This is a genomic window from Pleurocapsa minor HA4230-MV1, assembly GCA_019359095.1.
Lineage (GTDB): Bacteria > Cyanobacteriota > Cyanobacteriia > Cyanobacteriales > Xenococcaceae > Waterburya > Waterburya minor.
This window is the reverse complement of the sequence record JAHHHZ010000020.1, coordinates 1-57,671: the sequence shown is the minus strand read 5'-3', so window position 1 is coordinate 57,671 and position 57,671 is coordinate 1. Positions and strand designations below refer to the sequence as shown.

At 40.0% G+C, this 57,671-nt stretch carries 45 protein-coding genes (1 of these 45 running past the window's edge); 20 read left to right on the top strand and 25 right to left on the bottom strand.

The window, feature by feature from the left end:
* The 4 genes from KME09_10975 to KME09_10960 form a co-directional block, all read right to left on the bottom strand.
* Positions 1-1,490, bottom strand: partial view of an HlyD family secretion protein gene (locus tag KME09_10975; protein ID MBW4534446.1) — the 5' portion only. 52 nt of this gene lie to the left of the window's left edge; 1,490 of the gene's 1,542 nt are visible here — the first part of the coding sequence; its start codon is at positions 1,488-1,490; the stop codon falls past the left edge of the window.
* 212 nt (positions 1,491-1,702) lie between these two features.
* Positions 1,703-4,660: a peptidase domain-containing ABC transporter gene (locus KME09_10970; GenBank protein ID MBW4534445.1), complete on the bottom strand. Its 2,958-nt coding sequence runs from the start codon at positions 4,658-4,660 to the stop codon at positions 1,703-1,705.
* Positions 4,661-4,777: 117 nt separating this feature from the next.
* Positions 4,778-6,223 (bottom strand): DUF3574 domain-containing protein, encoded by a 1,446-nt coding sequence (locus KME09_10965; protein MBW4534444.1) that lies wholly within the window; start codon positions 6,221-6,223, stop codon positions 4,778-4,780.
* Between the two features lie 38 nt (positions 6,224-6,261).
* Positions 6,262-6,729 carry a hypothetical protein gene (locus tag KME09_10960; GenBank protein MBW4534443.1) on the bottom strand — a complete coding sequence of 156 codons (468 nt, stop codon included), beginning with the start codon at positions 6,727-6,729 and terminating at the stop codon, positions 6,262-6,264.
* Between the two features lie 229 nt (positions 6,730-6,958).
* On the opposite strand from KME09_10960, the gene KME09_10955 reads away from it, so the two are divergent.
* Positions 6,959-7,207: a hypothetical protein gene (locus KME09_10955; protein MBW4534442.1), complete on the top strand. Its 249-nt coding sequence runs from the start codon at positions 6,959-6,961 to the stop codon at positions 7,205-7,207.
* Positions 7,204-7,611, top strand: a complete 408-nt coding sequence (locus tag KME09_10950; GenBank protein ID MBW4534441.1) for a nucleic acid-binding protein — start codon at positions 7,204-7,206, stop codon at positions 7,609-7,611. Before KME09_10955 ends, KME09_10950 begins: the two co-directional genes overlap by 4 nt.
* A 128-nt stretch (positions 7,612-7,739) precedes the next feature.
* On the opposite strand, the gene KME09_10945 is transcribed toward KME09_10950, so the two are convergent.
* Positions 7,740-10,181 carry a response regulator gene (locus tag KME09_10945; protein MBW4534440.1) on the bottom strand — a complete coding sequence of 814 codons (2,442 nt, stop codon included), beginning with the start codon at positions 10,179-10,181 and terminating at the stop codon, positions 7,740-7,742.
* Positions 10,182-10,392: 211 nt separating this feature from the next.
* Positions 10,393-10,851 carry an SRPBCC family protein gene (locus KME09_10940; protein ID MBW4534439.1) on the bottom strand — a complete coding sequence of 153 codons (459 nt, stop codon included), beginning with the start codon at positions 10,849-10,851 and terminating at the stop codon, positions 10,393-10,395.
* Between the two features lie 353 nt (positions 10,852-11,204).
* On the opposite strand from KME09_10940, the gene KME09_10935 reads away from it, so the two are divergent.
* Positions 11,205-12,863 carry a mechanosensitive ion channel gene (locus tag KME09_10935; GenBank protein ID MBW4534438.1) on the top strand — a complete coding sequence of 553 codons (1,659 nt, stop codon included), beginning with the start codon at positions 11,205-11,207 and terminating at the stop codon, positions 12,861-12,863.
* Between the two features lie 273 nt (positions 12,864-13,136).
* Here the strand turns inward: KME09_10935 and KME09_10930 are convergent, their stop codons facing one another.
* The 5 genes from KME09_10930 to KME09_10910 form a co-directional block, all read right to left on the bottom strand.
* Positions 13,137-13,454, bottom strand: coding sequence for a hypothetical protein (locus KME09_10930; protein ID MBW4534437.1), 318 nt, complete (start codon positions 13,452-13,454; stop codon positions 13,137-13,139).
* Positions 13,455-13,748: 294 nt separating this feature from the next.
* The gene (locus KME09_10925; protein ID MBW4534436.1) at positions 13,749-14,306 is read right to left on the bottom strand and encodes a 5-formyltetrahydrofolate cyclo-ligase; all 558 of its coding nucleotides are present in this window, start codon (positions 14,304-14,306) and stop codon (positions 13,749-13,751) included.
* Positions 14,307-14,320: 14 nt separating this feature from the next.
* Complete coding sequence (locus tag KME09_10920; GenBank protein ID MBW4534435.1) at positions 14,321-14,764, bottom strand: GNAT family N-acetyltransferase; 444 nt, start codon at positions 14,762-14,764, stop codon at positions 14,321-14,323.
* A gap of 39 nt (positions 14,765-14,803) precedes the next feature.
* Complete coding sequence (locus KME09_10915; protein ID MBW4534434.1) at positions 14,804-15,085, bottom strand: hypothetical protein; 282 nt, start codon at positions 15,083-15,085, stop codon at positions 14,804-14,806.
* 219 nt (positions 15,086-15,304) lie between these two features.
* On the bottom strand, positions 15,305-15,883 hold the full coding sequence (locus tag KME09_10910) for a Uma2 family endonuclease (protein ID MBW4534433.1): 579 nt from the start codon (positions 15,881-15,883) through the stop codon (positions 15,305-15,307).
* Between the two features lie 433 nt (positions 15,884-16,316).
* Between KME09_10910 and clpB the strand changes: the two genes are divergently transcribed.
* Positions 16,317-18,935 carry an ATP-dependent chaperone ClpB gene (clpB, locus tag KME09_10905; protein ID MBW4534432.1) on the top strand — a complete coding sequence of 873 codons (2,619 nt, stop codon included), beginning with the start codon at positions 16,317-16,319 and terminating at the stop codon, positions 18,933-18,935.
* Positions 18,936-19,418: 483 nt separating this feature from the next.
* Here clpB and KME09_10900 read toward each other — a convergent pair whose 3' ends face one another.
* On the bottom strand, positions 19,419-19,832 hold the full coding sequence (locus tag KME09_10900; protein MBW4534431.1) for a pentapeptide repeat-containing protein: 414 nt from the start codon (positions 19,830-19,832) through the stop codon (positions 19,419-19,421).
* Between the two features lie 129 nt (positions 19,833-19,961).
* Here KME09_10900 and KME09_10895 point away from each other — a divergent pair, with 129 nt between their 5' ends.
* Together KME09_10895 and KME09_10890 are read left to right on the top strand one after the other, a co-directional pair.
* Positions 19,962-20,636 carry a GNAT family N-acetyltransferase gene (locus KME09_10895; protein MBW4534430.1) on the top strand — a complete coding sequence of 225 codons (675 nt, stop codon included), beginning with the start codon at positions 19,962-19,964 and terminating at the stop codon, positions 20,634-20,636.
* Between the two features lie 109 nt (positions 20,637-20,745).
* Complete coding sequence (locus KME09_10890; GenBank protein MBW4534429.1) at positions 20,746-21,387, top strand: LON peptidase substrate-binding domain-containing protein; 642 nt, start codon at positions 20,746-20,748, stop codon at positions 21,385-21,387.
* Positions 21,388-21,651: 264 nt separating this feature from the next.
* Here KME09_10890 and pheA read toward each other — a convergent pair whose 3' ends face one another.
* Positions 21,652-22,497 carry a prephenate dehydratase gene (gene pheA, locus KME09_10885; GenBank protein ID MBW4534428.1) on the bottom strand — a complete coding sequence of 282 codons (846 nt, stop codon included), beginning with the start codon at positions 22,495-22,497 and terminating at the stop codon, positions 21,652-21,654.
* A gap of 118 nt (positions 22,498-22,615) precedes the next feature.
* On the opposite strand from pheA, the gene KME09_10880 reads away from it, so the two are divergent.
* Entirely contained in the window at positions 22,616-23,200 is a 585-nt protein-coding gene (locus tag KME09_10880; GenBank protein ID MBW4534427.1) for a DUF1997 domain-containing protein, read from the top strand.
* Here KME09_10880 and KME09_10875 read toward each other — a convergent pair.
* From KME09_10875 to sat, 5 genes are all read right to left on the bottom strand, one after another.
* The gene (locus tag KME09_10875) at positions 23,166-23,846 is read right to left on the bottom strand and encodes a ribonuclease HII (protein ID MBW4534426.1); all 681 of its coding nucleotides are present in this window, start codon (positions 23,844-23,846) and stop codon (positions 23,166-23,168) included. The two genes, KME09_10880 and KME09_10875, sit on opposite strands and share 35 nt — an antisense overlap.
* Before the next feature lie 51 nt (positions 23,847-23,897).
* Positions 23,898-25,982: an Rne/Rng family ribonuclease gene (locus KME09_10870; GenBank protein ID MBW4534425.1), complete on the bottom strand. Its 2,085-nt coding sequence runs from the start codon at positions 25,980-25,982 to the stop codon at positions 23,898-23,900.
* 1,103 nt (positions 25,983-27,085) lie between these two features.
* On the bottom strand, positions 27,086-28,333 hold the full coding sequence (locus KME09_10865) for a lipid-A-disaccharide synthase (GenBank protein ID MBW4534424.1): 1,248 nt from the start codon (positions 28,331-28,333) through the stop codon (positions 27,086-27,088).
* Positions 28,334-28,362: 29 nt separating this feature from the next.
* Positions 28,363-30,648 (bottom strand): caspase family protein, encoded by a 2,286-nt coding sequence (locus tag KME09_10860; protein MBW4534423.1) that lies wholly within the window; start codon positions 30,646-30,648, stop codon positions 28,363-28,365.
* A 186-nt stretch (positions 30,649-30,834) separates the two neighbouring features.
* Entirely contained in the window at positions 30,835-31,998 is a 1,164-nt protein-coding gene (gene sat, locus KME09_10855) for a sulfate adenylyltransferase (protein ID MBW4534422.1), read from the bottom strand.
* A 184-nt stretch (positions 31,999-32,182) separates the two neighbouring features.
* Here sat and KME09_10850 point away from each other — a divergent pair, with 184 nt between their 5' ends.
* Entirely contained in the window at positions 32,183-32,740 is a 558-nt protein-coding gene (locus KME09_10850; GenBank protein MBW4534421.1) for a peroxiredoxin, read from the top strand.
* Positions 32,741-32,810: 70 nt separating this feature from the next.
* Positions 32,811-34,319: a hypothetical protein gene (locus KME09_10845; protein ID MBW4534420.1), complete on the top strand. Its 1,509-nt coding sequence runs from the start codon at positions 32,811-32,813 to the stop codon at positions 34,317-34,319.
* Between the two features lie 192 nt (positions 34,320-34,511).
* Here KME09_10845 and KME09_10840 read toward each other — a convergent pair whose 3' ends face one another.
* Positions 34,512-34,901, bottom strand: coding sequence for a beta/gamma crystallin family protein (locus tag KME09_10840; protein MBW4534419.1), 390 nt, complete (start codon positions 34,899-34,901; stop codon positions 34,512-34,514).
* Positions 34,902-35,281: 380 nt separating this feature from the next.
* The gene (locus tag KME09_10835) at positions 35,282-36,358 is read right to left on the bottom strand and encodes a glycosyl transferase (GenBank protein ID MBW4534418.1); all 1,077 of its coding nucleotides are present in this window, start codon (positions 36,356-36,358) and stop codon (positions 35,282-35,284) included.
* 224 nt (positions 36,359-36,582) lie between these two features.
* Here KME09_10835 and rpmI point away from each other — a divergent pair, with 224 nt between their 5' ends.
* From rpmI to KME09_10800, 7 genes are all read left to right on the top strand, one after another.
* Complete coding sequence (gene rpmI, locus KME09_10830) at positions 36,583-36,786, top strand: 50S ribosomal protein L35 (protein MBW4534417.1); 204 nt, start codon at positions 36,583-36,585, stop codon at positions 36,784-36,786.
* Positions 36,787-36,831: 45 nt separating this feature from the next.
* On the top strand, positions 36,832-37,185 hold the full coding sequence (rplT, locus tag KME09_10825) for a 50S ribosomal protein L20 (protein MBW4534416.1): 354 nt from the start codon (positions 36,832-36,834) through the stop codon (positions 37,183-37,185).
* A gap of 517 nt (positions 37,186-37,702) precedes the next feature.
* Positions 37,703-38,491, top strand: coding sequence for a transporter substrate-binding domain-containing protein (locus tag KME09_10820; GenBank protein ID MBW4534415.1), 789 nt, complete (start codon positions 37,703-37,705; stop codon positions 38,489-38,491).
* 260 nt (positions 38,492-38,751) lie between these two features.
* Positions 38,752-46,416, top strand: coding sequence for an aminotransferase class I/II-fold pyridoxal phosphate-dependent enzyme (locus KME09_10815; GenBank protein MBW4534414.1), 7,665 nt, complete (start codon positions 38,752-38,754; stop codon positions 46,414-46,416).
* Positions 46,417-46,880: 464 nt separating this feature from the next.
* Positions 46,881-47,138 (top strand): hypothetical protein, encoded by a 258-nt coding sequence (locus KME09_10810; protein MBW4534413.1) that lies wholly within the window; start codon positions 46,881-46,883, stop codon positions 47,136-47,138.
* 177 nt (positions 47,139-47,315) lie between these two features.
* A complete protein-coding gene (locus KME09_10805) occupies positions 47,316-47,672 on the top strand; it encodes a DUF29 domain-containing protein (GenBank protein ID MBW4534412.1) in 357 nt (118 codons plus the stop codon).
* Positions 47,673-47,736: 64 nt separating this feature from the next.
* Positions 47,737-47,991, top strand: a complete 255-nt coding sequence (locus KME09_10800; protein MBW4534411.1) for a hypothetical protein — start codon at positions 47,737-47,739, stop codon at positions 47,989-47,991.
* A 140-nt stretch (positions 47,992-48,131) separates the two neighbouring features.
* On the opposite strand, the gene KME09_10795 is transcribed toward KME09_10800, so the two are convergent.
* A complete protein-coding gene (locus tag KME09_10795; GenBank protein MBW4534410.1) occupies positions 48,132-48,443 on the bottom strand; it encodes a hypothetical protein in 312 nt (103 codons plus the stop codon).
* A gap of 276 nt (positions 48,444-48,719) precedes the next feature.
* Here KME09_10795 and KME09_10790 point away from each other — a divergent pair, with 276 nt between their 5' ends.
* The 3 genes from KME09_10790 (at position 48,720) to KME09_10780 (ending at position 51,796) form a co-directional block, all read left to right on the top strand.
* The gene (locus KME09_10790) at positions 48,720-49,205 is read left to right on the top strand and encodes a sterol desaturase family protein (protein ID MBW4534409.1); all 486 of its coding nucleotides are present in this window, start codon (positions 48,720-48,722) and stop codon (positions 49,203-49,205) included.
* A 154-nt stretch (positions 49,206-49,359) separates the two neighbouring features.
* Complete coding sequence (locus tag KME09_10785) at positions 49,360-50,409, top strand: metallo-mystery pair system four-Cys motif protein (GenBank protein ID MBW4534408.1); 1,050 nt, start codon at positions 49,360-49,362, stop codon at positions 50,407-50,409.
* A gap of 208 nt (positions 50,410-50,617) precedes the next feature.
* Positions 50,618-51,796 (top strand): di-heme enzyme, encoded by a 1,179-nt coding sequence (locus KME09_10780; GenBank protein ID MBW4534407.1) that lies wholly within the window; start codon positions 50,618-50,620, stop codon positions 51,794-51,796.
* Positions 51,797-51,958: 162 nt separating this feature from the next.
* Here KME09_10780 and KME09_10775 read toward each other — a convergent pair whose 3' ends face one another.
* Entirely contained in the window at positions 51,959-52,735 is a 777-nt protein-coding gene (locus KME09_10775; GenBank protein MBW4534406.1) for a pentapeptide repeat-containing protein, read from the bottom strand.
* Between the two features lie 264 nt (positions 52,736-52,999).
* Between KME09_10775 and KME09_10770 the strand changes: the two genes are divergently transcribed.
* Positions 53,000-55,048, top strand: a complete 2,049-nt coding sequence (locus tag KME09_10770) for a hydantoinase/oxoprolinase family protein (protein MBW4534405.1) — start codon at positions 53,000-53,002, stop codon at positions 55,046-55,048.
* A gap of 25 nt (positions 55,049-55,073) precedes the next feature.
* On the opposite strand, the gene KME09_10765 is transcribed toward KME09_10770, so the two are convergent.
* From KME09_10765 to KME09_10755, 3 genes are all read right to left on the bottom strand, one after another.
* Positions 55,074-55,727 carry a response regulator transcription factor gene (locus tag KME09_10765; protein MBW4534404.1) on the bottom strand — a complete coding sequence of 218 codons (654 nt, stop codon included), beginning with the start codon at positions 55,725-55,727 and terminating at the stop codon, positions 55,074-55,076.
* 77 nt (positions 55,728-55,804) lie between these two features.
* The gene (locus KME09_10760; protein ID MBW4534403.1) at positions 55,805-56,353 is read right to left on the bottom strand and encodes a GNAT family N-acetyltransferase; all 549 of its coding nucleotides are present in this window, start codon (positions 56,351-56,353) and stop codon (positions 55,805-55,807) included.
* Between the two features lie 29 nt (positions 56,354-56,382).
* Positions 56,383-57,486: a HAMP domain-containing histidine kinase gene (locus KME09_10755; protein MBW4534402.1), complete on the bottom strand. Its 1,104-nt coding sequence runs from the start codon at positions 57,484-57,486 to the stop codon at positions 56,383-56,385.
* Positions 57,487-57,671 lie beyond the last annotated feature (185 nt).

Genomic DNA, 57,671 nt, shown 5'->3' with positions numbered 1-57,671 from the left:
ACGGAAATAATACGACGCTTACGTTCTTTTATATTGACGTTGATTGCCATACCAGATTCTAAAGGCATAGATTTACCATTAGCCATAATGGTTTGTGTGGCTAGCTTGATTTTGGCAGGATAGCGGGGGAAGGGATGCTGTTCGTCTGGTTCGAGGGCATCTGCCCCTACCCAGATTAATTTACCTGAAATATCGCCAAATTCAGTGAAGTCAAAGGAATCAATGCGTACATCTACATCCATACCTGACTTTACGAAACCTATATCTTTGCTGGGGATATAAACTTGAGCGATTAAAGAATCATTAGGGACAATTTCTAGCAGGGGTTTGCTGGGTTGGACGACAAAACCGTCATGGGCTTTTAGTTCAAAGATAGTTCCCGCGACGGGGGATTTAAGTTGATGATACTTAAGATTTTGTTCATCAGAAGTAATTTGGCTATTTAATTCAGCAATTTGTTTGTCGTTTGCCATAATCTGTTTGCCAAGCTGACTATCAATTTCAGCAATACGCTGTTGATTAGCCGCAATTTTATTTTGTAAGTCTAAGTTAAACGCAGCAATTATATTAGTTAGATTTGCTTGTGCTTGAGCGATCGCACTTTGCAATCTTCCCTGTTCTTGTTTGAGGGACTCAATTTCTCCTAGCTTAGTTGTAATTTCCTGCTGTTGAACTTGCATTGCTATTTGACTATCCCCAGTTTCATGCTGTTGCCGAAGATATTGCAAATTAGAGACAACGCCTTGGGCTACTAAAGGAGACATATTAGAAGCGATCGCTTGTTCTGTAGTCAGGTTATTTTTAGCTATTGCTAGTTGATTTTGGGCAGTAATCAGTGATTTTAGGGCGTTTGACCGTTTATTTACAGTTTGTTGAAGTTGCCATTCTAGTTGTTTGATTTCTTGTTCTGCTGCTTGAATACGCGAGTTGCGATCGCTTTGGGCTGCTTGCCATCTAGCTTGTTGTTCGAGATTTAAATTGGCAGATAAATCATCAGTGGCTAAGGCTTGATATAGCTGAGTTTCAGCCATGATTACATGTTTGTTTTTGAGTAACAGAGCTATTTCTGGAGCAAAATCAAGATTGGCAAAGTTAACTGGCAGATTGTCCTTTATTTGCTGCCGATAAAAGTTATTTTCTTTAACTAAAGACTGTTTTACTTGCTTAGTAGATTTAATTTGAGCTTTTAAAGCCGTGCGATCGAATTCTAAGAGCAAATCGCCTTGGTTAACTTTTTCGCCATCTTCGACATAAACTTGGGAAACTACGCCATTAACAGATGCTTGAATCTCTTTGACTGCCCCTTTTGGTTCGAGTTTCCCCGCAGCAGGAATTACTTTTTCGATTTTTGCCACACTAGCCCAAGCAATACCACAAGTAGTCAGGCTGATTAATGTCCAAACAATTGCCCGTGACCAAGTAGCAGGTTGTTTGAAAAAGACTTGAGGATTGATGAATTGTTCGTTAATGGTTAGTTCTTGGTTATTCATAATTGATTACTAATTACTAATTACTGATTACTGATTAACTGGTGGGCATTATCAAGAGCGATCGCTTTTGATTTTGATTATTTTTGATGCACTAAAGCATTTGCGAAGCTTATCCTTTAGGACTAGCTTCGCGTCGCCCACCCTACAATGTTCTATTGATTACTGGTTACTGTTGCATTACCCATTACCCATTACCCATTACCCATTACTTCTTATTGATAAAGACAGGAATAACGTCCTTGTAATGCCATTAATTCCGCATGAGTTCCTTGTTCTTCAATTACGCCGTTTGCCATCATCAAAATTAAATCGGCATCGCGAATCGTGCTGAGGCGGTGGGTAATAAAAAAGACAGTACGTCCAGCAAATTTTTGAGCCAGGTTGCGACACAATTGTTGTTCGGTTTCGTAATCTAAGGCACTGGTAGCTTCATCGAGGATCAGCAGACGAGGGTTTTGTAAGACAGCACGAGCGATCGCAATTCTTTGTCTTTGTCCTCCTGATAATGCTGCACCTCTTTCACCAACGGGGGTGTTGTAGCCTTCGGAGAGATTCATGATAAAGTCATGAGCAGCAGCGATTTTAGCAGCTTCAATGATTGCTTCGACATCGGCATCAGGGCTATTTAAGGCAATATTTTCGTGGATTGTGCCGTTAAAGAGTAGGGGGTTTTGAGGTACAACCCCTAACTGACGACGTAGGGAATAAAGTTCGACTTTGGCGATATCGTAACCGTCAATGAAGATTCTGCCTGACTGGGGTTGATAGAAGCGGGGTAATAGTTTCATCATGGTGCTTTTCCCCGAACCACTTTGTCCCACAATACCGACAAACGAACCTGCTGCAATTTCTACATTGACTTGTTTTAGCTGTAATCGATCGTTGCCTGTAAAGCTGAAGGAAATGTCTTCGTAGGTTACCGCACCAGTAATCGGCGGCATGGGCAAATTGTGCTGTTGTTCTGGGGGTGATTCTTCGGTGTGGTCAAGAATATCACCGAGACGTTCGATGGATAAGGCTGTTTCTAAAAATTGTTGCCACAGTTGCGAAAGGCGGAGAAGGGGATTAGTGACATAACCAGCAATGATGCGGAAAGCGATTAATTCTCCCAAAGTTAGTTTGCTTTCTAATACTAAATATGCGCCTACCCACAGAACTAAGAGAGTTGAAAGTTTATTGAGGAAAGTATTTAATGAACCTGCTACTGCCGAGATTTTAATGGCTTTAAAACCAGCAGAAATAAAGTGACCATAGTGTTCTTGCCATGCCATGCGCGATCGCAATTCGATATTTTGGGATTTAACTGTTTCCATCCCATTGATTACTTCGACTAAATAAGACTGGGTATCAGCATGACGAATCGCCTTTTGACGTAGTAGATGACGCAGGATAGGGGAAAAAAAGACAGTGAGAATAATTAGCAAAGGAACAACGGATAAAGCGGCAAAAGTCAGCATAGGACTGTAAAACAGCATCACCGCTATGTAAATTACGGAAAAAACCACATCTAGTAAGACTGTTAATGCCGTACCTGTGAGAAAAGAACGAATATTCTCCAATTCTTGAACCCGCGTGGCTAATTCTCCTGTGGTGCGCTTACCAAAATAGCTCATCGGTAAACGTACTAAGCGATCTATTACCTGGGAAGCCAAACCCATATCGATCCGATTAGTCGTATCAGAAAAAAGATAGGTGCGAAGACCTCCGAGTAAGGCTTCAAATAAGGTTAAAATGACCATTAAGGTGCCAAAAACTTGCAGAGTGTCGATGCTATTCCCCCCAATTACCTGATCGATAATTACCTGCGTCATTAAGGGATTAACCAAGCCAAATAGCTGGACGAAGAAAGAAGCCAGCAGTACTTCTAGCAGTACCCGACGGTAACGAATAATTGCGGGAAAAAACCAAGTCAGACCAAACTTTTGTTTTGGGGTATCCGCTTTCGGCTGGAGTAATAATACTGCTCCCGACTGTCCCCAAAGATCGGCAAAGGTATCGAGGCGACGACGTTTGATCCCTAAAGAGGGAATACCGAGAACTACTTCTTTGACTGAAGTGTCGTAAACTACGGCAAAGCTATTTTCATAGGCGATTAAAGCAGGAGTAGGAATACTGGCAAGCTTGGCTACGGGGATAGTGACCTGCTGTACTTGTAAACCCAATAAATCCGCCACTGCTGCACAAAAATTCAGATTAATCGCACCCGTTTTTTGCTGATTAACTACTATTCGCTGGATTACTTCCTGACGATACTTTACCTCAAAGCGATCGCAGAGCATTTGAAAACAAGCCAATGTTTCTTTGACCACACCTTTTCCCGCAACCAAGGGATACTGGCAATCTTTGCTGTCTTTGATCGGTGGTAAGAAATTAGGAGGGGTTATTTGCTTTGAAGCAAGCTGAAACTGGATTGAAGATAGATTGCTTGGACTTTGATTTGAGCCAGAAAAAGTAGCTTGAGGTATACCGAGTAGACGAATAGAGTTGGTTAAGAGAGTCGAGTTGATTTGACTAGGATAAAAATTACTATAGGCTGCAATTTCTTGGGGTAATTGACCACCGCTAATGTACCATTGCAAATTAGGATCTAAATCGGTTGGTTTATTGGGGGGAAAATAACGCACTACTGCTTCAGGTAATGTCGTCATGGCTAATTGTTTTAAGTCGGTGGCACTATCTGCCTGACGATTAAATTCTGCCCCTAAAACATCAAATACTTCGATTAAACTAGTGTTTTGTTGATAATAAGTAGCAAAGCGATCGTGCTTTTCTAATAAAGATTGAAATAATTCAGAAGGAAGCGCAAAACAATCAACATCAGTAGAAGCGATCGCTGATTCACTATATACTTGTCTGACTATACTAATAGCCCCAACTAGCGATTTTGATTCTAATTTAGCTAAAGTTATTTCTCTTTTACTGCGAGGATCGTAACCTAATAAACGCACCTGTCCGCGACAGACAATAATTACATGAGAGGGAATTCTATCTTTAAGTAAAATAGCTTCTCCCAGACGATAACGGAGCGGTTTTAGTTTTTCGACTAGCTGTTTTAAAACCTGTGGGGGTAAAGTATTAAAAGGCTGAACATCAGTAATAAAATTAGTAATTGAAAAGATGGTAGCAGTCACTTGAAAGCGCCTCCAACTCGATAAATCTCTGGTATGCATTCAAGTTAAAATTTAATCGAGAATATATAGGGAAAATTAGTAATGGGTAATGAGTAATGGGTAATGGGTAACAACAGCATTACTTTTGCTTAACAATTTAATTTCTCAAAAAACCTGTTACTTAAAAACACAATCAATTAATGAAGATGAAGAATCGCCAGCGTCAAAAGCGGTCATACCTAGGGTGAATTGGTCTAAAGAAAGAGCTGAAGCCTCCCCTGGCATACTCTCAAAGCTCGTCACTGGAAACAAAATTTGTTCGGTAGTTATAAACTCGGTGATGGTGTCGCTGTATAAGTCTTGTCCTTGTGCGCCAATTAACGTATCGTCGCCGACTTCCCCTAGCAAGATGTCATAACCTGCACCACCTGGTAGTAAGTCATCTATAAGTTTTTTGGAGTCTTCAAAACCGCAAAAAGTAGGCTCTCCATCATCCATAAAAATATTGTCAGAGTCAAAGGCAACCTGAATTTCTTCATCAACTATTTGTAAAATAGACTCTTGCTGAAATTGTTGTTTATACGCGACAATGATTTGCTCAATTGCTGCTTCGTTTTCTGCTGTATCCTCAAAGATTAGGGAAACAACTTTACTCGGCTCTTTAATTAATGTCCCCGTACTATCGAGAAACTGTCCATCTGCTTCATATACCGTTAACCCATCGGGAAAGCGTGGCGTAATTTCTGCATCAATAAAGGCTTGAAACTCAGCTTCGGAAACTTCTCCACCACCAGTAATATTGCGCCCAAAGTATAAATCTGACTGGATCGACTCTGGAATAGGGTCATTATCAATTAAATCTGCCGATTCATCAAAGCCAATGTTGACCTCTTCATTAACCACTTCCAAGACAGATTCTTGCTGAAACTGTTGCTTATATGCAGCAATGAGCCGATCGATACTTTGCTCATTTTCTGGTGTGTCTTCAAAAATTAGCGAAACTACTTGACTAGGTTGAGTTAAATTTCCCGTACTATCTAAAAACTGTCCGTCAGCGTCGTATACCGTCAACCCATCAGGAAAGCGTGGCGTAATTTCTGCATCGATAAAAGCTTGAAACTCAGCTTCGGAAACTTCCCCACCACCAGCAATATTACGCCCAAAGTATAAATCTTCTTGGATCAACTCTGGAATAGGGTCATTATCAATTAAATCTGTTGATTCATCAAAGCCAATCAGCTGATCTTCATTGACCACTTCTAAAACAGATTCTTGCTTAAATTGCTGCTGGTAAGACTCTGTAATGCGATCGATTTTGCCTTGGTTTTCCAGCGTATTTTCAAAAATTAGCGAAATAACTTGACTGGGTTCTTGAATCAAGTTTCCATTGCTATCTAAAAACTGCCCATTAGTTTCATAAACTGTTAGTCCATCAGGAAATTGAGGCGTAATTTCTGTATCAATAAAGGCTTGAAACTCGGCTTCGGAAACTTCCCCACCACCAGCAATATTACGTCCAAAGTATAGATCCTCTTGAATTAACTTGGGTTGATCTGAGCTAAACTCGATTATGTCCTTCAGCAGGTTGTTGTCATCGCCAAGAGTTTCCGTAATGATTGCCATCGTAATTACTCCTTGTTGATATTAATGTGACTTTTCAGTTAAATTGGTTGACCGAAAATTTGGGCGATCGCATCTGTTTGCATAGTATGTAAATATTGAGAAGTAAATTCCGCTGGGAAAAATTCAAATAGAATCCGATTTTCGACCCAAAACTCGATCGCACTAAAAGGGACGTTATCTCCCTGTTTGCGAGTTAGGACGCGCCATCCTTCCCTTTGACCAATCTGCTCAATCTGCTGGCACGATGTAGGAACTGAAATTGCTACATGCATGGATACTAAATTGGTAGGTTCTGTGGGCAGTACTTTAGCGGATTCGGTATCATTGCCTGGAGACCATACATCACCTTCTTTAAAGACCACAATGTGAGTACCATAATGGTCAAAGGGGATCGCCAGATAACTACCTGGAATCAGGAATTTATATACCTTGCCTGCCAAAATTTCAGCAAGAACGTTAGCAACCAGCAACGGATTATGAGCGTCAATCGAAATATGGTGAATCATGAGAATAATTCCCCGAACATAAATGATTTATAAACACTAATCAATGAGTTGTGAAAAGCCATAAGGCGATCGCGTCGGCTAGACATAGCCTCATCGCTCAATCTTTTATATTGAGTTCAACCTTAAAAGTAAATCGGGAATATATAGAGATTTTTTGGCTCAATTTATTTGGCGTTGCTGATGTGAAGGTTATTATTTATATACTTAGAGAAATGACAAGAACTTTAAAATGACCATCAAAGAACAATTAATCCGTGAAATTGAGACAGCACCCGATCGCGTCATCGAAGAAGTTTTTGACTTTTTACTATTGGCAAAAATTAAACATCACCGCTCGCAAGAATCGCCCAAACCTTTTGGCGGATTTATAGAAGAACTGATTGCCGATATCCCTCAAGAGGTTTTAGACACCCTACCGACTGACAGTGCCGAACAGCATGATCACTACATCTACGGCACACCAAAACACAATCCATGAAGCTCGTCTTTGCCGATACCTTTTATTGGATCGCCCTGCTCAACCCAAAAGATGACTGGCATCAAATCGCACTTCATTATGCCCATAACAACACCACCAACCCACTTATCACCACAGATGGCATTATCGATGAAGTATTAAATTATGCCGCATCAAGAGGTAGTGTAATGAGACAAAAAGCCCTATTGATGTGTAGGCAAATCTTACGAGAACCCACAATAAATATTATTGCCTATACACCAGAATTGCGACAGTTAGGCTTCGATTTATACGGACAGCGTTCGGATAAAGGATATAGCCTGACAGACTGCATTTCAATGGTTATCATGCGACAAATGGTAATTACCGATGTCCTCACCCATGATAAGCACTTTACCCAAGAAGGATTTCATATTCTGTTTTAAATAGTTTGGCGATCGCTTTTTAAGCTTTCATTTTGTTGTGCGATCGCTGCTAATTACGAGCCAATCAAAATGCGATCGCGCTTTTTGTCGAGACAGTCTTAAAAGTAATGCGATTGTTTTACATTAATTTATGATTGAGTCAAATTGATAATTCCATCAAAGTCATAGTTATTTAGCATTTCTGAAATTCCTTGAGCAATATGTTGCTGAGTAGGAGGAATTTGAGCCATCAACTGGATAATTTGTTCCGCATCTATGGCGATCGCAGCTTGATTTAAGTCATTAACCAGAGTTGGCGAGAGGTTAGCTAAATCTTTGGCTGAAAGTGATTGGTTTAGATGATTGGTTGAGGCAATATCTTGTTGATTAGACTCTAGTTGATAAATAAATTTCACGCCTAAATACTGAGTTAATTTATCAAAGATAATTTGTTCGGTAAATGGTTTGGCAACCAAGTCATCACAGCCTGCATCGAGAATTTTTGCTCTTTGTTCTTCAAAAGCAGAGGCGGTTATGGCAATAATTATTGTTCGTTTAATATTAGACTGCTGTTTGATTTGTCTGGTAGCTTCGTAACCATCAATGATAGGCATCCTCATATCCATCCAAATTAAGTCAGGCTGCCATGATTGCCAAAGAGCGATCGCCTCTTGACCATTGGTAGCAGTTCGAGGTTGAAAACCTACTGATGTTAGTAGTTTGACTAAAACTAGACGATTGGTTTCGCGATCGTCAACAACGGCGATACGATAGTTTGCTTGTCCTGGTGCAAGTTGTTTTACTCGCTGAATGAATTTTTTTTCTTTGGTTGCTGAATCTGCTAATTTTACTTGAATATTAAATGTAAAAGTCGAACCTACTCCCAAGCTACTCTGTACTTGAATTGTACCCGCCATTAATTTAGCAAACTGACGACTAATGGCTAATCCTAATCCTGTCCCAGCTTGAGATTGAATTCCGCTAGCAGTTTGCACAAAAGGGTCGAATAGTTTGTTTAATTCTTCTTTGGCGATACCTTGTCCTGTATCAGTAACTTCAAAACAAAGTTGGACTTGCTTACTTGGCGATCCGTCAGGGAAGTCTAATCTCTTTGGTGAGCAAGTAGATGCTTGCAGGGTTACTCCTCCAGTGTGAGTAAACTTAACGGCATTGCTCAACAGGTTAATTAATAACTGACGTAGTTTATGAGAATCTCCGACAATATATCGCGGTAGGTTATCAGCTAACTGAAATTTAAACCATAAACCTTTAGTTTCGGCTCGAATCTGAAACATTTCTTGAATGGTTTGTAGCAGCCAATGGAGATCGAAGGGTTCATTATTAAGAGAAATCTTCCCCGCCTCAATCTTCGACATTTCCAGCACATCATTGATCAGATTAAGCAGATGTTCTCCGCTACGGTTGATCATCTCTAATGATTCTTTCTGCTGGGTAGTTATCGATTCATCCCGCCACATCAACTGAGAAAAACCCAAGATCGCGTTGAGAGGTGTTCTTAATTCATGACTCATATGAGCCAAAAATGAGCTTTTGGCAAGGTTGGCAGCTTCAGCTTCTTGAGCTTTTAACTGTAACTGCTGACTAGATTTTTCTAGTTGTCGTTGAGAAAAACGGAGTTGTAATGCCAACCAATTTACGCCAATTAATAATCCAGCAACTGAAATTAAACCGACTAAGACAATTGTACTAGCTAATTGACGAGCAGGATTAAAAGCTTCTGATTGGCTAATTTCTACCAGTAGAGCAATATCTTGTTCATTGAGCCAACGATATACCCCCAATACATCAGAGTTTGCATAGTTACGGTATAGTCCATAACCACTCATTCCACTCATGGCTGCATTAATACCAGGACTATCTAAATTATCAAAAGCAGCTGAGTTAGACTGGGATTTTCCAGCAATAAAGGCATTTTTACTAATTAAAGAGCCGATTAAATAGCTTTCGCCGCTTTTTCCCAATCCTGTCTTTTCCCTAACAATGCGATCTATCCGTTCAAGATCCAAATTGATCAAAATCATCCCCCCTCGATTGGCTAAGGGTTTTGCCAGGGTAATTGTCAGTTTTCTGGTAATGGGAGAAACATAAAATATCGGTGCAAAGTTAGCGCTAACTTTAACTTCTTCGACATAGGTAATATTAGCTAAGATTTCATATTCTCCTTCCCGCTGTTGATTGCTGGAAAGAATAATCTTATTACTGCGATCGAGAACATATATTTCTTTAAGACTAGGCTTAATCTGATTGAGCCGATTTAAATATTGCTTGAGTATTTGATATGCTTGCTGTTTCGCTTCTTCATTCCGAGAATTCAGCAAAATATCTAAATTAGCCTGTACATCTGGCATCTGTGTAGTGTGGAGAAAATCCCGCTGCTGATCTTCAAACCACCGAGTAATTTCTCCTTCCTTCAGGGTAGCTGCCACACTCAGGCGATCGAATGCAGCCTGTTTTAAAGCTTCTCTAGCGCGAAAATATGCCACTCCTCCAACTATACTTACCGTAATTAATGCCAGCAGCAAAAAGTAGTTGGCTATTTTGGTAGTGGAGGATAACTGCGGTAATTTCATTTAGAGAAATGAAGTCTAGATACAACTCAAGGTTATCTGAATTATATCTGGGGATTGCATGAGTAACTGACGTTACGCACTTGCTCGAAGGATAGTGGGTAGTAGGTAGTAGGTAGTAAGTAAAAAGTGTTATTTAATGTTACAATTAAATTGTAAAACCTATTTTTAACTATGAATAATAATAGCATCACTATTCAGCAAAGAAGCAAACTCAGCGATCGCTAAGACGATAAACTTCTTCCGCCACTCTTTTTAAACGTTTTAATTGAGCTTGCATGTCTTTTTTAGTTAAGCCCGCAGCAAAATTATTAAAACCCCAGTTCACGATGGGATTAGGAATTTCAAATTCAAACCGATTCAAAAGAAAAGTACCGTCTTTGGTTGGCTGACATTCCCAGCGATCGCGCCCTTTAAAAAAACCATCAAACTCCCAGACAATTAAACCTGGTTCTCTTTGTGCCACAACACTTCTCAAACTTGGCTCCAGTAAAGGAATTTTAATGGTAAAACGACTCAGACTACCTACCTGAGTATTCCAAACCCCGATGGGTTTACATTCCACTAAGGGATTGAGCCAACGATGCATTAACTTTAAATCGGTTAAACATTCTTCCGTGATCACTGAACTTGCTTTAATCCGAATAGATTGTTCAAAAATTTGTGGCGACATAGATTTATTCGTAACAGTAACAGTTTAAAGACAAAACATGAATTGTAAAGCTCAATTTTAATTGAATATAATCTTAATACTATCTTAATTTTAAAATTAAAGATCGTAATACAAATCTGGTGATTAGTGCTATTCGCTACAGCTTAAAATTCTCATATCCAGAAGAATATTAAGTTTTGACTATATAAAATATCTAACGAAATAGCTATTTTTGTTAATTTTTGAAGCAATAGCAATTTAATTTGGCATAATTATCGCAGAAAAGTATATTTGCTTGTGAATAACAAGATATCTGTACGATTTACCGCTAAATTAATAGTGGAAATGACACGATGAATTAAAACTAAAGAAACATGACACAAATAATTAGTAATATTTCGTCATTAGTAGATCCGTTATTGTTGGCACAGTCAAGGCCAGGGCAATTCGAGCAAATCTTCTCTCCACTGGGTTTAAACCTGGGAGAGTCGCTGCTGAATCTACTTAAGGCGATCGTTATCTTTGTAGTTGGTTGGATTATTGCCACCGTTATTAAAGCTCTAATTAAAAAAATCCTTAACAGCACAAATATAGATAATAGACTTGCTGCTGCTGTTACAGGACAAAGAGGGGGAGAATCTTTCCCGATTGAAAACTGGATTGCCACTGCAATCTTCTGGATTATTATGCTGTTTGTAATTATAGCCGCACTCAATGCGCTAGAGTTACAGGCGGTGTCCGCACCTTTAAACACTCTGCTAGATCAAATTACTGGCTTTATACCGAAATTTATCGGTGCTGCTGTCTTGCTAGGTATTGCCTGGGTAGTGGCGACGGTAGTTAAGACTATCGTAACTAGAGGATTGGGTGCTTTAAATATTGAGCGGCGTATGGGTTTAGCTGCGTCTGATACAGGAGATTTTTCCTTAACCGATACTTTGGGTAATGCTCTATATTGGTTTATCTTCCTGCTATTTCTGCCCGCAGTTCTTAATGCTTTACAGCTAGATGGAACTCTACAGCCAGTTCAAGGAATGCTCAATGAGATTTTGGCATTACTACCTAATATTTTAGGCGCAGTGATCATTGCAGCTGTGTTTTGGTTTGTAGCCAATATAGTTAAACGTATTGTTAGTAACCTATTAGCAGCGACTGGGATCGATAATATTGGCAGGAAAGCTGGTTTAGGAGCTGGCGGCAGAGGACAATCCCTCTCATCCATTATTGGAACAGTCGTTTTTGTCCTAATTTTAATTCCTGGGATTATTTCAGCTTTAGAACAGCTACAAATTAATGCCATCTCAGCACCAGCTACTGATATGCTCAATCAGGTCTTAGAGCTGTTACCCAAAATATTCGCAGCAGGTGTAGTTCTGGCTTTCTTCTACTTTGCTGGAAAGTTTGTCGCCGATTTTGTGACCAACATTCTGACCAATATTGGTTTCAATAACCTATTGCAGTGGTTAGGTATCTCATCGACAACTCCTGGCGCACAGCCTTTTCCCAGAAGTACGTCCCCAGGTGAACCGATTGACTTAGGCTTAGGTACAGAACAGCCGACGATGATTCAAACTGAACCTCAGATGGGTTCTAAAACTCCTTCTGAGCTAGTAGGTTTCCTCTGTTTAGTGGGCATCATGTTGGTGGCTACTCTTACCGCAGTCGATATCTTGGGTATCCCTGCATTAGAAGATGTTTTCCGCATCCTTTTAGCGATCGCTGGTCAAGTTTTAATTGGCGTAGTCGTTTTTGCGATCGGTTTGTATTTAGCTAATTTAGCTTATAACCTAATCCTGTCTTCAGGAACTGCTCAGTCACGCCTCTTAGCGCAGTCAGCACGTGTGGCAATTATTGCTTTAGTTGGCGCTATGGCTCTTAACCGTATGGGTATCGCACCTAATATTGTTAATCTAGCCTTTGGTCTAATTCTAGGTGGTATTGCTGTAGCGATCGCTCTAGCCTTTGGTTTAGGTGGTCGAGAAGTTGCCAGAGAAGAATTAAAATCTTGGGTTAGTTCTTTTAAAGCAAAATAAAGTTTCCAGTTCAGCAATAATTGCTCAACTTTAAATTTAAACTATAAACTTCCAGTAAATAATAAATAAATACTGGAAGTTTTTTTAGGTCTATTTCTGGTGTAAAACAATTAAATACAGCAAGACTAGACAATGTTAGGACGGTTTTGAAATACTACTTCCGTCTTACGAAATTTCCTCATCCGAAAGTGTACCCTTTAAAGCAACGGAATTTCGCGCTATTTCCTATTTCCTATTTCCTATTTCCTACTTCCTATTTCTTCCTTTGTACGACTATACTTCACATTCCATCCGCGCAAATGTAATGGCATCAAATCCAAAAGCCAGCATAATCGGCATGGGAGATACTAACATGCAGCTAGCAAATATGGCAGCAACGCTCACTAGAGCAGCAGAATACAGCCATTTTTGTTCATTATTCGTCAAACCCTTCTCGCTTTTAATTAGCCTCATGACTTTCTGAGGAATAGGCTCTGGCATTACGCAGTTGGGAGGAAATGCCCAATAATGGTTGTAACGTTCTCTAAATACGTCTGTCCAACCATTGCGATCGCACCATTCTTGAATCCATTCGTCTTGAAAGTGTTGCATAAGATTTTATCAAGTAACTAATTAGGTGAAAAACTATAATAAAGTAAATGTTTTAATATTCAGTCAATCAATCTTGGTCTATTAAGATTAACAAAAACATTATTATTTTTAAATAGCTTTTCTTGCTTACTTAACAAACCTTAAATGTATAGTTTATTGTTTAATTTGTAGCAATGAGTATAATTACTTATTTTAAATTTTTAAATTTCCAACTGCTTAATATATCTTGATTTTTCCACGCTCAATTTATGATTGAATTATTCATAATTTTCAAAGTAAACTACTTTAGATTACTTAATACTTTTCTAGTTTTGTTTCAGTACAGATAAAATTCAGCCTCATATCCCAAGGATCTCTTACTAGTTGAACTCCATAAGCAAAGTCAAAGACAATGCCGATAGTAGGAACATTTAAATTTTGCTCGCAACTTAATAAACGATCGTAAAAACCACCGCCATAACCCAAGCGATATCCTTGAGTGTCACAAGCGACTGTGGGAACTAAAATCAAATTTGCGGTCGCTGGATCGACTATGATTGAATTCTCATAGGGTTCTTGAATACCATAGTTGCCAGTAGTTAATTCTGTTCCAGGTTGCCATAAGTGCCAGACTAAAGACTTGCCAACGCAACGAGGAAAAGCCCAGTTTTTATCTAAATTAAACAATGGAGCAAGATCTGGCTCTTGACGAAAACTAAAATATGCCAAGATCGTCTGCGCCTCTTGAAACTGAGTAATCGATTTAAGGCGATCGCAAATTTGGGTACTCTTTACTTGCCATTGTGCGGGGGAAAGTGACTGTCTTTGTTGCAGAATTTCTCGTCGTAAAGCGGATTTATCTAACTGTGACATAACTCAAGGCGGTTTTATAGCTGCTTGCTCATCTTGATCATCTTGACATGAGGAATACCCGCTTCGTTAAATTGTTCGCCGACTATGGCAAACCCTAATTGCTGATATAGCGGGGCAATATATACTTGAGCATGAACTATGACTAAAAATTTGCCTCGTTGAGCAATAGCTGATAAAGCCGATTTCATTAACTGCTTTCCAATACCCTGCTTTCTGTAATCAGGTATTACCGCCAACCGCTCTATCTTAAATGTATCTGCGTCAATTTCTCTAATTCTTGCTGTACCCACGGCTTGACCGTTAATATAAGCTAAAAAATGGGTTGCGCTGGAATCTAAGCCATCAAATTCTAACTCTGCTGATACTCCCTGTTCTTCTTGAAATACCTTAGTTCTAATCTGATTAATAGTAACCAGGCAATCTTGATACCGAACAGTTTCTATGGTTGGTGAGTTCATATTGATTAAAAAAACTGGCAGTAACTATTGTGAGCTTTATTACTTTAGACTGTCATGCTCAGTTAAAATTCGCTCTACCCTTGCTTCTTCAATTTTAGAAGTTAGTTTTTTTGACTCATGAAGATCTCTTTGAGTTTTAGTGAGGCTCACGGTTGAACCAACGGTAAATGCTAAACCCATTCCCATATAACTTTTAATCCATGCATTTACTGGCAAATGTAAAATACCCAAGGAAGTGGCAGAAATAGATATGATGAAAGATAGCCAGGTTTGAACTATCCAGGCAAAACTATGATCTTGATTCACTGTTTTGTGAGCCATCAATTTAATTTTTCATTAATACATATTAGTTACTACAAATCTTAGATAAGTTTGCTGTGTAGAAATAAAACTAGATGACGGTTGTTTGACTGGATCTAATATCGATTTGAACTATTTGTATTTAAAATAGTAAGCGATTTCCCTCTGGGAATCCTAAAGGACTAGCTTCGCCCTAAAGGATTAGCTACGCGTCCGTCGCGCTCCGCGATCGCTTATCTTTTAAGTAGAAGCGCTAAAAACTTGACTTGCAGTAAGTTGCAGTTGAGTTAACAGTTGAGAATCGATCGAGTCATCATCTTGATAAACATTTTCTTGATAAAGACCATGATCCAATAACAGTACTGTTACTTTGTTTTCTTGAGGATCGACAATCCAGTACTCAGCTATCCCTCTTGCTGCATACTCCGATCTTTTATAACGATAATCCCTGTCTCGATTAGCTTTTCCTGGAGAAACCACCTCTACAACTAAAGCGGGGGGAAGCATATCAATGTTAATTGTACTGCGTTGATTGCTATAGAGATCGTCCGCTAAATTTTCTGTAAGCACCATCAAATCTGGTAAACGAACAGTTGCTCTAGTGCCACTAACGACAATCTCAGTATCTTTACAGCGAAGCAGACGAGGAGAAATAAACTGAGCAAAGATTAACAGTAACTTAATCGCAATTTCGGCATTTTGCGGACTTTCAGGAGGCATCTCGATTAAATTTCCTGACACCAACTCATAATGTTTTTCTGCAACATTTTCCCGCGCCAAATATGCTTTTAAAGTTAGTAGTTTGGTAGCAGCAGTCATCTGGGGAAAGGTGAATTTAGCCTAATTTTAGCAAGTTTACAAATAGCTAGGCGGAATTAAATATAAAACCAAAAACAAGATAGATTTTAATGGTAATTAGTTATTTTTCCCTAATTCCCTAATTCCCTAATTCCCTAATTCCCTAATTCCCTACCAGACTATCTTCTAATTAATTTGACCTACTTACTTAACTCATCGGGATAACCATAACTTGGGGGTTGGGGTATCCTACCTAACTAAGCGGTTAGCTTATCGTTAAAATTAATTTAAATCAATTCTACAGAACAGAGCCGATTAAACTAGTCTAGCTATAGATAGGTGCAGGTTTGATACATAACTATCTTTAGCTATGGCTGAAATCAATATATTTTAACTAAATTAGTCAGATTACTAAATTCAGATTTTTATTCCTTAGTTAAGAGAGAAGTGAAAGATGCAACCAAACAACCCTCAAAAGTTTACCGAAAAAGCCTGGCAAGCGATCGCCAATGTTCAAGATATCGCTAAACAAAATCAACACCAGCAGGTGGAAACTGAACACCTATTTAAGTCTTTAATCACCGAAGAGGGGTTAGCCAGTAGTATTTTTAACAAGGCTGACGTGAGTGTTCAATCTCTGCGCCATAAAGTCGATCAGTTTATTAATCAACAACCGAAGGTTAGTAGCTCGAACAATAGTGTATTTTTGGGACGCAGTTTAGATACTCTATTAGATAGTGCGGAGAAATATCGCACCGAGTTTGGTGACGATTATATTTCGATTGAGCATCTTGTCTTAGGCTTTACTCAAGACGAGCGCTTTGGACGCAAGCTAATGCAAGAGTTTGGCTTAACTGAAAACAAATTAAAGGATATTATTAAACAGGTGCGCGGAAAGCAAACAGTAACCGATCAAAATCCCGAAGGTAAGTATCAGGCTTTAGAAAAGTATGGACGAGAGTTAACTCAACTAGCCAAAGAAGGAAAGTTAGACCCCGTAATTGGCCGAGATGAGGAAATCCGTCGGACAATCCAGATCTTGTCCCGTCGTACGAAAAACAACCCTGTTTTAATTGGTGAACCAGGGGTGGGTAAAACAGCGATCGTGGAAGGATTAGCGCAACGGATTATTAACCGTGATGTGCCTGAATCTCTGCGCGATCGCCAAGTGGTAGCCTTAGATATGGGTGCTTTGATTGCTGGAGCAAAATTACGCGGTGAGTTTGAAGAACGTCTTAAGGCTGTACTTAAGGAAGTCACCGAGTCCCAGGGTAATATTATCCTGTTTGTAGATGAGATCCATACTGTTGTTGGTGCGGGTGCAGCGCAGGGGTCAATGGATGCTGGAAACATCCTCAAGCCGATGTTAGCCAGGGGTGAATTACGCTGTATTGGCGCGACTACCCTAGATGAATATCGTAAGTATATTGAGAAGGATGCAGCTTTAGAAAGGCGCTTCCAGTCAGTATTAGTTGGTGAACCCAACGTTGTGGATACTATTTCGATTTTACGCGGACTTAAAGAACGCTATGAAGGACACCACGGGGTATCTATTACCGATACCGCTTTAGTCGCTGCTGCAACATTATCTAACCGCTATATCAGCGATCGCTTTTTACCCGATAAGGCGATCGACCTGGTAGACGAAGCAGCAGCTAAACTCAAGATGGAGATTACTTCTAAACCTGAAGAGTTAGATGAAGTCGATCGCAAAATTCTTCAGCTAGAAATGGAAAGACTGTCAATTGCCAAAGATGACGATTCTATTTCCCGCGAAAGACTGGAAAAGCTCGAAAAAGAACTGGCTGACTTAAAAGAAGAGCAATCGGAAATAAATGCTCAGTGGCAGTCGGAAAAAGAAGTAATCGACCAAATTCGCACTCTTAAAGAAGAGATCAATGCAGTTAATTTGGAAATTGAACAGGCTGAACGAGATTATGATTTAAATCGTGCAGCAGAACTCCGTTATGGCAAACTAACTAAGCTACAGCAAAATGTTGTAGAAATTGAGCAAAAATTAGCGGAAAAGCAAACTACAGGTAATTCTCTATTAAGGGAAGAAGTATTAGAGTCGGATATTGCGGAGATTATTGCCAAATGGACAGGGATTCCGCTGAGAAAACTAATTGAATCGGAAAAATCCAAGCTACTTAATTTAGAAGCTGAACTACACGAACGAGTTATCGGTCAAGAAGAAGCCGTAACTGCGGTAGCCGATTCCATTCAGCGATCGCGCGCTGGACTTGCCGATCCTAACCGTCCCACCGCTAGCTTTATTTTTCTGGGCCCCACTGGAGTTGGTAAAACTGAACTAGCTAAAGCCTTGGCACAAGCGCTGTTTGATACCGAACAAGCCATGATTCGGATCGATATGTCCGAGTATATGGAAAAACATGCCGTATCCCGCTTAGTTGGTGCGCCTCCAGGATATGTTGGTTATGACGAAGGTGGACAGCTAACCGAAGCCATACGTCGTCGTCCTTATTCGGTAATTCTGTTTGATGAGATCGAAAAAGCGCATCCCGATGTCTTTAATCTTATGCTGCAAGTCTTGGATGATGGTAGACTAACCGATTCTCAAGGTCGTACAGTAGACTTCACCAATACTATTATCATTATGACCAGTAATATTGGTTCTCAGTACATCCTCGATGTATCGGGAGATGATAATCAGTACCAAGAAATGCGATCGCGCGTCATGGCAGCAATGCGAGATAGTTTCCGTCCTGAATTTCTTAATCGAATCGACGAGATTATTATTTTCCACGCCCTAGTTAAAGAGCAACTGCGTCATATTGTTCAGATCCAGATCAAGGGATTAGAACAACGTCTTGATGACCAAAAACTGTCGCTAAAAATCTCTGATGCTGGTTTAGATTATCTTGCCGATTTAGGTTACGACCCCGTATACGGTGCAAGACCGCTAAAGCGTGCTATTTCGAGATATTTAGAAACAGCGATCGCTAAATCAATTCTGCGTGGGGAATATCAACCAGGAGACACTATTTTTGTGGATGTTGAAGACGAAAGATTAGTCTTTAAGAAATTGTCAGCCGAAATGCTGGCTAAATAAACCTGAGTTTGGGTTAAGCGGATTGAAATAAAAGCAAGTCGAGATAAAGACTCAACTTTTAGGTTGATGAAAATAGGCAATCAATCCGCTATCCTTAACAATTATTGGGTTTCGTGCCTCAACTACAAGATAGGCGATCGCTCTGGTGTTGTGTTTGCAAAAATATAGATCCGTAGGGTGGGCATTTTAAAATTTATCATGGTGGTAAAACAATGTGATGATGCCCACCGAAATTCAATCTTCTTGTATCGTAATTAAATAATCTGAATTTATTAATTGGTGGGCAAAGTGACTCTGTCTGAAATGTTAGTTTGCTCTGGTTCATTTTGCACTAAAGTATTTGCGGAGCTTATCCTTTAGGACTAGCTGACGCGAAGCTAACCCTTTAGGGTCGCGTCGCCCACCCTACGAAAGAAGGGCGATTGCACTGAAGAATTGGGATTATCCAATGAAAATAGATTTTCCGAAATAGCGACTAATAAATTACCAGAAAGGATCGACATCTCTCAACCTGGCTTTATCGAAATCAGCAGACCCAAGTTTGCAGTCTTGGAAAATAACTTGCCAAAGACTAGCGTCAGTCCAAATGGTGTCACTGAAATTGCAGCGATACAAAATAGAGTTGTCAAACTCAACCCCAGTCATATTAGAACCAGTGAAGTCAATATCTTTCCATCCCGTACAGTTCCAAATAGTATTGCTGAAATTAGCGTTTCTCACAATAGCACCACTCAAATCGATGCTAATATAAGACCTCTCAAAATTGATTCCACTAAGATCGATACCTCTAAACAAGCCCTCATTCCAGCCCCAAATTCTAAGGTTAATGAAATCGCGTTCCCCAGCAGTAAATCTTCTGAGAAGTTCTTCACCACGGATTTTTTGTTGTTTGGACATTAAGAAAAATTACTTATGGCGATCGCTCTATCATTTTTTTTGCTCCTTAAATTTACTTATAAAGGATAGTTTTGTAAGAATAAAGGTGGAAAAATTAGCCATTCAAGTAGATAGCTCAATTTGGTAGCCATGGAAAAATATAATATACAGCTAGAAATTGTGGAATTAACCCCACGAGATTTTGATCTGGCTGCTGCTTTATTAGCTAAGGGTTTTTATAATAATCCCGCTCATGAATATATTTTTGTCGATCCATCAACTAGGATGGAGTTACTACAGTGGGGATTAAAAGCTAACCTAAAACTCAACTTTGCTCCACTTATGGCTATCGGTCAAAGTTTTGCTTTAGTTGAAAAAAATCAACCTCCAGGAAAAAGGCACATTAAAGCAATGGCTTGTTGGCATCCTCCCGAATATAGTTCTCCTGGTCTTATAGCCCAAGTTACATCAGGCTGGCTATTCGCATCGTTTAAATTTGGCCAAGAAACATGTCAACGCATGTCTGAAGTCTTGACTGCAATTGAGAAAATCAAAGAGCAAGTATTAGCTCAAAATAAGGCATGGTATCTCAATAATATGGTGGTCGAGCGAGAACTAAGAGGAATGGGAATCGGTACAGAACTTCTGTCTCAACAGTTACAATTGAAAGTTATTCCTTCTGGCTTTCCAGCGATTGTAATGACTCAAAAAGGAACAAATGTTAGATTTTATCAAAAATTAGGTTTCAAAATTGCTGATAAGTCAACTATCGGTAAAGGTGAAAATGCTTTTATTAATTGGTGTTTGATCTTCGATGAGAGGTGATTATTTTTTTAATAAAAATCAAGGATTTTGGAGTGAATACCTTCTGTTAAGAAATCAGCTAAAGTAAATAGGTAAGCAATCATACCAAACATAACTACAATAAGTTTAGATGGCATCTTCTTCAATCGCAGTTAGAGAACTACCCTTATTTCCTCTTCCTGAATTAGTATTATTTCCCAGTCGTCCGTTACCACTACATATATTTGAATATCGCTATCGGATCATGATGAATACGATTCTAGAACACGATCGCCGTTTTGGAGTCTTGTTTATCGATCCCGCTACTGGGAAAATTGCTGAATATGGCTGTTGTGCCGAAATTCTTCATTTCCAAAGACTGCCTGACGATCGCTTGAAAATGCTCAGTTTTGGACAGCAAAGATTTAAAGTTTTAGAATACGTGCGGGAGAAGCCTTATCGTGTGGGTTTAGTTGAATGGGTTGAAGATCAGCCAGCAACAGAAGATCTTACGCCTATGGCAACAGAAGTCGAGACTTTATTAAAAGATGTAGTACATCTTTCGGCTAAATTAACCAGTCAAAAAATTGAACTTCCAGATGATCTACCTAGTTCTCCTACAGAACTGTCCTATTGGGTAGCAAGTAATTTATATGGTGTAGCCTCAGAACAACAGATTCTTTTGGAAATGCAGGATACTTTAGAACGCCTAGAAAGAGAGCATGAGATCTTAAGCTCCACCCGTAGTCATTTAGCAGCCAGAACAGCCTTAAAAGATGCTTTAGATGATTAATCGGCGGTGGTAATTGAATGCATGACTTACAAAGTGTTTCGGTTCATAGCTTTCAGCTATTAGCTCTTAGCTATTAGCTCTTTTGATTTAAATAGCTTGCAGCCAAATTAAAAATCATACCTCTATTTACCAATGCCGATTAATCTAGATAATAGAGCAACAGATATGAGGTAGTAGGTAGTAGTTAAAAATGTCCTAACATTGTCTAATATTGATATATTTAATAGTTAGGCAAAAATTATACATTGCATATATAGACAGGGTTTAAGCTGATATTGGTAAGAGATTATAGTTACCAAATATTTTTAAAACTTCCGTGCAGAGGGATAACTCAGTTAAGGCATCTCTTATTTTCTCATCATGAGAGTTGCCTTCTAAATCAATGAAGAAAATATACTCGCCTAAAGAACGCTTCGTAGGACGAGACTCAATTTTGCTCAAATTAATATTTTTACGCGCAAAAATTTCTAAAGCTTTAACCAATGCTCCAGGGGCATTTTGAGGCAAACTAAAGGCTAAAGCCAGGTGACTACCGCGATCGCTAATTTGTGAACTAACAATCCAAAAACGTGTACAGTTATCTGGGCTATCTTTAATATCTGTCTTTAATAAGGGGATGTCGTAGATTTTAGCGGCTCTCGGTGCAGAAATGACTGCTGCGGTTGGCTCATCCTTAAGTAGCTGGATTCCGTCTGTCGTCGATTTTGTCGGTACAAGCTGTACCTGGGGTAAATGATTTTCCAGCCATTGCTGACATTGCGCTAGCGCTTGAGGATGAGAATAGACAGTTTTTAGCTCTGCTAGTGAATTAGCATAGGACAATAACCCGTGGCAAATCGGTAGAGTTAATTCTTGATGTACCTGTAGTTCTGGCGATCGCCATAAAGTATCTAGAACGACTGTTACACTACCTTCAATCGAGTTTTCGATCGGCACGACTGCTCGATCGGCTTCACCTTTAATCACAGACTGCATCGCTAAAGCAATACTGGGATAAGGTTTCAAGCTAGGTGTTAATTGCTGGCTACTCGATAACCAGGCTGAATATGCCAAAGCAGCAGTTTCGGAATTAGTTCCTGTAGGGCCAAGGTAAGCAAGGGATAGCTTCATGAAAACTAAAATTTATTAAGACTAAAGTATTATTTGTTCACATAAAAAGAATATAGTCACGAAATGTAACTTAAAATTAATAAATTAATAAATAACAAAACATCGGCAGTTTCACACAATGTACGTTAGCTTTAACGCCTCAGAATCAGTTCAAATATCGGTCGATAATCAAGCAACGCCAATTCAACATTACCTCCGTCAGCCTCAAAGGTTGGTACAAGCGATCGCCGATCCGCAGCTAATTAAACAGATATCTGATGATTTGTATGAGCTGAAGATGCGACCAATTAACTTTATGGAAATATACCATTTTCAGCCAATTGTCCAGCTTAAAGTCTGGTCTGGATCGAAAAGTAGTGTCTATTTAAAGTCGGCAGGTTGTCAAATTAAAGGCATTAATTACATTAATAATCGCTTTAGCCTCAAGTTAAAAGGTGTTTTGTATCCTCATGAACAGAACGGGCAGACTACTTTAGAAGGACAAGCGGATTTAGAGGTAGGAGTTGAATTACCTACGGCTTTAATGTTTACACCTAAATCATTTTTAGAGCGAGCTGGTAATAAGTTGCTCAAGGGCGTTTTGGGCCGAATCAAGCAAAAATTAATGACTCAATTGGTACAGGATTATATTGCGTGGGCATCAGAGTCAGTTCAGCCTCAAGCAGAATCTACTCCAAAATTAACTCCTGATTTAGGGTTTTAATTTCGATTTGTTCACTATTAGCCAGATTTAAATGACAAGGTTTAAAAGAGCGACGGTGTTCGGGAGTAATTCCCAGCTTGGCGATCGCCAAACGATGTTTAGCAGTAGGATAACCTTTATTACGAGCCAAATCATATGCAGGATACTGAGCAGCCCAGTCCGTAATTAGTTCGTCGCGCCATACTTTCGCCAAAATACTGGCAGCAGCAATAATTGGCGATCGCAAATCTCCTTTGACTACTGTTTTTTGAGCCAGATTTAAATTAGGAACTAAAAAGTTACCGTCTATTAGGCAGATATTAGGAGTAACAGGTAAGTTCAAAATAGATCGCCTCATTGCCAACAAAGAAGCCTGCAAAATATTTAGCTCATCGATCTCCGCAACAGTAGCAAAGCTAATTTGCCAGCCTGTAACTAAGTCTTTGATTGGTTGGATAAGTTCTTGCCGTTTTAGAAGCGACAATTTTTTACTGTCTTTAACTCCTAGAGCAATTAGCTGAGGTATAGCCCAAAGTGGCAGCACGACTGCTGCTGCCACTACAGAACCAAATAAAGCACCCCTACCAACCTCATCCACCCCTGCAATCAAGGTATCTTGGGCAGTATATTCGGTGAGTAAAGAACTATCAAAACCAGATTGATTCATTAAATCTTTTGCCTGAATAAAAGATTAACTCTTTGTCATCTAGACTTTTGATTATTGAGTAGCAGATGAACGGCGACGACGGCGACGGCGAACATTTTGGGCTTCAGCTTCTGTTTCTGTTTCTGTTTCCAGCTCTTCTATCGCTTCAGGCTCACTTGGGGAAAATTCGACTGGAGCAAGTTCGGCTATTACCTCTAGTTCACTGGGAGAAAATTCAACTACTGTCTCTGGCTCAGTGAATACTTCAGACTCTTCTACAGCTTCAAGTTCAGACTCAACTTTAACTTTTGGTTTTCTCCCTCTAGTTTTGAGCTTTTTACTCGCTTTTAGTTGTTCGATTGTGCCGTTGGTTGTTGCTGTTTCTGGCTCATCTTCAGGTAATTCTTCGCCTGGCTTTTTGACGTAGACTAAAACAGATTTAGGATCGGTGGCTGCTCGATCGGCATATACCAAAGGAGAAATACCCATTAAGGCATAAATTTCTTGTTCGAGATCGTTCATCTCTACAGTAACTTTTTCTAAACTAGCTTCATCTCGACGAGGCGATCGCGATCGCGACTTCCGTTCTTCCTCATTATTAGCTAAAGTTTGCTCTAGATTTTCGTCATTTACTCTTGCTTCTTGTTCAATCAACTCGTCTTTGATTAATAGATCATTACGACGGCTACGACGACGACGACGACCATTATTGCTCGCACCCTGTTCTTGATAGTTGGGATGATTAATTAAATCTGATGGCTGCTGATCATCATCTCCTGTGTTAAGCGTATTCTTAGTTGCGATCGTGATTTTCTCTGGTCTTTCTGTGGGAGCAGGAATTACGGGGCGAATAGTAGCTACTGGTTCACGAATTGCCACAGGGGTCATAATTGGCACTGTTTCTAGTGCTTCAGCTTCTTGTTTGCCTGGTAGATGGGCTATTTGACCTAAACCACCGCAGGTATGACAAGTCTGACCAAATAGTTCGTATATGTTTTTGCCTTGGCGCTTACGAGTTAGCTCTACCAAACCGAGTTCCGACAGTTGAGCTATTTGAGGACGGGCTTTATCTCCTTTAAGAGTATTATTAAAATGTTCTAACAGCTTAATTTTGTCTCGATGGGAATCCATATCGATAAAATCGACCACAATTACGCCACCAATATTTCTCAAGCGCAATTGACGAGCAATTTCCGTAGCAGCTTCAGTGTTAGTCCACAGTACTGTTTCCCTGGCAGTTGCTGAACGAGTAAATGAGCCTGAATTAACATCAATTACCGTCAAGGCTTCCGTTGGCTCAATGATAATATATCCCCCAGAAGGCAGCTCTACTCTGGGTTTTAATGCCTCTCTAATCGCAGCATTGACACGATAGTAATCGAGAATTGGCTGGGATTCCCGATGATGATCGATAAATACGCCTTGGGGAGAACGTCCGCTACTCCAGTTAGCCAACTGCTGCTTGATTCTTTTTACTCCTGAAGAGGAGTCGATCATAATGGTATTAACTTCGGCTGAGTAAGTATCTCTCAGTACCCGCTGGATAAAATCATCATCGCGATTGAGCAACACTGGGGGTTTAGCATAGTTTGCCTGATACTGAATTGATTCCCACTGCTTTTGCAAAAATTCTAAATCTTCCATGATGGCTTCTTCGGCTTTACCATCTGCTTCAGTTCTAATCAATAGACCCATACCAGGTGGCTTGATCAGGATTGCTAAGGCACGTAGACGACTCCGCTCATTTTCATCTTTAATGCGACGAGATAATTTGACTCCTTTGCCATAGGGCATCAAGACTAAATAACGTCCAGGCAAGGTGATATTACCTGTAAGTCGAGGGCCTTTGTTTCCTGTCGGCTCTTTCATGACCTGAACTAAAGCTTTTTGTTGCGGAGCTAGTAGTTCAGTAATTGCTGCAGCGCTTCTTTTAAGACGCAAAGGGCCCAAATCTGTAACATGGATAAAACCATTACGTTCGCTGTTGCCAATATTAACAAAGGCAGCATCAATACCAGGGATAACATTTTCTACTGTCCCAAGATAAATATCACTTACCTGCTGATGACCCGTAGCAACGATCAACTCTTGAATTTGCTCTTCCCAGAAAACAGCTGCTATATGGTGTTGTTCTGCAATAATGATCTGTTTTGGCATAAATTTTCCTCAAAAATTCTGATGGCTGATTATCAATAAGCCTGTTTTAAAACCACACAATCCATTGATTGAGAAATGGTTAATTATTTTTATCTTTCTGGTCTCGATCGAAGCAAAAAAATTGTAACGTAGAAATAAACCAGTAACTTTCATATATCTAGTTATAGGTTGCTTAAAGTGTTGCCAGATAATTTTTATTTGAACATCCTTCCTGATGATTCAGCTACTTCTGTTCACACATAAAACTTTAGTTCTGTTAATTCATGCTCGTCCAAAATACTGGCAAATTAAACATTTTTGGTTTAGAAGCAGTAAAGGACTTCTTCTGGAGCTATTAGCTATTAGCTCTTAGCGTATGGCAGAAAAAGCTTTTTTTGGTAAAAACGAACGCTATCCCCTTAACCCTTACCCTGTCGATCGGGTTCTTAGACTATGCCATCAGGTTAAATTCAAAGCACACAGACAGGAATAATTACAGTTAATCCTTGCCGACTAAATGTAGGCGCAGTCCTTGGTAACTTTAAGCATCAACGTTTGATTTGATTTTGTCTAACCATCTCAGACAGTCCAGTGAATTAGTTATTTTAGTTCTCGACCATTAAAAGCATTGCTTTTTGGTTGCGTCTGGGGACGCCAGAGTCTCAATAATTAATGATTAAAGGTGTTGAAAGCATCCTTGCAAGATATGCATACCGCCCTGTACCCAAAGATTTACTACTAAACCTACTATTGGTCTAATTTTATGAGCAGAGCTTTGATTACGCAATGGAACAATGGAGTCTCAACAAATGGAATAATAACAGTTTACAACGCAGGTTGTAACGCACTCTAAAAACTAAGCCGATTCCATGTCTCTAAGAGAACGTGGCTGGATTTTACTTACTTTAGACAGCAGTTAGCTTAACTACTTCTCAAGGTTAACCCAGTTCAATTTACACTCTTTCAACTTATTATTAAGCGATCGCGCTTCTTGCTGAGAAGTCATTACTACCAAATATTAACCTGAATATAACCTTGAAGCATAATTTTTGACAAGGTAGCCAAGATTGTTTTAGAGCCATATGGCTGAGTATAGCTCGAAACTAGGCGAGTTTGAATGATTATTAAATTTTGCTTATTTCTTGCTTTATTATATCTGCGATCTGCTGCGCTGCGCCAGTTTGTCCTCTGACAGCATTCAAGCGATCGCTCATCATCTTCAGTCTATCAGGATGCTGTAGATAATCAAGAACCAATTGAGCCACTTGTTCTGGTTCTAGTTTACCAACCAGCTCAGGTACAATTTCGGTTCCTGCCCAAATATTTGGCCAAGCAAATAAGCGTCCTTGTTTTAATACCAGCCAATTGATTAGTTTGGCAAATGCTGTACCGACTCCTGGTAGATTAGCTAAAATGCCTGGCAGTCCATCCCAAGAGCGCATAGCATCAAGCTGTTGAGTGGGTAGTAGGACAATCATGGGAACTCGTAGCGCGGTTAATTCAGCAGTATTCGCCCCAACGGTAGTCAGACATAGTTGACAGTCAATGATGCTTTGGTAAGCAGGAAACTCAGTGATTAGCTCAATTTTTGTTCCTCCAGAAGTTATCAGATAAGGTGGCCGATCTGTTGGGTAAATTAGCTTTGCTGTCACATTCCCCAAAGCTGGGATCAAAGGGTTATGTTGCTGACTGGCATAATTACCTAAAGTAGTTAGTTCTAGAGTAGGTGCAACAGGAATGATAAATTTAGCTTGTGGTAGCTGCTGCTGAATTTTTTCGGCGATCGCTAAACACAAAGGAACTCCTTGAGATAGCTTGGCAGGCTTGGAGCCGACAAATAAACCCACCAGAGGAGTCTTTCCAAGATTAGACTGTTTAACCTCCAAAGCCACGTCTGCCATTAAGTCTCCCACCAGGGAAAACTTATGTCGATAGGATTTGGGAACTTGAGCGATCGCCTTTTGATTCATGGCTGCAAAGCGATCGACAAAACGATACCAGCGAGCATCCCATTCGGCATAGATCAAGCTGGAATATCCTAAACGCTTACTGATAGCCACGGTATAAAACTGATCTCCACCTAAGAAAACCACTATGCCACGCTGATGCCATTGCCAATTATCTTTAGTTTTACCCCAAAGCAAAAAAGACCAAAACTCGGCAGCAGGTAATACTCGATCTACTGCCGAATAACTTGAGGCGATCGCTGCTTCTTTGCCTGTACTATGGGGACAGGGAGACAACAACACCGAAATTCTAATTTCTGCTCGATCATCAGCAAAAACTTGAGTTAGAGCTTTAACGACAGGACGCACCCAGGTTGTCACTTCTCCAGGCCCATTCGACAAAATAACAATATCAGTTGCTTGCATTTATGTAATTACTGATTACTGATTACTGATTACTGATCATTGCTAGTCACTTCATAAACAAATTTTAAAGTTGCCCAGCTATTGACATCTAGAGCATAGACATCTTCATTAGGCAGGAGCTTGGTCGCCACTTCACTAGTATTGTGCAAATCTTGCATTAAAGCATTAACTACGGTGATAGGATTAGTCACATTCAGCACCTGCTGTTGATCCAGTTTAAAGTTTTGCTGGTTGGCAAAAGCTTTTAGGGTTTCAGTAAAAGGTTGAACCGAGAACATCACATAGAGAGTGTTAATTCCTGGAGATTCAGAAACTTTCCATTTCCAAGAATTTTCGGTAGGGGGAAGAACTAATTCTCCTTGAGGAGCGATCGCAATTTCTTCGAGCTGAACAGCTCCTTCAACAGTTGATGGTTGTGCTGGAGTATAGAGAGCATAGATATTACAGTGGGAATCAGTACCTAAGACAATGGTATATAGTTGGCGATCGTCTGTATTCCCCAGATTTAGCCTAATTTCAGTGCCTCTAGCGATTATAGGTAAGTTATTGGTTATTTCCGTCGAAGAATTAGTTGAGAAAAGCGTCTTTTTTGGTGATGCAAGGGTATTGGTGGCTACAAAAGTCGCTCTTTGCCAGAGTGGAGATTTTATTTCTGGGGTGAGTAAAGTAGCGTTGGCTTTAATTCGAGAAGAAAACTCATTGCTAGTCAACTCTAGCCACTTTGCCGCCAGTAAGTTATTAAACTGAGGTTGTAGACGCTCTATTGCCACTTTAACTGCTTCTTCTGCTACTCCCATAGTTTCAGCAATCAAATTTCCTCCCGCAGTGTAAAGACCATAAGCAAAAAGTTGATTACTGGGATCTAAATCTTTAGTAGGTGGCTCTAGCGTAGTCACAACCTTGCCAATTGAACAGTCAGCGTTTTGTTCCTTAACAACTACCGCCGAATTAATCGTCGGAATATTGGCGATCGCGCTGGTGGCATCAACCCTTTCAACGCGGTTTAAATTATGATCTAAGGCTAAATTCAAGCTCAAATGACGATTGAGCATACGGATCGATTCTTGGACAAACTGCCCTATTTTAAGGGGTTCTAGCGGAGATAGAGGTTCTGCTTTCGTAATCAAGCCTGCTCTAGATTTGACTTGAAGTTGTGGCGCTGAATTTTCAGGACTAGATACTAGACTTAAGCAGCAATTAACCCCATAGCTATTAATGACATTGGCAGGTAAACCTAATAACTTGATCTCAACATGATTGTTTTTATCTACTTTACTAATTATTCCCGCAGCATTGGGAGTATCATTTAGACCAAAATAATAGGCGATCGCCGCTGGCTCGGGATTACTTAGAGTCGGCTCTTGTTGCCTACCCATAAACTGTTCGACGGTTTCTGCGGTTCGAGCTAGGATCACCTGTACCTTGCTGCTAGGGGTAATGTGCCATAAATATTGAGTTAATGCTTGGGTGAATAGCCCAGTGCTAAAGCCATCCCAATGTCTTTCAACTGCTACTTGATTATTATCAGCAGCAGATAGTACTACTCCAGGGAGAGAAAGCGATCGCTTACTAGGCTTTAATCCCTTGTCAGCAAAATCATTCTGAAGCTGTGCTAGAAAGGCAAACTCTTGAGAACTAAGATGATTGGCTATGTTGGAGATGGAACGAACTTTAAAACTGCCATGTTTACTGCGGGGAGTTTGCTTGAAACTGCTATCTAAAACGAAAGTACATTTGTCGGTAGATAAAGTTTGTGCCAGTACTAAAAGAGTCTCTTCTAGGATACTGTTGGCTAAAAGATCTTTCTTATTGGAAGACAGCCCATCAACGGGAATAAAGCTGTTAGCCAAACGAAAACCATCATTACCATTTGTCTCTTTTAATGACTCTTCAGAAGCCAAAGGCATTTTAATCTGACCTCCATAGCCGCTGAAGTGAAACACCACTATGTCATCTGGTTTAGCCTGCTGGGTTAAATGCTCAATAAAAGCTGTTTCGATATTTTCTCTAGTGGCCTGGCGATCGCTTAAAGTTAAAATATCGCTAGAATTAAAGCCAAAGCGATGGATTAGTAGTTCTCTTTGTAGCTCCACATCCATTAAGCAGCCAGTTAAATTATCCTCTGCCGTATATTGATTGATACCGATTAGTAAAGCTAGTTTACGACTGGTCGGTTGTGCTAGAGTCTGCTGATATTTGAGTAAGGCTGCCAGACGGTTATGATTGCCAAGAGAAGCAATTCCTGCTTCGGTTGCTCCCCAAGTAAATAACGCCAGTCCAGCCTGCTGTAAAAAAGTTCGGCGGTCAAGTCCCATATTAGCTATTAGCGTTGAGAAATCTGCGATTAGCCTATCAATTGATAACTGCTAATATTATTTGAAATGCCAAGGTTACAGGCCAATATTGATCTATTCCAATTCAATCTTGCAGACCTGTAACCAATTATAGTATTTCACTTCGACAATTGATAGTTGCCTTAAACCCAAGCTTGAATGACAAGATTAATTAGCTTTCATTGCTCTGGCTAATTCTTCGGCGACTTTGGGACGAGAAAACTGTGGAGGAGGAGTTTTACCTTCTCTCAACATTGCTCTAACTTTTGTTCCCGACAGGTGAATTCGCTCATCTTTGGTGGCTGGGCTAGTTTTGGCTGTTGCCATTTGTTCTGTCAGGGTACAGTAGAAGGCATGTTCAAACTTAAGCGGGATAATGCCTAATTCCTCTGGAGTAAACTCACCAAAGATTTCTTGAGCATCGTAAGTGCCATAATAGTCGCCCACGCCAGCATGATCGCGACCGACAATAAAGTGAGTACAGCCGTAGTTTTTCCGAATTAAAGCATGGAAAATCGCTTCTCTAGGGCCTGCATAGCGCATTGCCGAAGGATTAATTGCCAAGACTACACGGTCTTGAGGAAAGTAATTTTCCAGCATAATTTCATAGCAGCGCATTCTGACATCTGCGGGAATATCATCGCTTTTGGTTGCACCCACCAGAGGATGCAGAAATAGACCGTCAACTATTTCTAAAGCGCATTTGATAATGTATTCATGAGCGCGATGAATTGGGTTGCGAGTTTGAAAGCCAACTATAGTTTTCCAGCCTTTTTCTTGAAACATGGCCCTAGAAGCAGCAGGATCGATCTGGTATTTAGGAAATTGAGGATGAGCTGCTCGTTCTAAAAGCCAAACTGGCCCAGCAAGATTAATTTCTCCTTGCTCGTAAACTACTTTAACCCCTGGGTGTTTGTTCTCAGAAGTACGATAGACGTTTTCGGCTTCTAACTCTTTATCGTAGGTATATTTTTCGGTCAGTTGCAAAACGCCAATAAATTTGCCGTCGGGATCATCAAGACGAACTAAACTACCAATTTCTAAAGGTTCTGCTACTGCTGATGTGACGGAAAGGGTTACAGGTACAGACCAAGGCAGATTATTAGCCAGACGCATTTCTTTGACTACGCCTAAATAATCATTTTGACCCATAAAACCGCTAATCGGACTAAAACCACCGATCGCAATCATAACTAAGTCGGAAGTTGCCCTTTCATCCAACTTCACTCGGGGCAAAGAATCTGCTTTAGCCAAAAAATCTTGTTTTTCTTGGGCGCTAGCTAGGCGATTTATTAGCTCTCCGCCATGGGGTGCAATCAAATCTGTACTCATAATTCTGGATTTTTATTTATATGCTATTGGGGCTTGTCGGAGGAACTGTTGTAATCAATAATTGGCAGCCTACGCTCAGTTTAAAACTACAGCACAGCATGTTAGTCGACGTAGATTAATTTTTTGTTATGGTTTCAGCATTACTTGTAATCTTATGATAAGTAAATCATATTTTATGTACATTATGAAGAGTCTGTTTTCAATTCGGTTTTGGTTGAGTATTGTCTTGTGTTTAGTGCTTTTCGCTCAAGCACCATCTAGCTCCTGGGCAATGGGAGGCAAACAACCAGAAATCGACCAGCCAGCTCCAGAATTTATCCTCAAAACCAACACAGGGGATGGGGATATTGCTTTAAATGATTATTTAGGGCAATGGGTTGTACTCTATTTCTACCCTAAAGATTTTACCTCTGGCTGCACCATCGAAGCCCGCCGTTTTCAGCAAGATTTAGCAGAATACGAAGCGAAAAATGCCCAAATTTTAGGAGTTAGTGTCGATGATGTTGATTCTCATGCTGAATTTTGTGATTCAGAAGGGTTAAAGTTCCCCTTATTGGCTGATACAGACGGTAGTGTGAGTAAAGCTTATGGCTCTTGGCTGAGTGGCATGTCCCTCAGACATACATATTTAATCGATCCTCAAGGGATTTTACGTGCCACTTTCTTAGGAGTTAGACCAAGTATTCATAGTCAAGAAGTATTAGTACGTTTGTCTGAATTGGCACAAGAAATATCTAGTTAAAAATTGTTTTAGTTACAATAGATATCAATCAATCTTGATTATTTTTTACTACGAGCGTAGTTAAACCTGAATGAAGTCAATAGTTGGTAAGATCCTGAACGATCGCTATCGTATTGTTCAGCAGATCACTCAAAACGACTGGAGTACATCATATCTTGCGGAGGATTTAGCGCCAAGCAATCCAAAGCAATGCCAAATTGAGCAACTGCAACCACAATACGAGCAGGAAATTTTAGGCACACAATCTTGGCAAAAAGTCCTGCAAACATTTGTGGCGCATGGTGATGTTTTGATGAAGGTGAGTCAGCACCCGCAGATTCCCCAACTCTTGGCTTTTTTTGAATGCGATCGCGAATTTTATTTGGTTCGGGAATATATTCAGGGGATAACTTTAGCGCAAAAGCTCAATGATGCATTAATCAATGAGGCAGAGGCTTTAAGCTGGCTACGGGAAATTTTAGGAGTTTTGGAGTCTATTCATCAGTTGGGCGTGGCTCATCTGAATATTCAGCCTTCAAGCTTAATCGAGCATGTAGATGGTCAAAAATTTCTGACCAATTTCGCAGCGATCAAAAATGTTATTTTATTTGAGCATAAAAACTCAAAACAAGTACTTAATCCAGATTTCTCTCCTCAAACTCAGCCAGCAAAATCAGATTTTAGTTCAGATATTCATGCCTTGGGCAAAACAATTATTTATGCCCTGACTGGTATCTTGTCAGAATCTATTCAAGCAAAATCAAATCTAGTAATTTCTCACAATCTAACTAACTTAAATCCTTCTCCCAAGGCAAATATTAGACCTGAGTTAGCTAGGATACTAAATAAAATGGTGGGCAAGACTTCTGGTGATTACTATCAATCGGCAACGGAAGTCTTAAATGAACTAGATTTTAAGCAAAATGTAGTTACTTTTCCCCCACCTTTTGCTGATGGCTTTCGTTTGCCTCAAAAATCATCATCAATTAAATCTACAGGCAAAACTCGAAAACGAATAAGTCCGCCTAAATCAGTTCGGGGAATAATTTGGTTTTTACTCTCCTTACCTTTTATTGTCGCTTCAGTAATTATTTTTGTTGGTCTAAATAAAAATTCTGAGGAAAACTTGGTCGAGTATACAAATTATATTAATAGTGACTATCAATTTTCCCTTGACTATCCTCAAACTTGGTCTGAGCGACAAATAGACGATCCCATTACAGGAGAAGTGGTTGTTTTTACCTCTCCCAAAGAAACAGAAGCCGATTTATTTGCGGAAAAAGTTTATCTTGCAGTGGAGTACTTGTCTTCTGAACCAACTAATCTAGAACGATATAGTCAGACTGTTTTGAATCGCCTTAATCAGACTGAAAATGGCAAGAGAAAACTGTACCAAGATTTTAAAACTACTATTGATAACTCTCCTGCTCGAACCGTGATTTACTCTCGCCAACAGGGATCTTTACAGTTGCAGCAGATGGAATCTTTTATGATTAAAAATAATCAGGTTTATATTGCTATTTATATTGCCGAAAAAGAAAAATTTGCCGAATTTTATCCGACGGTAGAGAAGATGATTGATTCTTGGGAAATAGAGTGATGATTACTAATTACTGATTACTGATTACTAATTAGAGAGCGATCGCACCAGATCGCACTATGAATAGTAAACAAAGCTACTTCCTATCCCGCCTGAAGAATATTTATGCTGTTACTCCCCAAAACTAGAGATTGAACTATTTGATAATGGGTAATCTTAGACTGGGAAGGAAGTAAAATAGCTAGAATGTGTCTATGCGAAATCGACGGATACCGAGGAAACAATATCATTCATCCCAGAATCCAGGTTGCCTTCGCCTGGGCCTAATTGGACAAGACCTCTACCACTTGCGTCCTGGTCACTCCACAAACTAAATGTACCAGATTCAATTCTATATGATGATACTTCATTGCCGAGAGAACGAATAATATCGCCAGCTAAAATATTGTCAGTTAAATTAATTATCTCACCACTCCTCCCGATCTCTATAGTATCACTAACCCCCTGAAAATTTGCATCCTCATATAGTGTTATTTTAGCGCCACCCTGAATGGCAGCAGCCTGTTCACAAGTAAGCTCTTGTAAATCTATAGCCAAGTTAATCTTGTTTATACCTATTCCGTGGTTATTGATTTTGGACATTATTTTTCTCCTTGATTTGAGATATTGTTGTTTGAACTGAAGGTTAAGCTTATTTGCCTTCCTTCTGTTTTTAGAATAGAGTTTTAACCAAGAATAAACATCTGACAAAAGTTTCGATTCCTAGCTCAACGAAAGATATAAGTCCTCTCAAACTTTAGTCTTGGGTTAAGTTATTGATGCCAGATAAAACTGCTAGACTTACTGTTCACTATGGGGCTAAAACTTGGTTAAAAGTATTAGCTGTAATTAATACAATTTAGTTGTTTAATTAAAATATATGCTCTATGCGGATTAATCGCTTATTGTCATCAACCTAAAAAACCTAGCTTTCGTCTTGATTGGCTTTTACCTCAATCTGCTTAACCCGAACTCAGGTTATGCTAGGAAAAATAAGCAGAAATTTCTTGAGCGATCGCTGTTGCGCCATCTTTTGATAAACGTTCGGTTTTACGCGGGGCAAGCAGGGGTTGATGGAGAAAGTCCCAGTTACCTGTAAAGAATTCATCGGTAGTAATAATCTGGTGTTGAGCGTAATCTTGAATGCTGTTAAGTAATACAGGTGCTTCGGCAAATCCTTCACGAGTTAGTGAAACAATCGGCGTATCGCAACATAGAGCCTCAGAAAAAGTACTGTAGCCTGGTTTAGAGACTACTCTGCCACAGAAGGGCATAAAGTCTAAAGGGCGTAGAGTTTGATCTGTAACTTTCAAAAGATTGGGCAAATCGGGTGCTTTGGGATCAAAAGTAATAAATTGCCAGTCGGCAAAATGCGCTAAATTTTCGTAGGGAATTGACTGCAAACCTAAGCCCCCAAAAGTCAGCAAAATCGTCTTGGCTAAAGGTGTGGTTAAGTTAAACCGCTGAAGCAATTCGTCGTGATTAAATTGGGGTTTACTCCCTGTTAAGCCTACATTCGTGTGGTGAGGAAAGGCGCTCATCGGCTCGGCTAAAGGCAAACGAAATAGGCGATCGCTCTTACGATAATAGTTTTCCATCCAGGTGACGATTTCTGCAAAATCTGATCCCCAATCACGATAAATAAAGTCCCAGCCAAAATTACTCATCATCCAGCAAGGAATACCCGCAGCACGAGCAATGGGTGCAGCTAAAGCAGGAATATCTGCCAAAATCAAGCCGATCTTATGCTCCTGGATATATTGAGCTTCTTCAGCAATAATCTGTTCTTGCTGGCTCATGATCTCTCGCATTTTACTCAAGGTAGCCTGTCGATCCATAATCAGACTGTCTTTTTGAATTACGCCCACATCAAAAACTCGCTGGCGGTAAACAAAGTTCCCTTTGATATAAGACTTGAGCAACCATTCTGGTGCAACAGTAACTAAATTTAAAGCAATATCAGGGCGCAACTGCTGTAGTTTTTCTGCCACCGTCGCTGCTCGTACAGCATGACCAAAGCCATGACTAGTTACCGCAATGTAGATAGTGAATTGAGCCATAAGACACTTTAATGATGACTATCCCAGCCATTAAAGCATAATTTGACGTTAGGTAGGATAGGGAGATGGGGAGATAGGGAGATAGGGAGATAGGGAGATAGGGAAACACTTTGTTTTGATGATCTTTTTGAGTAGAGACTGTTCTGAGCAAAATAATCAGTGATTGCTGGAGATCTAGGTAAAACAAGGTACAATTATAAATTGTGTTTAATTATCTGTAGCTCATGCCTAAGCTAAAAACCAAAAAGTCTGCTGCCAAGCGTTTTCGCATTACTGGTAGCGGCAAGAAAATCATGCGTCGCAAGGCGTTCAAAAATCATTTGTTAGAGCGTAAAAGCAAAGAGCGTACTCGCCGTCGCCTATCTAATATGGCAGTAGTACATGAGACTGATGAAAAAGCAATTCGCACGATGATGCCTTACAGCTAAATTTAGTTGCTAATGTTCACTGAATAAGATCCATAAATATTAACTATGAGTAGAGTCAAACGGGGTAACGTCGCCCGCAAACGTCGTAAAAAAATTCTTAAGCTGGCTAAAGGCTTCCGTGGTTCTCATTCCAAACTATTTCGTACTGCTAACCAGCAGGTGATGAAAGCATTGCGTAATGCTTATCGCGATCGCCGTAAACGTAAACGCGATTTTCGTCGTCTTTGGATTACCCGTATTAATGCAGCAGCCAGAATGAATGGTTTGAGCTATAGCAAGTTGACTCACCAGCTTAAGCAAGCGGAAGTGGGTTTAAATCGTAAAATGCTCGCACAACTAGCAATGGTAGATCCTGAAGCCTTTACTAAAGTAGTGGAAGTAGCTCAATCAGCGAATTAAACCGCGAAACGGTTAGCTATTAGCTCTTAGCTCTTAGCTTTTAGCTTATTAATTAGTAGATTTAGACTATTAATTGATTCAAACTCTTCATCTTTTCGAGATAGAAGAGGGGATTTGAACCCGTTTAGCTAATAGCTTTTGTTAAATTCAAAGTTTAATTGAATGGCGATTAATTTTGCAGAGACTCGGTTTTAATGATGAAGCCGAGTTTCGCGCTTTTAATTTACCGATAACGCAGAGGTGATTATGATGCAGAAAGTAGCAATTTTAATCGCTACTTGTGTTTGTGGAGAGTGTGCCAAAGATATTTAAAGTATCCTGGCAAAAACAGACCAGATATGGCAGCTAACTGTCCCGAAAGATTAAATAGAGATTTTATTTAATACGTCTGGAATTTCCCTCGGATACATCGTTCAAAGATTATCGCTAAATTAGCGCAGTATCAGCATAAACAAATTATTCTTCAAAATCCTCATCAGGTGCTAGATTTGCTTGAGGGAATAAACCTGACAGCATAATGAAACATCGGCTTTTAAATTTAATTACAGCGATATCTTCAACTAGCTTGGCGATCGCTTTCCTCACGATTACGCCACAGTCAATTGCTGCAAGGGAATGGTCAGAAATTGTATCCCAGGGAGAGTTAAAAGTCGCGGTCAAAAATAATCTGCGTCCTTTAGGTTTTACCAATAAGAGTGGTAATTTAGTTGGTTTAGAAATTGATATTGCTCGTAAGTTAGCGACAGAATTGTTAGGCGATCCAACAGCGATCGCATTTTTACCAGTTAAGAATCAAGCACGATTACAGGTAATTTTAACCAACGAAGTAGATCTGGCGATCGCTAGAGTGGTGGTGACGACTCCGAGGAGTAGGATTGTTGATTTTAGTCCTTATTATTATTTAGACGGGACAGGTATAGTTACTAAAAATCAGCAGATTAAAAATGTAGATAGTGTCGCCCTCAGAAGAATTGCAGTGCTTAATAATTCTGCTACTATTGCCGTAATTCAGAATCGACTACCTAATGCTACTTTAGTTGGGGTAGATTCTTATGCAGCAGCCTTAGAATTAATGGAAACTAATCAGGTTGATGCTTTTGCTGGCGATCGCTCCATACTTACTGGTTTAACTCAAGAATATCCTGACTATCAACTACTACCAGAAAGGTTATCTGGTGCTGCATTAGCGGTAGTAATGCCTAAAGGGTTGCAGTATCAAGAATTACGGACTAAAGTCAATCGGGCGATCGCCAACTGGAAAAAGTCGGGCTGGCTGCAAGAAAGGATTGAGTATTGGGGATTATGATTACTGATTACTAATTACTAATTACTAATTACTAATTAGGTAGGCAAAATAATTGATCAAACCCCTACCTTTAGAGCTATTTGTCCTAAAGGATACCGCTCCGCATATTACTCGTTACTCGTTACTCGTTACTCCCTAACCTCATTTCCAATTTAATTACACCCACCTACTTAACATGTCCCCTTGTGGTATTACTAAAACTTAGAGATATGCTAATCTACACGACAGTTAATTAGTTTTCAATCCCACTACTGTCAACCATGCAACTAGAACCCATCGCAATTATTGGTCTTGGCTGTCGTTTTCCAGGCGCAGAGAATCCCCAGGCTTTTTGGTCAATGCTCCGAGATGGCAAAACTGGGATAGTTGAAGTCCCTAAATCTAGGTGGGATGTGGATGCATATTACGATGCGGATCAAAGTAAGCCAGGGAAGGCTAATACTCGCTGGGGTGGTTTCCTGGAGGATATAGATCGTTTTGATCCGCAATTTTTTGGGATCGCCCCCAAAGAAGCAGTGACAATGGATCCGCAACAACGTCTTTTGTTAGAAGTTGCTTGGTCAACTTTAGAAGATGCAGGTCAAATTCCTGAAAATCTTAAGGGTAGTAAAACGGGAGTATTTATTGGGATTGGGACTCATGATTATTCGATCATGATGTGGCAACAGCCTGTGAGTGAACCCTACGCGACAACGGGTACGGGCAATTGTATTGCAGCTAATCGTATTTCCTATAGCTTCGATTTTAAAGGGCCTAGTTTAGCGGTGGATACTGCTTGTTCTTCTTCCTTGGTAGCGGTTCATTTAGCTTGTCAAAGTATCTGGACAGGAGAATCGGAGTTAGCTTTAGCAGGGGGAGTAAATATGCTGCTGTTGCCAACAATTATGGTGGGCTTTAGCAAAGGCGGATTTATGTCTAGTGAGGGGCGTTGTCAGAGCTTTGATGCGAATGCGGATGGCTATGTTAGAGGAGAGGGGGCTGGTTTAGTACTATTAAAACCTCTGTCCCAGGCTGAAGCAGATGGGGATGATATTTATGGCGTAATTTTGAGTAGTGCTGTGAATCAGGATGGTTTGAGTAACGGTTTGGCAGCACCAAATCCCCAGGCACAGGAAGCTGTATTAAGAGAAGCTTATCAAAGAGTGGGGCTAGATCCTGCTCAGGTAGATTATGTCGAGGCGCACGGTACGGGGACAAAAGTTGGCGATCCGATTGAGGCTAATGCTTTGGGGGCAGTTTTAGGTCAAAAGCGATCGCCTGAAAATAAGTGCTTAATTGGTTCGGTTAAAACTAATATTGGTCATACTGAAACCGCAGCAGGTATTGCAGGAATTATTAAGGTAGCGTTGGCGCTTAAGCATAAGCAGATTCCTCCTAGCTTAAATTTTCACACACCAAATCCCGCGATCGCTTTTGCCGATCTTAAGTTACAGGTAGTAACAGAATTGACTCCTTGGTCATCCGACAAGCCATTAATTGCGGGAGTGAATTCCTTTGGCTTTGGGGGGACGAATGCGCATATTGTCATGGGAGGGGTTGAGGATAGGGAGTTGGGGAAATGCCCTAAAGGACTCCTAAAGGATACCGCTTCGCATATAGCTTCGCGTCGGGGAGATGGGGGAGATAGGGAGATAGGGAGAGCAAATCTTTTGACTTTATCGGCTAAAAGTAAATCTGCTCTACAGGAATTGGCGCAAAGTTATCTTAGTTTTATTCCAGATTGCGATCGCTCTTTGGCAGATATTTGTGCTGCGACTCAACAACGGCGAAGTCATTTTAATCAGCGTTTAACCTGTATTGCTAAATCCTCAGAGGAGTTACAGCAGCAGTTGACAGCTTTTGTGACTAACCAAGAAATGACGGGATTAAGATTTAGCACTGTTAGTAATCAAACTAAGCAAATTTGTTGGCTGTTTACTGGACAAGGTTCGCAATATGTGGGTATGGGTGAGCAGCTTTATCATACTCAGTTTATTTTTAAGCAGACAATAGACCGTTGTGCAGCTATTTTGGAATCGTATTTAGATCGACCTTTATTAGGGATAATTTTCTCTTTATCAGATACGTCTTGTTGCGATCCTCAACCAGCAATTAACCGCACTGTATATACTCAACCTGCAATTTTTGCCGTGGAATATGCCCTGGCGCAATTGTGGCTAGCTTGGGGTATTCAACCCGATTATGTGGCGGGACACAGTATTGGGGAATATGTTGCTGCCTGTATTGCAGGTGTTTTTAGTTTGGAGGATGGTTTAAAGCTAGTTGCTAATCGAGGCAGGCTAATGGAGCAATTACCCTCATCAGGAGGGATGCTAGCTGTGTTTAGTAGCCAGGCGAAAATTGCCGAATTAATTGCTAGCTACGATCGAGAAGTAAATATTGCTGCGATTAATCATCAGCAAAATACCGTGATTGCGGGAAATATTAACACTTTAGCTGTAATTGAAAATAAGCTGGCTCAACTGGATATTCGTAGCACTCTGTTGGAAGTTTCTCACGCCTTTCATTCGCCTTTGATGAAGCCGATACTGGGAGATTTTGGCAAAGTAGCGGAATCTGTTACCTATCATCTGCCTCAAATTCCTTTAGTTTCCAATGTTACGGCACAGCTAGCGGACGAATCAATTACTACTTCCGATTACTGGATTGAGCATATTATTCAACCAGTTAACTTTGCTGATGGCTTTGAGTTTTTATTGCAGCAAAAAATCGATATTTTTCTCGAAATTGGCGCGAAGCCAATTCTTAGTAGTATTGGTGCAACTATTTCCGCCACAGCAGATTATGCGCCGATTTTCCTACCGAGTTTATCTAATAAGCAACCTGATGAACAGGTAATCTTCAATAGCCTCGCCCAGTTATATCATCAGGGAATAGTAATTAATTGGCGGAAATTCAATCAGGTTAATGTTCAGGGAATTAAGCTGCCTCCTTATCCTTGGCAACGTCAACGTTATTGGTGGGATCGGGCTAAGTTTTGGACAAAACAAGATGCTCATCAGCAGCAATTACATCCCCTGTTGGGCAACCCTCTAACTTTAGCGGGAACGTCAAAAATACGCTGGATCGGACAAATTAATGCTCATACTCCTGAATATCTGGCAGATCATCGTTTAGAAAGTGAAATTGTCTTTCCCGCGACGGCATATTTAGAGATGGCTTTAGCAGCAGGGAAATATATTTATGCAGATAGCATACAACTAACGGAATTTATCATTCATCAGCCTTTAATTTTGAATGACAAATCTACTCAGCTTCAGACGGTATTATCTTCTGTCGCCGATTCAGCTTATCAGGTACAAATTTTTAGCTGTGAGTTAAACAGTGATGTATTTATACTTCATAGCGAAGTAGCAGTCAGTATTCCAGCAGCAGAATTAACTAAAAACTTAAACTTGCCCCAGTTGCAATCGAAGTTACAGCTACGAGAAGCAGAAATTGCTGATTACTATCAGTCATTAAGTAAGCAAGGATTAAATTACGGCGTTAGTTTCCAGGGTATCAAACAGATTTGGCAAGGGGAACAAGAAGTTTTAGGTTATGTTGAATTACCAGATAATTTGAGTGATCGAGCTAGTGACTATCAAATTCATCCTGCTTTACTAGATGCCTGCTTACAGCTAATTGGGATTGTCGAATCCGACTCAGGAGTATACTTACCCGTTGGCATTGAATCTCTCAGTCTGGCTAAAGCTAATGTTGATCGAGTTTGGACTCATGTAACCATTAAACCTAGAGACAATCAGCAAATTCTGCAAGCAGATCTAGTTTTGACAGATGATTTAGGTCAAGTAATCGCCGAAATTAACAACTTATCTCTCCAATATCTTAGCTGGCGATCGCTTCAAAAACTGCTCAAGATCCCAACCGTAGCCGAAAATGATTCTACGAACTGGCTATATGAAATAAATTGGTCACATAAGAGTTTAATCCACAGTGAATCAGCAAAAACGGTAGATAATGACTACTGGCTCATCTTTGCTTTAGATAACGAACTATCTCAAGCTTTAACTCAGCAATTGGCTGGTATTTCAGTAATTTTTGGCGATCGCTTTAACCAAGTTGAAGCAAACTTATATACGATTAATCCTTATCAGCCAGAAGATTGGCAGAGTTTATGGCAAGCTATTGATTATCAGCCTAGTAATAATTTAAGAATTGCTTATTTTTCTAATCAGAAAGATCCCTTAAGCAATCGCAATTTTGCCGAAATTTTTTATTTAATGCAGTCTGTAACAGAGGCACGGCTTAATCTGACGCAGTTAACGATCATTACCGAGCAAACTCAATTCAAAGCGGTTAATAATTTAGCAGGAGGAGTTTGGGGCTTAGGACGTACAATTGGGCAAGAATATCCTCAGTTGCACTGTAATTTGCTTGATTTTGACAGTTTACAGCTAGAAAATATGCCCTCTCTCTTATCAGAATTACTCGCCTCAGATGGTGAAACTCAAGTAGCGTATCATCATCAACAAAGATATGTCGCCAGACTAACTCCTCAAGACAATACTTTAAATAATCCTTTTCGTTTGCAACTGTCGGCATATGGCACATTAGATAATCTAACTCTAGTACCCATGCAGCGCAAATCCCCTCAACAGGGAGAAATTGAGATTGCAGTAGCTGCTAGTGGCGTTAACTTTCGGGATGTTTTAAACGCCTTGGGAGTACTAAAAGAATATCTCCAGGCAATGGGATTTACTGACTCCACAGAAGTACCCTTTGGGGGAGAATGTGTCGGTACTGTAGTGGAAATCGGCAAAGGGGTAACTAATTTCCAGGTAGGAGATGAAGTAATTGCTGCTCAAGCAGTGGGTAGTTTAAGTAGTCATGTAATCGTCAAGGCTCAATTTGCGATCGCTAAACCCAAAAATCTCACCTATACCGAAGCTGCAACCATCCCCACCACCTTTTTAACGGCATACTACGGATTACATCATCTAGCTAAAATTAAACCTGGAGATAAGATTCTAATTCACGCGGCTGCGGGTGGTGTCGGACAAGCTGCGGTGCAAATCGCTCAACAGATAGGTGCAGAGGTTTACGCTACGGCTTCTGTGGGTAAATGGGACTTTCTTAAGGCTTCAGGGATTAAATATGTGATGAATTCCCGTAATCTGGATTTTGCTGAAGAAGTAATGCAGTTAACGGGTGGTAAGGGAGTAGATCTGATCCTCAATAGTCTTAACGGAGATTTTATTCCCCAGAATTTAGCGATTCTAGCGTCTAATGGTCGATTTGTGGAAATTGGCAAGGTAGGCATCTGGAATCAATCACAGGTGGCTGAACAACGAGCCGATATTAGTTATTTTCCTTTCGATTTATTAGAGGTTTCTCGTCAAGATCCAGATTTAATTAACCGTATGTTTGCTGAACTAAGACAGCAATTTGTAGACGGTAAACTACAGCCTTTACCCCACCAGGTTTTTCCCATCCAGCAAGCCGATGATGCCTTTCGCTATATGGCACAAGCTAAACACATCGGCAAGGTTGTAATATCATTGCCTGCTAGTAATCAGGTAGTTAAAACCGACGGCAGCTATCTAATCACAGGCGGTATGGGTGCATTGGGGTTACAGGTGGCAAATTGGTTAGCAGAGGAAGGCGCAAAGCATTTAATCCTTTTAGGTAGAAGTCAGCCTAAAAGATCTGCACAACAAGAGATCGAGCAGCTAAAGCAACAGGGTATTACTGTAGATCTGATCCAGATCGATCTTAGCGATTGTGAAGCCGTAACTAATCTGTTTGAAAATTTTAATTCGACTCAAACTAAAATCAAAGGCATAATTCACGCAGCAGGAATAGTCGATGACGGTCTATTAAAAACCCTATCCTGGTCACGTTTCCAGCGAGTTTTACAGCCCAAAGTTGCAGGCACTTGGAATCTCCATCAAGCCAGCGAAAAACTGACCCTAGACTGGTTTGTCTGCTTCTCTTCCGTTGTCTCCGCCTTTGGTGCAGTAGGACAAAGTAATTACGCCACCGCCAACGCCTTTATGGATAACCTCATGAGTTACCGCCGTAACCAAGGTTTACCAGGATTAAGTATCAACTGGAGTATCTGGGATGAAGTAGGTATGGCAAGCCGTTTAACTCCCGAACAACAGCAAAGATTGAGCCAACAGGGTTTAATTGCGATCGCACCACCACAAGGATTAAAAGTACTTAAACAATTATTGCAGCAACAGGCAACCCAAACCATTGTCTTTCCCGTAGACTGGGCAACTTTTTTAAATCAACAGCCTGCTAATCCTTTCTTTGCCAGAGTACAGCCACAAGCAAAAATTAAAATCAAAACCGCTACTTCATCTTTTCTGCAACAGTTAGCTCAAACCAACCCCAGTCAACAGCATCATGTTTTACAATCCCACCTCCGCGAACAAATAGCCAAGGTGTTAGGCTTTGCCGATCCTGAAGATGTCGATCCACAGGAAAAGTTTGCCGATTTAGGTATGGACTCGCTGATGGCGGTAGAGTTTAAAAATAATCTCCAGGCTAGCTTTGGTAATGCTATTTCCTTGACGGCTGCTTTTGACTATCCCAACGTCGAATTACTAACAGCATATATTGCTCAAGAATTATTAGACGGAAATGTTTTAGCAACTACTTTAACAACTATCGATCGCTCCCCGCAGCAGGTGACAACTAAAATTCCTACTGTCAAGAAACCCCAAACTGTCGTCAAATCTTCTGCTACAGCAACAACTCGCAAGCAAATCGAGATTAAACCCGAATACAGCCAATTCAAACTAACCCCAGAATATCTCAATCTTAAACAAGATCTCCAGCGGGTAGAAAAACTGGGTAACCCTTTCTTTAGTCTGCATCAAGGCATTGCTCAAGACACAATTCAAATTAACGAACGCCAACTAATTAACTACTCCAGCTACAATTATCTCGGTATGTCGGGAGATCCCACAGTAATCGCTGCCACCCAACAAGCGATCGCCGAATATGGAACTTCAGTATCCGCCAGTCGAGTATTATCTGGAGAACGTCCGATCCATCTGGAATTAGAACAGGAAATAGCTGATTTGATTGGCACAGAGGCAGCTATCGTTTATGTAGGTGGTCATGCTACCAACGTTAGCACTATTGGTCATCTCTTCGGCAAACAGGATCTAATCATCTGTGATACTCTGTGTCACAACAGTATTAAAGAAGGCTGTAATCTAGCTGGAGCAACGATCGTTGATTTCCCTCACAATGACACTCAGGCTTTAGCAGAAATCTTAAACCGAGAAAGAACAAAATATCAGAAGGTATTAATTGCGATCGAGGGTATTTATAGCACTGATGGCGATCTTGCTCCCTTATCCGAAATAGTTGCTTTAAAACAGCATTATCAAACCTTCCTCCTAGTTGATGAAGCTCATTCAATCGGCGTACTGGGTTTATCTGGCGGGGGAATTAGAGAACACTATCATCTGCTAGCAACGGATGTTGATTTGTGGATGGGAACTTTAAGTAAATCCTTTGCAAGCTGTGGTGGCTATATTGCGGGAAGCAGTGAACTGATCGAATATCTTAAATATACCTCCCCTGGTTTTGTCTTTAGCGTGGGCATGTCTCCTGCCAATACCGCAGCCGCCTTAGCAGCGATTAAATTACTCAAGTCTGAACCAGAAAGAGCGATTAAACTTCAAAGTAGAGCCAAATTTTGCCTCAATTTAGCAAAAAGCAAAGGCTTTAATACAGGCTACAGTAAAGACTCTCCCGTAATTCCAATTATCGTCGGCGAACCCCATAAAGCAGTACGTTTGTCGCAACTCTTAAATCAAGCAGGAATCAACGTTAACCCGATGGTATATCCCTCTGTACCTTACGATGCTGCTCGGTTACGCTTTTTTATCACCTGTCTTCATACTGAGGCTCAAATTCAACAGACAATCGAGGCTTTAGAGGAAATAGGAAATAGGAAGTAGGAAGTAGGAAGTAGGAAGTAGGAAGAAAATTATTGCTCTAGGTTTTTAATTCTTCAATTTTCTCCACAGCGATCTAAGTAATTACGAATTTAAAACTAAATGCGGTTTTTTTTGCTATTAATTTTTATTTCTTTTCAAACCGCGAAAACCTTATGTACGTGATTATACAGACGTTTTGCTTAAAGATTTTTTCACTAAAAAGCAAAAATTTACGTATTTTTACTGGGCATTTGCAGTTTTTGCGGTTATAAAGTTCTTATGAAGTTTAGATAAAGGATTTATGAAGCTAGAGAAAAAAACTCGCATAGAAGCAGGCGATCGCTAAGTATTTATAGCTAGAAAACTTTTATTAAAGCGATCGCCGAACACGGAATACGTTGATTGAAGAACAAATCGCAATATCTACCTTATTACCTACTCGCTCTCTGATATAGAGACTAATTATTATGGATTCATTAATAGACATGCTTAATATCTCAATTGCTGACGCGAAAGAAATTGGACAAGAATTTGATTATGACTTTACCAGCAATTTTTCTGATGGTGAATCAGATGGGGAAAATAACTTTGAACCGATCGCTTACCAATGGTTCAACTCAGACTACCGCAAGGGATATTTGAGCGGGATAGCTAAGAGAATTGGGATGAAGGATGTATCGATTTATAACGTCGAGATGAACCAGGTTTTTTTGTCTAGTTGTGTGGCGATTGGCAAAGCTTAACAGTTGGTATTCTTTGAGCGATGAGGTTGACTGTAGGGAACAAATTGCTTCCTACAGTACTCCTGATCCGATCGCTTTACGATTACAAGGCTCAAGCTTAACTCACTATAGTTTTTGAGCAATTTCTATTGATTAGGTTAGAGAAGTAAAATTTGCAAAGTCAAACGAGACAATCTTATGAACTTGGATCATTTATTAATTCTCCTGAGTGAAATTGATATTGATGATATTGGTCAACAAGAAAAGCAATCGCTAGAAAGTTATTTAAAAAGATTGCTTGAGAATATCTTTAGATTACAGTACTGGGAATTAGAACAAGGTCGCAATTATAAGTATTGGCAGACTATGGTATCTAATTCTCGCAATGATATCAAAAAATTAATTCAATGCAGTCCTTGCCTCAGAAAATATCTGGAACAAGTATATCCAAAACTCTATCAAGATGCTGTCAGCTTATGTCAAATAGAGTTTTACATACCGAGAAATATGTCAATTGAGCTAGAACAAATTTTAGACAATAATTATTTTGGCTAATCAATCAAATAGCTCTTTAAAGTTTTTTATTATTCTAAATTAACCAGTGTGGAGGCAAAATACTGTGACAAACTGTGATGACAATGAACTATTCTGCGATTTAATTATTGATGCTATTGATAATTTAGAGCAGGTGATACGAGCTAGGGAATTAATTAATATTCTTTGGGATATTAACCTTAAAAGTAGTAAAACTGAGCAAGATTGGAACAGAGTTGAAATTTTACTGGAATCTTATGAAAAAACAAGAGACGAATTTTTGGAGGCTGCTATAGGCAGTTTAAAAGAATTAGTAGAAATTATGGCAGCTTCAGCCTAGTCGCACTGAAATTCAAGGTCATAACTTGATAACTCGTCATAATTTTTCCTATTTACGGCGAGTTTTAACACGATTAATGCGAATTAGAACAAGATGAGTAAAAGACGGCAGATGAAAGTTACCAAGCTAATCATCTGTAGTTAATTTGTGCTTAGAAATGATTCAGATATCAACTCTTTTACCTGCATCCAAATGGTTGCGTCTTTATGGCACACCATGTCTGATTGACAGTAATCTGAATTGTTGCGAGTTAGCCAATGAGTCGCCTGATTGTTACAGCCTTCCATCGTACACCTACCTTTTCTAGGGTTGGCGTGGGTATGTCTTTTATCTAATTCTCGGATTTGGATAATCTCTTCTAGCCCAAAAGATAGATTTACTCTTGGTTGATTTAGAACTTTGCTGCTTTCTTTTTTGTATAATGCGATCGCCAGTTGAGGTTTGGTGAACATATATTTTTTTCTCTATATCGCTACCATTCTAATGCAAATATAAAGAAAATATAAAGAAAAAATCTGTTTATTGATGCTGTAAGTATTTCCCTGAATTGATTTGCAGGGAGGTTGCACTTAATATTTTAAGTTTAAATCTCGCGCCAAGACGTTTATCCCGCTTAGTTTGAGCGCGAGATTCGGCGAATTCATTTCGCCTTGAATAATCGCGCTGTTGGGGCAAAGACGCAAAGGGGTTAAATTTAATTTAGTGCATTGTTATAAAGAATTGGTATTATGATCTTGATTATTGCGTTTGTGTTGGCGTTTATTTTCGCCAGTTTTGTTGAATATTGGCTGCATCGCATGATGCATATCTTCCCGCACTTTGGACGAGATATTGTGCCTCACTACGAACACCATCGAGAAAATACGGCTAACGGCGTGCTACAGGAGTTTAGAGATTATGCAATGGTAGTTCCTTTAAGTATGTTGGCTTTCTTTATTTCTCTTCCCGTTGGCATCAGCTGTGTGGTTGGAAGTGTTGTGTACGCTGCTTTTTCAGCTTATGCTCATCAGTTACAACATGAGAATCCGACTAAATGCGTTTGGATGAAGATGCCAGTTCATTATGTTCATCATAAATACAATCAATGGGAACATAACTTTGGCTTGGGGGTAGATTGGTGGGATCGCTTATTTGGTACTTATCAAGCAGTGGAATGGCTCACCGAATCAGAGTTAGAACAATCCTCTAAAGGATATTGGCAGATTAAATGGTAGCAGAGTTTGAGCAATAGGCGATCGCTGTTAAAAAACTAAGTTCTACAGCCTGTCTTTGGACAATGGTAATGTTTTTTACCTAGAATTAAAGACTGTCTATAAGCGCCTTAGCTTAAAAAACTACTAAATTACTAAATATTTATTCTGTTCATTAATGTTATTTGCATTTAATCAAAAAACTTGCTTACTCGCCACAGCGATCGCCTTTGGTGCTTATAATGCTACTCACGCTCAAGCGGATACCAAAGAGATCGCGATTAACTTTGCTGCTTATGTGGGAGAAGAGGAATTTGTCTGTGGTAAAAGCTATCAAGGAGTGGGTACAGAAAAATCAACTATCACCCCTACAGATTTCCGTTTTTATGTATCTAACGTTGCTTTAATCGATCGAGAGGGGAATGCTGTTCCTTTAAAACTGCAACAAGATGGTAAATGGCAATATCAAAATACGGCTTTGTTAGATTTTGAAGACGGAAAGAGTGCTTGTGATAATGGTACAGCAGAAATAAACACCACTGTCGTAGGGACAGTACCTCAAGGGGATTATCAAAGTCTTCAGTTTACCTTGGGAGTGCCACAAAATTTAAACCATGACGATGCAGCGATCGCGCCGTCTCCTTTGAATCTCACTTCGATGTGGTGGAATTGGCAGGGTGGCTATAAATTCTTGCGCGTAGATTTAACCACAGAAAATGCCATGGCTAATACTAGTCACAGTCAAAGTGGACAAAGCAATCTTCAGGTAAATGAACAGAGTACCCACCAAAATAGTAGTAAAGCAGGTATTTTCCCACATGGACAGAGTACCCACAGTCAAGCTCATAGTACTACTCAATCCACCCATCAGAGTAGCCACGGTGAACATAGCTCTGCTCATAGCTCAGAAGCTATTAATAGTAATGCCTACTTAATTCACCTGGGTAGTACAGGCTGTTCTGATTCAGCTCAAAGCAATTTGTTTACCTGTGCTAACCCCAATCGTACTCAGGTTGTCTTAGAAGATTTCAATCCAGAAGATAATGTGGTGATTGCTGACTTAGGTGAATTATTAGCTCAAAGCAACTTAACGAGCAATCAAGCCAATACTCCTAATGGCTGTATGTCTTCTCCTGAAGATAGCGATTGTATGCCAATTATGCAAAATCTAAATTTATCTTCCAGTAATACAGGAGAGTCAGCGCAATATTTCTTTTTTGTAGAATAGATGGTTGGTGGAAAATTTAAAGTAAGGTGTTGTAGATTTTACTAGTTCGTAGTTATTCAGTACTGTTATAGCCATACGTAAAAACGTTAGGACATTGTTGAAATACTACTTCCTATTTCCTATTTCCTATTTCCTATTTCCTACTTCCTATTTCCTATTTCCGAGCCGATTACGATCAATGTTCTCATCTAACTTTGTACGGCTATATATGGGCGATCGCATTCTCCACTTGTTACTAGCTTTTGTCTTGTCTATCTGTTTGTCAATAGGTTTAAGCAAGGCGATGGCGACGGATGGACATTTAACTGCTTCAGCTTCAAGCGAATATAACTGGAATTTACCAGAATGGACACCAAAACCAGTAGTCCCCGAAAATAATCCGATGACTGCTGAAAAAGTCGAATTAGGTAGACATCTATTTTACGAACCTCGTTTATCAATTACGGGAAAGTATTCCTGTGCATCATGTCATAAGCAGTCTCTAGCTTTTACTGATGGTAAGCAGGTAGCCCTAGGTTCGACTAACGAATCTCATACTCGCAACTCTATGGGATTAGGCAATGTCGCCTATAACTCTGTGTTGACTTGGGCAAATCCCTTAATCACTAGCTTAGAAAATCAGGCATTAATTCCCATCTTTGGAGAACATCCAATTGAAATGGGCATGGTGGGTCAAGAACAGCAGATGATTCAGTGGCTGCAAAATGATCCCAACTATCGCCAAATGTTTAACCAGGCTTTTACTGATGAGCAACCAGTCAATGTAGATAACTTGACTAAAGCGATCGCTAGTTTTCAGAGAAGTCTCGTATCCTTTCGTTCTCCTTACGATCGCTATCGTTATCAAGGGGAAACAAACGCCATCTCTGCTGCTGCCAAACGGGGAGAAAGGCTCTTTAATAGCGAACGGACAGAATGTTTTCACTGTCATAGTGGGATTAATTTCAGTGATTCAGCCAAACACGAAAATATGGCATTTACCCAAATAGCATTTCACAACACGGGTTTATACAATATTGACGGTAATGGTAGTTATCCACCGCAGAACATCGGTATCAAAGAAATTACTCAAGAACCCAAAGATATGGGACGGTTTAAAGCCCCTAGCTTAAGGAATATTGCCCTGACAGCACCCTATATGCATGATGGTAGCGTGGCGACTTTATCAGAGGCGATCGCTCATTATCAAGCAGGTGGTAGGACAATTACTCAAGGAGAATGGGCTGGAGTTGGTAGCACAAGTCCCTATAAAAGTGGTTTTATTAAAGGGTTTACCATTACCCCAGCCGAAACTGCTGATTTAATTGCCTTTTTACAAAGTCTCACCGATGAAGATTTTATTACCAATCCTGCTTACAGCGATCCTAATCTACCTACCGTAAAATGATCTAAATCTTACTGCGCTTTTTAGTTCAGTAGAATATATGAGTTGAACTTTCAAGAGCTAAAAGCTAAAAGCTAAAAGCTAAGAGCTAAGAGCTAAAAGCTAAAAGCTAAGAGCTAAGAGCTAAAAGCTAGCTAATCAACAGCGCAGTCTATTTAATTAAATTTATAGTAAAAACTGCAACAGCAAAGAACCAACACTACCCATGAACTTGCCTATTTGTCCATGTCCTCCTTCCTTTTTAGCTACATTATTCTCAGCTTCTTGAACTAGATTCATATTTTGCTGGAAATTACTCGCGGTTTGCAAACCTAATTCATGTTTTTGTTTTTTAAACAGAGCGATCGCTGTTTGAGTGTTTTTCTGGGCTGCTGCTCGATAATCAAAATTATATTGAATGATTGCTAAACCTAAGTAAGCTGGAGCTAATTCAGGATCTAGTTTAATCGCTTTTTGATAATTAGCGATCGCACCTTGATAGTTGCCACTTTCAGCTTCTCGAACACCCCAACGATGGAACTGCTCGGCAGAAGCAGCCGTGGCAGCCAAACCTTTGATCCCATCTACATGAGCTGAATCAAGATCTACCCCCGCTAAGTTAGCACGATCTACATAGGCATTTCTTAAATCTGTACCTGTTAAATTAGCACCCGCTAAATTAGCACCCGTTAGATTAGCACCATACAATGATGCTCCTGAAAGATCCACTCCTTGAAGATTTGCACCCTTAAGATTAGCCTGGCTCAAGTTAGCTTCTGCCAAATTAGCTCCAGCTAAATCTGAACCCATTAAATCTGCCTGTACTAATCCAGCATTACTCAAATCGCATTGAGAACATTTTTTACTACCTAAAAGTTGGTTTAAATCACTCAAATTTTCCGCCTGAGCAGGCATAGCAATAGTAGTTAACAGAACAATTACAGCAAATAGTTGCGGTTTCATAGATTTTAAAATATTTAAAATAGAGTAAAGATTTCGCTATTTTAGCCTCTGCCAATTGAATCGGCTTTGTTGGAGAATAAATATAAGTTTTTCAAGTTTAAAGTTCTACTTTATGCTGAGTAAAGTAGAGAAAATACAAAAATAGTAATACAAATTAATCTCCCCTATTTCCCTATTTCCCTATTTCCCTATTTCCCCAACTCCCCAACTCCCCAACTCCCCAACTTCCCTATCTGTAGCCAACATTAAAACATTTCATACATCATGACTCTTGGGCAATGGCAATTTTATATAGATCGCGGGGGGACATTTACCGATATCGTGGCAAAAACTCCACAAGGTCAGATTATTGTCCATAAACTGCTCTCGGAGAACCCAGAACAATATCAGGATGCGCCGATTCAAGGAATTAGAACGATGATGGGCATTGCCTCTGATGAACCGATTCCCACAGAGCAAATCGAAGTAGTCAAAATGGGGACGACAGTAGCGACTAATGCCTTACTGGAACGAAAAGGCGATCGCCTAGTATTATTAATTACTAAGGGTTTTAAAGATGCCCTACGTATTGGCTATCAAAATCGCCCCGATATCTTTGCCCGTGAAATCATTCTCCCCAGTATGCTGTATGAATCCGTGCTGGAAATTGATGCTCGATATGATGCTCAGGGTAATGAATTAAAGCCTGTAGATACTCAACAGGTTAGACAAGATCTACAGGCTGTATATGAAACAGGAATTGACTGCTGTGCGATCGTTTTGATGCATGGTTATCGCTATCCAAACCATGAACTTCAAGTAGCCGAGATTGCTGAAGAAATTGGCTTTACTCAGATCTCCATCTCTCATCAAGTTAGCCCGTTAATGAAACTGGTAAGTCGAGGAGATACCACTGTCGTTGATGCTTATCTAACACCGATTTTACGTCGTTATATTGACCGCATTACCGATCGGCTACCCGATACTCAATTGATGTTTATGAAATCCGATGGTGGTTTAGTCTCTGCTAACGATTTTCAAGGTAAAGATAGCATTCTCAGTGGCCCAGCAGGGGGTATTGTCGGAGCAGTCCAAACTAGTCAGCGAGCAGGTTTTAAGCGTATTGTCACCTTCGACATGGGGGGAACAAGTACGGATGTAGCCCACTATGCAGGAGAATACGAACGAAAATTAGATTCAGAGATTGCTGGGGCGCGAATGCGAGTTCCTGTACTAGCTATTCATACTATCGCAGCGGGAGGTGGCTCAATTCTGGCTTTTGATGGTGCAAGCTACCGTGTTGGCCCCGAATCAGGTGGTTCAAACCCTGGCCCTGCCTGCTATCGCCGTGGCGGAGCGTTAACTATCACCGATGCTAATGTCATGTTGGGTAAGATTCAGCCTCAATACTTTCCTGCTGTCTTTGGTCAAGATGCCAATCAGCCTTTAGATCGAGAAATCGTGCTGCAAAAATTTACCGAACTCACAGCAACAATTAATACTGCTACGGGTAATAATCTTACACCCGAACAGGTTGCTTCTGGCTTTATGGCGATCGCTGTAGCTAACATGGCAAATGCGATTAAAAAGATTAGTCTACAACGGGGTTATGATGTCACCCGCTATGTCCTTTGCTGCTTTGGAGGTGCGGGGGCGCAGGTAGCCTGTTTAGTTGCAGATAACTTGGGCATGAGTAAAATCTTGATTCATCCCTATGCAGGGGTACTTTCTGCCTATGGTATTGGTTTGGCAGATATCAGTACTACTAAAGTAGAGTCGGTAGAAATGATCCTCAAGCCTGAAATTATGCCACAGCTAGAGTCTTTGTTTGCCTCCTCGATCGATACAGATATAACTCCCGATACGACAGTAATTAAAAAAGTAAACCTGAAATATCTAGGAACTGATTCAACTTTAACAATTAACTTTAATAGCCATCTTGCAGTCATGGAGCAAGATTTTGCCACCGAACATCAAACTCGCTACGGTTTTATTCAACCAGGTAAGGAATTAGTAATTGAATCGGCTTCTGTAGAATTAGTTCAAGCAATGGATACACCTGAAGAAGCAATTATCACCCGTACTCGCCCATTGACTGAATCACCGACAGCCATCGAATCAGTTCCCCTGTTTGCTGCTGATAGTTGGCATGATGCCAAGATCTATCGCCGTGAAGATTTACAACCAGAAGACTGTATCAAAGGTGCAGCAATTATTGTCGAACAGATCGGCACCATTATCATTGAACCCCATTGGCAGGCTACAGTAAGCGATCGCAATTATTTAATTTTAGAAACTATTTTGAGAAAGCAGCATAACAGCATCAAACACTAGGGCATCAGTTCTACAAATTGAAGAATTATTCTGCTTGAGTTACTAAGTTTTGTTGAATTGCCATAATAGCAGCAGAAGTGCGATCGCGTACTTCTAATTTTTGCAAGATCGCATGGACGTGAACTCTAACTGTACCGATAGTAATATGTAGTTGTTGAGCAATTTGATTATTGCTTTTTCCTGCTGCAATTAAAGCTAAAATTTCTGTTTCTCTACTAGTCAAAGGATTGTTTTCTTTAGCCTCTTGAACTGGCGTAGGTTTAAACGCAGAGCGAATTTCTGCGGTTGTGGCTGCATCCCACCAAGAAGCACCCGTAGCAACCGAACGTAAGGCTAAAATCAAGGTTTCGGCTTCGATTCCTTTGAGACAGTAGCCTGAAGCACCTGCTGCAATTAATTGTTCAATTAGTTGTTTTTTGAAATGGGAAGTTAAAACTAAAACGGGAATCTGAGGATGTAATTGTTTAATTTGACGACAAGCTTCTACACCGCCTATTCCTGGTAAGCCAACATCGAGTAAAACTACATCAGGTAAATATTGATTGGTTAATTCAACCGCCATTTCTCCATCGTTCGCTTCTGCTAAAATTTCTATTCCTTTTTCCTGTTGTAATCTAACTACAAGTCCGAGGCGAAATAGTTCGTCATCTTCTACTAGCAAAACGCGGAGATTATTCATGGAAAAGTCAAAAATTAAAAATTAAAAGTTAAAAAACATAGCTAATTATTTCACTTACAAATAGTCCTTAGAGAATTTTAATAAAATATTTTTTCCCACCATTCTTTTTTAAGTTGCCATTCAGTTTGACTCCATCCTCTCGCCAGCATCCAATCTGGACTAGAATGCTTACCAATTGGGATAAATCCATAACGCTGCGCTAAACGTGCCACACGCATATTAGCACTGATGGTAACACCTCGAATCTCTTGTAAACCCAGATTTCTAAATCCAAACTCAATCACAGCTTGCCCAACTTCAATCGCATATGCGTAACGACTCCAAAACTGAGGAGCTAATTCAATCCCAAATTCTGCTATGGTCGAATTATAATCTTTAAGGCGCAAACCACAACAGCCAATTAACTCTGAAGTTTGACGGCTAGCGATCGCCAGTTGATAGTTGCGACGAGGCTGTTCAATTGCCCATTGGTGAAACAAGATTAGAAGTTCCCGTGTATAGCTAGGCGTTAATTTCTCTGGCGCACAGAATTCAGCGGATCGTGGATCGGCACGATATGCGAAAAATAAAGGTTCATCTTCTTGAATAAAGTCTCGTAAAAGAAATCTTTTGGTTACAATTTCCAATAATTAACCACTCCACGTTCAGAAATTTATTATTCGGAAATAGCTGGTAAACGAAAACAAAACATAGCACCTTGAGGTAAATGGTTTTCTGCCCAAATTGTACCTTTATGGGCATTAATAATTTGTCTAGCTAAATATAATCCTAAACCAGAACCAGTCGAAGCACGAGCAGAAAAACTAGCTGGTTGTGTATCGCTTCCTCCTTGATAAAAACGTTCAAATAGATAAGGCAATTCTGTTGTGGTAATTCCTCTACCTCCATCAATAACCTTGATCATATGAAACTTACCATCGCTAACTAATTGCACTTCTACTTTGCCATTACGAGGTGAATGATTAATGCCATTAATGATTAAATTATTAAAAACTCGTTGGAGTTGCAAAGCATCACCATTAACCATAAAACGAGAACGAAAATTGGACTCGCCGTAAGTCAAAACAAGGTAAACTTGACGAGCTGTAGCTAGATCGATCAGATTACTAATTACTAGTGATGCGATCGCACTTAAGTCTACAGCTTCGTTTTTGAGTTGAATTCCTTCTGTATCGTTACGATAAACATCCAGTAAAGTCTGCACTAATTCTAAGCTGGAGCGGTGGGAATTGCTCATCATGGTTAAAACTTTGGCTTGGGTGGGGGTAATTGCGCCAAATTGACCATTTTCAAAGGCTTTAATAGTTTCAATCGCTCCCAATAAGGGAGTTTTAAGATCGTGAGTTAAAGTAGAAACAAAATCTTCTCGTAAAATAGCTAATTGTTTTTGAGTGCGTAGTTGAGCTTGGGAACGATTAACAGCTTCTTCATAATCACGATTGCGAATACTTAACCAACCTGTTACCGCTAAAGCTATTACTGTGATTAATCTATTAGCAATAGTAGCAGGACTGTGGGGTTCAAAGTTAGGAAAAAATAAGTTAAAGATTGTTAAAGCGATCGCAGCTAAAGTAATCTGCCAAATATTTTTTTTTCCTAAACCATAATTAGCCAGCAAAATAGTACCCGTATACAAATAACCAAAAACATACTCTGGTGGTGTACTATACTCCAAAAAAATTACGAGCGCGAAAGTAAGAATAATTAGCCAAGCTAGGGGATGAAAGCGATTGATAAATTTTGAATACTTATTTTTCATCGCGATTTTAATAACAGGCGATCTCTATTTAGACCTTAATAATTACTTTTGATCACCATATCCCTCTTATGTCACTCTCCGAGAATTAAAATAAAAGAATCAAAACTATAAGTAGCTAAAAGCCAGATAGAGCAATGGATGTAGAATTACAAATTCTCAAACATTTAAAGAGAGATGCTCAACCA

Bases quoted from the DNA above. Each gene is read 5' to 3' on its own strand.
- KME09_10970 (MBW4534445.1), bottom strand. From the start codon at position 4,660: ATGCATACCAGAGATTTATCGAGTTGGAGGCGCTTTCAAGTGACTGCT.
- KME09_10965 (MBW4534444.1), bottom strand. From the start codon at position 6,223: ATGGCAATCATTACGGAAACTCTTGGCGATGACAACAACCTGCTGAAG.
- KME09_10960 (MBW4534443.1), bottom strand. From the start codon at position 6,729: ATGATTCACCATATTTCGATTGACGCTCATAATCCGTTGCTGGTTGCT.
- KME09_10955 (MBW4534442.1), top strand. From the start codon at position 6,959: ATGACCATCAAAGAACAATTAATCCGTGAAATTGAGACAGCACCCGAT.
- KME09_10950 (MBW4534441.1), top strand. From the start codon at position 7,204: ATGAAGCTCGTCTTTGCCGATACCTTTTATTGGATCGCCCTGCTCAAC.
- KME09_10945 (MBW4534440.1), bottom strand. From the start codon at position 10,181: ATGAAATTACCGCAGTTATCCTCCACTACCAAAATAGCCAACTACTTT.
- KME09_10940 (MBW4534439.1), bottom strand. From the start codon at position 10,851: ATGTCGCCACAAATTTTTGAACAATCTATTCGGATTAAAGCAAGTTCA.
- KME09_10935 (MBW4534438.1), top strand. From the start codon at position 11,205: ATGACACAAATAATTAGTAATATTTCGTCATTAGTAGATCCGTTATTG.
- KME09_10930 (MBW4534437.1), bottom strand. From the start codon at position 13,454: ATGCAACACTTTCAAGACGAATGGATTCAAGAATGGTGCGATCGCAAT.
- KME09_10925 (MBW4534436.1), bottom strand. From the start codon at position 14,306: ATGTCACAGTTAGATAAATCCGCTTTACGACGAGAAATTCTGCAACAA.
- KME09_10920 (MBW4534435.1), bottom strand. From the start codon at position 14,764: ATGAACTCACCAACCATAGAAACTGTTCGGTATCAAGATTGCCTGGTT.
- KME09_10915 (MBW4534434.1), bottom strand. From the start codon at position 15,085: ATGGCTCACAAAACAGTGAATCAAGATCATAGTTTTGCCTGGATAGTT.
- KME09_10910 (MBW4534433.1), bottom strand. From the start codon at position 15,883: ATGACTGCTGCTACCAAACTACTAACTTTAAAAGCATATTTGGCGCGG.
- clpB (MBW4534432.1), top strand. From the start codon at position 16,317: ATGCAACCAAACAACCCTCAAAAGTTTACCGAAAAAGCCTGGCAAGCG.
- KME09_10900 (MBW4534431.1), bottom strand. From the start codon at position 19,832: ATGTCCAAACAACAAAAAATCCGTGGTGAAGAACTTCTCAGAAGATTT.
- KME09_10895 (MBW4534430.1), top strand. From the start codon at position 19,962: ATGGAAAAATATAATATACAGCTAGAAATTGTGGAATTAACCCCACGA.
- KME09_10890 (MBW4534429.1), top strand. From the start codon at position 20,746: ATGGCATCTTCTTCAATCGCAGTTAGAGAACTACCCTTATTTCCTCTT.
- pheA (MBW4534428.1), bottom strand. From the start codon at position 22,497: ATGAAGCTATCCCTTGCTTACCTTGGCCCTACAGGAACTAATTCCGAA.
- KME09_10880 (MBW4534427.1), top strand. From the start codon at position 22,616: ATGTACGTTAGCTTTAACGCCTCAGAATCAGTTCAAATATCGGTCGAT.
- KME09_10875 (MBW4534426.1), bottom strand. From the start codon at position 23,846: ATGAATCAATCTGGTTTTGATAGTTCTTTACTCACCGAATATACTGCC.
- KME09_10870 (MBW4534425.1), bottom strand. From the start codon at position 25,982: ATGCCAAAACAGATCATTATTGCAGAACAACACCATATAGCAGCTGTT.
- KME09_10865 (MBW4534424.1), bottom strand. From the start codon at position 28,333: ATGCAAGCAACTGATATTGTTATTTTGTCGAATGGGCCTGGAGAAGTG.
- KME09_10860 (MBW4534423.1), bottom strand. From the start codon at position 30,648: ATGGGACTTGACCGCCGAACTTTTTTACAGCAGGCTGGACTGGCGTTA.
- sat (MBW4534422.1), bottom strand. From the start codon at position 31,998: ATGAGTACAGATTTGATTGCACCCCATGGCGGAGAGCTAATAAATCGC.
- KME09_10850 (MBW4534421.1), top strand. From the start codon at position 32,183: ATGAAGAGTCTGTTTTCAATTCGGTTTTGGTTGAGTATTGTCTTGTGT.
- KME09_10845 (MBW4534420.1), top strand. From the start codon at position 32,811: ATGAAGTCAATAGTTGGTAAGATCCTGAACGATCGCTATCGTATTGTT.
- KME09_10840 (MBW4534419.1), bottom strand. From the start codon at position 34,901: ATGTCCAAAATCAATAACCACGGAATAGGTATAAACAAGATTAACTTG.
- KME09_10835 (MBW4534418.1), bottom strand. From the start codon at position 36,358: ATGGCTCAATTCACTATCTACATTGCGGTAACTAGTCATGGCTTTGGT.
- rpmI (MBW4534417.1), top strand. From the start codon at position 36,583: ATGCCTAAGCTAAAAACCAAAAAGTCTGCTGCCAAGCGTTTTCGCATT.
- rplT (MBW4534416.1), top strand. From the start codon at position 36,832: ATGAGTAGAGTCAAACGGGGTAACGTCGCCCGCAAACGTCGTAAAAAA.
- KME09_10820 (MBW4534415.1), top strand. From the start codon at position 37,703: ATGAAACATCGGCTTTTAAATTTAATTACAGCGATATCTTCAACTAGC.
- KME09_10815 (MBW4534414.1), top strand. From the start codon at position 38,752: ATGCAACTAGAACCCATCGCAATTATTGGTCTTGGCTGTCGTTTTCCA.
- KME09_10810 (MBW4534413.1), top strand. From the start codon at position 46,881: ATGCTTAATATCTCAATTGCTGACGCGAAAGAAATTGGACAAGAATTT.
- KME09_10805 (MBW4534412.1), top strand. From the start codon at position 47,316: ATGAACTTGGATCATTTATTAATTCTCCTGAGTGAAATTGATATTGAT.
- KME09_10795 (MBW4534410.1), bottom strand. From the start codon at position 48,443: ATGTTCACCAAACCTCAACTGGCGATCGCATTATACAAAAAAGAAAGC.
- KME09_10790 (MBW4534409.1), top strand. From the start codon at position 48,720: ATGATCTTGATTATTGCGTTTGTGTTGGCGTTTATTTTCGCCAGTTTT.
- KME09_10785 (MBW4534408.1), top strand. From the start codon at position 49,360: ATGTTATTTGCATTTAATCAAAAAACTTGCTTACTCGCCACAGCGATC.
- KME09_10780 (MBW4534407.1), top strand. From the start codon at position 50,618: ATGGGCGATCGCATTCTCCACTTGTTACTAGCTTTTGTCTTGTCTATC.
- KME09_10775 (MBW4534406.1), bottom strand. From the start codon at position 52,735: ATGAAACCGCAACTATTTGCTGTAATTGTTCTGTTAACTACTATTGCT.
- KME09_10770 (MBW4534405.1), top strand. From the start codon at position 53,000: ATGACTCTTGGGCAATGGCAATTTTATATAGATCGCGGGGGGACATTT.
- KME09_10765 (MBW4534404.1), bottom strand. From the start codon at position 55,727: ATGAATAATCTCCGCGTTTTGCTAGTAGAAGATGACGAACTATTTCGC.
- KME09_10755 (MBW4534402.1), bottom strand. From the start codon at position 57,486: ATGAAAAATAAGTATTCAAAATTTATCAATCGCTTTCATCCCCTAGCT.